Annotated in this window: 44 protein-coding genes and 1 pseudogene; 29 read left to right on the top strand and 16 right to left on the bottom strand. The window is 72.9% G+C overall.

The features are described from left to right. Positions 1–146: 146 nt before the first annotated feature. From ACFWW8_RS31375 to ACFWW8_RS31330, 10 genes are all read left to right on the top strand, one after another. Complete coding sequence (locus ACFWW8_RS31375; RefSeq protein ID WP_386534254.1) at positions 147–5,435, top strand: condensation domain-containing protein; 5,289 nt, start codon at positions 147–149, stop codon at positions 5,433–5,435. A 484-nt stretch (positions 5,436–5,919) separates the two neighbouring features. Then, on the top strand, positions 5,920–13,107 hold the full coding sequence (locus ACFWW8_RS31370; protein ID WP_386534251.1) for an amino acid adenylation domain-containing protein: 7,188 nt from the start codon (positions 5,920–5,922) through the stop codon (positions 13,105–13,107). After that, the gene (locus ACFWW8_RS31365) at positions 13,104–13,310 is read left to right on the top strand and encodes an MbtH family protein (RefSeq protein ID WP_383930978.1); all 207 of its coding nucleotides are present in this window, start codon (positions 13,104–13,106) and stop codon (positions 13,308–13,310) included. Before ACFWW8_RS31370 ends, ACFWW8_RS31365 begins: the two co-directional genes overlap by 4 nt. A 189-nt stretch (positions 13,311–13,499) precedes the next feature. Next, entirely contained in the window at positions 13,500–13,931 is a 432-nt protein-coding gene (locus tag ACFWW8_RS31360) for a cobalamin B12-binding domain-containing protein (protein ID WP_386534248.1), read from the top strand. Beyond that, a complete protein-coding gene (locus ACFWW8_RS31355; protein WP_386534245.1) occupies positions 13,928–15,346 on the top strand; it encodes a methylaspartate mutase in 1,419 nt (472 codons plus the stop codon). Before ACFWW8_RS31360 ends, ACFWW8_RS31355 begins: the two co-directional genes overlap by 4 nt. A 170-nt stretch (positions 15,347–15,516) precedes the next feature. After that, a complete protein-coding gene (locus tag ACFWW8_RS31350) occupies positions 15,517–16,500 on the top strand; it encodes an asparagine synthetase A (protein WP_386534242.1) in 984 nt (327 codons plus the stop codon). After that, positions 16,497–17,822, top strand: coding sequence for a glutamate synthase-related protein (locus tag ACFWW8_RS31345; protein WP_386534239.1), 1,326 nt, complete (start codon positions 16,497–16,499; stop codon positions 17,820–17,822). The genes ACFWW8_RS31350 and ACFWW8_RS31345 overlap by 4 nt, the downstream gene beginning before the upstream one ends. Next, entirely contained in the window at positions 17,819–18,484 is a 666-nt protein-coding gene (locus ACFWW8_RS31340) for a hypothetical protein (RefSeq protein WP_386534237.1), read from the top strand. Before ACFWW8_RS31345 ends, ACFWW8_RS31340 begins: the two co-directional genes overlap by 4 nt. Positions 18,485–18,543: 59 nt before the next feature. Beyond that, positions 18,544–19,824, top strand: coding sequence for an MFS transporter (locus ACFWW8_RS31335; protein WP_386534234.1), 1,281 nt, complete (start codon positions 18,544–18,546; stop codon positions 19,822–19,824). Positions 19,825–19,834: 10 nt separating this feature from the next. Then, positions 19,835–20,584, top strand: a complete 750-nt coding sequence (locus ACFWW8_RS31330) for a 4'-phosphopantetheinyl transferase family protein (RefSeq protein WP_386534231.1) — start codon at positions 19,835–19,837, stop codon at positions 20,582–20,584. A 139-nt stretch (positions 20,585–20,723) separates the two neighbouring features. On the opposite strand, the gene ACFWW8_RS31325 is transcribed toward ACFWW8_RS31330, so the two are convergent. Next, complete coding sequence (locus ACFWW8_RS31325) at positions 20,724–22,088, bottom strand: SMI1/KNR4 family protein (protein WP_386534261.1); 1,365 nt, start codon at positions 22,086–22,088, stop codon at positions 20,724–20,726. A 408-nt stretch (positions 22,089–22,496) separates the two neighbouring features. Between ACFWW8_RS31325 and ACFWW8_RS31320 the strand changes: the two genes are divergently transcribed. Both ACFWW8_RS31320 and ACFWW8_RS31315 read left to right on the top strand, forming a co-directional pair. Beyond that, positions 22,497–22,886, top strand: coding sequence for a hypothetical protein (locus ACFWW8_RS31320; RefSeq protein ID WP_386534229.1), 390 nt, complete (start codon positions 22,497–22,499; stop codon positions 22,884–22,886). A gap of 677 nt (positions 22,887–23,563) precedes the next feature. Further along, positions 23,564–23,788 (top strand): hypothetical protein, encoded by a 225-nt coding sequence (locus tag ACFWW8_RS31315; RefSeq protein WP_386534226.1) that lies wholly within the window; start codon positions 23,564–23,566, stop codon positions 23,786–23,788. A gap of 661 nt (positions 23,789–24,449) precedes the next feature. On the opposite strand, the gene ACFWW8_RS31310 is transcribed toward ACFWW8_RS31315, so the two are convergent. The 5 genes from ACFWW8_RS31310 to ACFWW8_RS31290 all read right to left on the bottom strand — a co-directional run bounded on the left by ACFWW8_RS31310 (position 24,450) and on the right by ACFWW8_RS31290 (position 29,596). Continuing rightward, the gene (locus tag ACFWW8_RS31310) at positions 24,450–24,818 is read right to left on the bottom strand and encodes a hypothetical protein (RefSeq protein ID WP_386534224.1); all 369 of its coding nucleotides are present in this window, start codon (positions 24,816–24,818) and stop codon (positions 24,450–24,452) included. A 61-nt stretch (positions 24,819–24,879) separates the two neighbouring features. Then, positions 24,880–25,260 carry a hypothetical protein gene (locus tag ACFWW8_RS31305; RefSeq protein WP_386534221.1) on the bottom strand — a complete coding sequence of 127 codons (381 nt, stop codon included), beginning with the start codon at positions 25,258–25,260 and terminating at the stop codon, positions 24,880–24,882. A gap of 26 nt (positions 25,261–25,286) precedes the next feature. After that, complete coding sequence (locus ACFWW8_RS31300) at positions 25,287–25,664, bottom strand: hypothetical protein (RefSeq protein ID WP_386534219.1); 378 nt, start codon at positions 25,662–25,664, stop codon at positions 25,287–25,289. A 103-nt stretch (positions 25,665–25,767) separates the two neighbouring features. Continuing rightward, positions 25,768–26,217 carry a hypothetical protein gene (locus ACFWW8_RS31295; protein WP_386534217.1) on the bottom strand — a complete coding sequence of 150 codons (450 nt, stop codon included), beginning with the start codon at positions 26,215–26,217 and terminating at the stop codon, positions 25,768–25,770. Between the two features lie 142 nt (positions 26,218–26,359). Beyond that, entirely contained in the window at positions 26,360–29,596 is a 3,237-nt protein-coding gene (locus ACFWW8_RS31290) for a BTAD domain-containing putative transcriptional regulator (protein WP_386534215.1), read from the bottom strand. 219 nt (positions 29,597–29,815) lie between these two features. Here ACFWW8_RS31290 and ACFWW8_RS31285 point away from each other — a divergent pair, with 219 nt between their 5' ends. The 7 genes from ACFWW8_RS31285 (at position 29,816) to ACFWW8_RS31255 (ending at position 35,124) form a co-directional block, all read left to right on the top strand. Beyond that, entirely contained in the window at positions 29,816–30,481 is a 666-nt protein-coding gene (locus ACFWW8_RS31285; RefSeq protein ID WP_386534213.1) for a M15 family metallopeptidase, read from the top strand. Positions 30,482–30,605: 124 nt separating this feature from the next. Beyond that, positions 30,606–31,088 carry an RNA polymerase sigma factor gene (locus tag ACFWW8_RS31280; RefSeq protein WP_136234041.1) on the top strand — a complete coding sequence of 161 codons (483 nt, stop codon included), beginning with the start codon at positions 30,606–30,608 and terminating at the stop codon, positions 31,086–31,088. A gap of 110 nt (positions 31,089–31,198) precedes the next feature. After that, a complete protein-coding gene (locus ACFWW8_RS31275) occupies positions 31,199–32,086 on the top strand; it encodes a C40 family peptidase (RefSeq protein WP_386534210.1) in 888 nt (295 codons plus the stop codon). A gap of 86 nt (positions 32,087–32,172) precedes the next feature. Next, positions 32,173–32,946, top strand: a complete 774-nt coding sequence (locus tag ACFWW8_RS31270; protein ID WP_386534208.1) for a M23 family metallopeptidase — start codon at positions 32,173–32,175, stop codon at positions 32,944–32,946. Next, complete coding sequence (locus tag ACFWW8_RS31265; RefSeq protein WP_386534206.1) at positions 32,940–33,347, top strand: hypothetical protein; 408 nt, start codon at positions 32,940–32,942, stop codon at positions 33,345–33,347. The genes ACFWW8_RS31270 and ACFWW8_RS31265 overlap by 7 nt, the downstream gene beginning before the upstream one ends. Before the next feature lie 94 nt (positions 33,348–33,441). Beyond that, positions 33,442–34,665: a hypothetical protein gene (locus ACFWW8_RS31260; protein ID WP_386534203.1), complete on the top strand. Its 1,224-nt coding sequence runs from the start codon at positions 33,442–33,444 to the stop codon at positions 34,663–34,665. 87 nt (positions 34,666–34,752) lie between these two features. Next, complete coding sequence (locus tag ACFWW8_RS31255) at positions 34,753–35,124, top strand: peptidase inhibitor family I36 protein (RefSeq protein ID WP_386534200.1); 372 nt, start codon at positions 34,753–34,755, stop codon at positions 35,122–35,124. A gap of 195 nt (positions 35,125–35,319) precedes the next feature. Here the strand turns inward: ACFWW8_RS31255 and ACFWW8_RS31250 are convergent, their stop codons facing one another. From ACFWW8_RS31250 to ACFWW8_RS31235, 4 genes are all read right to left on the bottom strand, one after another. Then, entirely contained in the window at positions 35,320–37,014 is a 1,695-nt protein-coding gene (locus ACFWW8_RS31250; protein WP_386534197.1) for an alpha-amylase family protein, read from the bottom strand. Next, positions 37,011–38,009 carry a TIGR03885 family FMN-dependent LLM class oxidoreductase gene (locus tag ACFWW8_RS31245; RefSeq protein ID WP_386534194.1) on the bottom strand — a complete coding sequence of 333 codons (999 nt, stop codon included), beginning with the start codon at positions 38,007–38,009 and terminating at the stop codon, positions 37,011–37,013. Before ACFWW8_RS31245 ends, ACFWW8_RS31250 begins: the two co-directional genes overlap by 4 nt. A gap of 57 nt (positions 38,010–38,066) precedes the next feature. After that, the gene (locus ACFWW8_RS31240; protein ID WP_386534191.1) at positions 38,067–39,767 is read right to left on the bottom strand and encodes an alpha-glucosidase; all 1,701 of its coding nucleotides are present in this window, start codon (positions 39,765–39,767) and stop codon (positions 38,067–38,069) included. A gap of 208 nt (positions 39,768–39,975) precedes the next feature. Next, positions 39,976–40,548 (bottom strand): ArsR/SmtB family transcription factor, encoded by a 573-nt coding sequence (locus tag ACFWW8_RS31235; protein ID WP_386534189.1) that lies wholly within the window; start codon positions 40,546–40,548, stop codon positions 39,976–39,978. Between the two features lie 75 nt (positions 40,549–40,623). Here ACFWW8_RS31235 and ACFWW8_RS31230 point away from each other — a divergent pair, with 75 nt between their 5' ends. After that, positions 40,624–41,358 (top strand): hypothetical protein, encoded by a 735-nt coding sequence (locus ACFWW8_RS31230; RefSeq protein ID WP_386534186.1) that lies wholly within the window; start codon positions 40,624–40,626, stop codon positions 41,356–41,358. A gap of 551 nt (positions 41,359–41,909) precedes the next feature. Here the strand turns inward: ACFWW8_RS31230 and ACFWW8_RS31225 are convergent. Both ACFWW8_RS31225 and ACFWW8_RS31220 read right to left on the bottom strand, forming a co-directional pair. Next, positions 41,910–42,344 carry a DUF6892 domain-containing protein gene (locus ACFWW8_RS31225; RefSeq protein ID WP_386534183.1) on the bottom strand — a complete coding sequence of 145 codons (435 nt, stop codon included), beginning with the start codon at positions 42,342–42,344 and terminating at the stop codon, positions 41,910–41,912. A 69-nt stretch (positions 42,345–42,413) separates the two neighbouring features. Then, entirely contained in the window at positions 42,414–42,632 is a 219-nt protein-coding gene (locus ACFWW8_RS31220) for a hypothetical protein (protein WP_386534180.1), read from the bottom strand. 365 nt (positions 42,633–42,997) lie between these two features. Between ACFWW8_RS31220 and ACFWW8_RS31215 the strand changes: the two genes are divergently transcribed. The 3 genes from ACFWW8_RS31215 to ACFWW8_RS31205 are packed head-to-tail and all read left to right on the top strand — an operon-like array spanning position 42,998 to position 44,982. Further along, a complete protein-coding gene (locus ACFWW8_RS31215) occupies positions 42,998–43,732 on the top strand; it encodes a heavy metal-binding domain-containing protein (protein ID WP_386534177.1) in 735 nt (244 codons plus the stop codon). Between the two features lies 1 nt (position 43,733). Next, positions 43,734–44,597 carry a heavy metal-binding domain-containing protein gene (locus ACFWW8_RS31210; protein ID WP_386534174.1) on the top strand — a complete coding sequence of 288 codons (864 nt, stop codon included), beginning with the start codon at positions 43,734–43,736 and terminating at the stop codon, positions 44,595–44,597. Beyond that, positions 44,590–44,982, top strand: a complete 393-nt coding sequence (locus ACFWW8_RS31205; RefSeq protein ID WP_386534171.1) for a hypothetical protein — start codon at positions 44,590–44,592, stop codon at positions 44,980–44,982. The genes ACFWW8_RS31210 and ACFWW8_RS31205 overlap by 8 nt, the downstream gene beginning before the upstream one ends. Positions 44,983–45,124: 142 nt before the next feature. Here the strand turns inward: ACFWW8_RS31205 and ACFWW8_RS31200 are convergent, their stop codons facing one another. Further along, positions 45,125–46,195, bottom strand: a complete 1,071-nt coding sequence (locus ACFWW8_RS31200) for a hypothetical protein (protein ID WP_386534257.1) — start codon at positions 46,193–46,195, stop codon at positions 45,125–45,127. A gap of 159 nt (positions 46,196–46,354) precedes the next feature. Next, positions 46,355–46,813, bottom strand: coding sequence for a hypothetical protein (locus tag ACFWW8_RS31195; protein WP_386534168.1), 459 nt, complete (start codon positions 46,811–46,813; stop codon positions 46,355–46,357). Positions 46,814–47,690: 877 nt separating this feature from the next. On the opposite strand from ACFWW8_RS31195, the gene ACFWW8_RS31190 reads away from it, so the two are divergent. From ACFWW8_RS31190 to ACFWW8_RS31175, 4 genes are all read left to right on the top strand, one after another. Further along, complete coding sequence (locus tag ACFWW8_RS31190; protein WP_386534165.1) at positions 47,691–48,563, top strand: hypothetical protein; 873 nt, start codon at positions 47,691–47,693, stop codon at positions 48,561–48,563. Positions 48,564–48,617: 54 nt separating this feature from the next. Continuing rightward, positions 48,618–49,223 carry a hypothetical protein gene (locus ACFWW8_RS31185; RefSeq protein ID WP_386534162.1) on the top strand — a complete coding sequence of 202 codons (606 nt, stop codon included), beginning with the start codon at positions 48,618–48,620 and terminating at the stop codon, positions 49,221–49,223. A gap of 312 nt (positions 49,224–49,535) precedes the next feature. Further along, positions 49,536–50,369, top strand: a complete 834-nt coding sequence (locus ACFWW8_RS31180) for an MBL fold metallo-hydrolase (RefSeq protein ID WP_386534160.1) — start codon at positions 49,536–49,538, stop codon at positions 50,367–50,369. 509 nt (positions 50,370–50,878) lie between these two features. After that, positions 50,879–51,271 carry a YciI family protein gene (locus ACFWW8_RS31175; protein ID WP_386534157.1) on the top strand — a complete coding sequence of 131 codons (393 nt, stop codon included), beginning with the start codon at positions 50,879–50,881 and terminating at the stop codon, positions 51,269–51,271. Positions 51,272–51,716: 445 nt separating this feature from the next. On the opposite strand, the gene ACFWW8_RS31170 is transcribed toward ACFWW8_RS31175, so the two are convergent. Further along, positions 51,717–52,373, bottom strand: a complete 657-nt coding sequence (locus ACFWW8_RS31170) for a DUF4328 domain-containing protein (protein WP_386534155.1) — start codon at positions 52,371–52,373, stop codon at positions 51,717–51,719. Between the two features lie 699 nt (positions 52,374–53,072). Here ACFWW8_RS31170 and ACFWW8_RS31165 point away from each other — a divergent pair. Beyond that, positions 53,073–53,549 carry an AbfB domain-containing protein gene (locus ACFWW8_RS31165; protein ID WP_386534152.1) on the top strand — a complete coding sequence of 159 codons (477 nt, stop codon included), beginning with the start codon at positions 53,073–53,075 and terminating at the stop codon, positions 53,547–53,549. A gap of 230 nt (positions 53,550–53,779) precedes the next feature. Here ACFWW8_RS31165 and ACFWW8_RS31160 read toward each other — a convergent pair whose 3' ends face one another. Continuing rightward, entirely contained in the window at positions 53,780–55,951 is a 2,172-nt protein-coding gene (locus ACFWW8_RS31160; RefSeq protein WP_386534150.1) for a hypothetical protein, read from the bottom strand. 279 nt (positions 55,952–56,230) lie between these two features. Between ACFWW8_RS31160 and ACFWW8_RS31155 the strand changes: the two are divergent. Beyond that, positions 56,231–56,612, top strand: a pseudogene (locus ACFWW8_RS31155) (hypothetical protein); the annotation flags it as partial.

Here is a 56,612-nt window from a genome sequence, read left to right as displayed (position 1 = left end):
GGCCGCTCCACCCGCCCACGCCATTCCTTAGGTGGTGCCGGACCCCAACCCCCAGTTGTTGGGGGGCGGCCGCGGGTTCGGGCCGCGGGGGGGGGGGCCCGCCCACCGGCCCCCCCCGCGCCAGGACAGTTAGGACCGTCACGGACATGACCGAGATCCCGTTGTCGTTCGCCCAGCGCCGGCTGTGGTTCCTGGGCCGGCTGCACGGCCCGTCGGCCGCGTACAACGCCCCCGTGGTCCTGCACCTGGACGGGGAGCCCGACGCCGGGGCGCTCCGCGAGGCGCTGGCCGACGTGGTGGAGCGGCACGAGGTGCTGCGCACCGTCCTGCCGGCCGGGCCCGACGCCGAGCCGTACCAGCGGGTGCTGGCCGCGGCCGCCGTTCCCGCGCTGACCAGCGCGGTGTGCGCGCCGGGCGAAGTGGACGCGGCCGTGGCCGCGTTCACCCGGCAGGCGATCGACATCACCGCCGAGCCGCCCCTGCGGGCCCGGCTGTTGCTCCCGGGTGACGGGACCTCGGTACTGGTACTGCTGATCCACCACGTCGCCACCGACGGCTGGTCCGTACGCCCCCTGCTGCGCGACCTGTCGCTGGCGTACACGGCCCGGCGGGCGGGCCGGGCCCCGGAGCAGGAGCCGCTGCCGGTCCAGTACGCGGACTACGGCGTGTGGCAGCGCGAGCTGCTGGGCGACCCCGCCGACCCGCAGAGCCTGGCGTACGAGCAGACCGAGCACTGGCGGGGCGTCCTGGCCGGGGCCCCCGCCGTGATCGCCCTGCCCGCCGACCGTGCGCGCCCGGCGGAGCCCTCCGGCCGGGGCGCCACCGTGACGGCCCGGCTGGACGCGGCTGCCCACAGGGGGCTGCTCGCCCTGGCCCGGGGACGGCGGGCCAGCCTGACGATGGCGGCGCGGGCCGCGCTGGCCGCGGCCCTGTCGGCCGCCGGAGCCGGTGAGGACGTGGTGATCGGGGCACCGGTCGCGGGCCGGCCGGACGAGGACCTGTACGACCTGGTCGGGTTCTTCGTGAACTCCCTGGCGCTGCGCACCGACCTGTCGGGCGACCCGGCGGTCGGGGAGCTTCTGGACCGGGTGCGGGAGGCCGACCTCGCGGCGTACGAGAACCAGGAGCTCCCCTTCGACCTGCTGGTGGAGCGGCTCGCGCCGGAGCGGGCGCTGGGGCACCACCCGTTCTTCCAGGTGATGCTGACCGTGGACGCGGGCGGCGGGCCGGCCGCGCCGGTGGAGCTGGGCGGCGGGATCGCCGGCCGGCTCGCGGACGTGGGCCTGGACGCCGCCAAGTTCGACCTGACCTGGTACTGCGCGGAACGGCACACCGCGCAGGGGCGCCCGGACGGGATCGACATCGCCCTCCAGTACGCGGTGGACCTCTTCGACGAGCCGACGGCGCGGCTCCTGCTGGAGGTGTACGTACGCGCCCTGACGGGCTTCGCCGGCGGTCCCGGGCGGCGGCTCGGCGAACTCGCGCTGGTGACCGCGGAGGAGGCGCGCGGGCTGGCCGGGCGCCGCACGGCCGTACCGGCCGGGGACGGGACCGCTCCGGCGGCCGCCGGGCCGGTCCGGCGGGACGTCCTGTCGCCGCGCGAGGAGATCCTGTGCGGGCTGTTCGCGGAGGTGCTGAACCGCGAGACGGTCGCCCCGGACGCCAACTTCTTCAAGTCGGGCGGGCATTCGCTGCTGGCCGGCAAGCTCGTCAACCGGATCCGGGGCGCGCTCGGGCTGGAGCTGGGCATGCGCGACCTGTTCCTGGCCCCGACGCCGACCGCCCTGCACCGGCGCCTCGCCGCCGCGCCGGGCGGGGCCGCGACGGCCCGGCCGGCGCTGGCGCCCGCGGCGGAGCGGCCCGGGCTGCTGCCGCTGTCGGCGGCGCAGCGGTCCCTGTGGCTCCTCGACCGGATCGAGGGTCCGTCGGCCGCCTACAACGCCCCGCTGGTGCTGCGGCTGGATCGGGAGCCGGACCGGGTGGCGCTCGCGGCCGCTCTGGGCGACGTGCGGGAGCGGCACGAGGTGCTGCGCACGGTGTACGGGTCCGAGGGCGGCGAGCCGTACCAGCGGGTGCTGCCCGCGGCCGGGGAACCGCTGGAGGTGGAGCCGTGCACCCCGGACACGCTGGAGGGGCTCGTCGCCGGGTTCGCCCGGGAGCCCTTCGACCTCGCCGCGCGGCCCCCGCTGCGGGCCCGGTTGTTCCTTCCGGGCGACGGCGGCTGCGTCCTGACGCTGCTGGTGCACCACATCGCGACCGACGGCTGGTCGATCGCGCCGCTGCTGCGGGACCTGGACGAGGCGTACGCGGCCCGGTGCGCGGGCGGCGCGCCGCAGTGGCGGGCGCTGCCGGTGCAGTACGCGGACTACGCCCTGTGGCAGCGCGACCTGCTGGCCGACCCGGACCGGCTCCTCGGGTTCTGGCGGACGGCGCTGGAGGGGATGCCGGCCCGGACGGCGCTGCCCGCGGACCGGCCGCGTCCGGCCGAGCCCTCGGGGCGTGCGGTGACGGTGTCGGCGGACCTCGACGCGGGCGCGCACCGGGCGCTGCTCGGACTGGCCCGCGGCCGGCGCGCCAGCCTGTTCATGGTGGCGCGGGCGGCCCTGTCCGCGGCCCTGTCGGCGACCGGCGCCGGGCATGACCTGGCCATCGGCACCCCGGTGGCGGGCCGGCCCGACCAGGACCTGCACGATCTCGTGGGCTGCTTCGTCAACTCCCTCGTGCTGCGCACCGACCTGTCCGGGGATCCGGCGGTCGGGGCGCTCGTCGAACGGGTGCGGGACGCGGACCTTGCCGCCTTCGACCACCAGGACCTGCCGTTCGACGTCCTGGTGGAGAAGCTCGCCGAACCGGGGCGGGCCCTGGGCGAGCACCCCTTCTTCCAGGTGATGCTGACCGTGCAGGAGGCGGCCGACGACCGGATGGGCCTCGGCGGCATCAAGGGGCGGGCCACCAGCACGGACCTGGGCGCCGCGAAGTTCGACCTCGCCTTCCACTGCGCCGAGCGGCGGGGCTCGGACGGCGGTCCGGACGGGCTGGACGTGCACGTGCAGTACTCCGAGGACCTGTTCGACGGGGCGACGGCGCGGCTGCTGCTGGAGGTGTACGTACGGGCGCTGCGCGCCTTCGCGGACTCCCCCGACGTCCGGCTGGGCGAACTGGCGCTGGTGACGGGGCCGGAGGGGCGGGAACTGGCCCGGCGCCGGGAGCGCCGCGAGCGCCTCGCGGCCGCGGGAGCCGCCGCGGCGGCCGAGGCGCCGTCGGGGTCCGCCACGACCGGGCTCTCCCCGCGGGAGGAGATCCTGTGCGGGCTGTTCGCGCAGGCGCTGGGGCGGGAGCGGATGGCCGCCGACGCCAACTTCTTCAAGTCCGGCGGGCATTCGCTGCTGGCCAGCAAGCTCGTCAACCGGATCCGGAGCGTGCTCGGCGTGGAGGCCGGCATCCGGGACCTGTTCCTCGCCCCGACGGCGAGGGCCCTGCACCGGCGGCTGGGGACGGCCGCCGCGGACTCCCGGCCCGCGCTGACGGCCGTGCCGCGGCGGCCCGGGCGGCTGCCGGTGTCGTACGCGCAGCGCCGGCTGTGGTTCGTCGACCAGTTGGAGGGGCCCTCCCCCGCCTACAACATCGCGCTGGTGCGGCGGCTGGACCGGCCGCTGGACCCGGCGGCGCTCACCGAGGCGCTGGCGGACGTCGTGGAGCGGCACGAGGTGCTGCGCACGGTGTACGGGACCGAGGGCGGCGAACCGTACCAGCGGGTGCTGGAGCGGGCTCGGCCGCAACTGGAGCTGGCCCGCCCGGACGACGTGGCCGCGGCGGTGGACGAGGCCGCCCGGCACGTCTTCGACCTGACGCGGGACCTCCCCCTGCGGGCCTGGCTGTTCCTGCCGGACGGCGGGGGCCCGCAGACGCTGGTCGTGCTGCTGCACCACATCGCGGCCGACGGCTGGTCCACCGGGACCCTGCTCGCCGACCTGTCCGAGGCCTATGAGGCCCGGCGGGCCGGGCGCGCCCCCGGCTGGCGGCCGCTGCCGGTGCAGTACGCCGACTACACCCTGTGGCAGCGCGAGCTGCTCGCCGGAGCCGGGCCGGAACTGGACTTCTGGCAGGGGGCGTTGGCGGGCCTGGCGCCCCTGATCGACCTGCCGACGGACCGGCACCGCCCGGCCGAGCCCTCGGGGCGGGGCGCGCTGACGGGGTTCGCGGTGTCCCCGGAAGCGCACCGGCGCCTGGTGCGGATCGCGCACGCGCAGGGGGCCACCCTGTTCATGGTGGTGCAGGCGGCCCTCGCCGCGGCCCTGACGCGGCTCGGCGCGGGCACGGACCTCGCGCTCGGCACCACGGTGGCCGGGCGGGGCGACGACGCCCTGTCGGGGCTGGTGGGCTTCTTCGTGAACACCCTGGTCCTGCGCACGGACACGGGCGGGGACCCGACGTTCGAGGAGCTGGTGGGAAGGGTCCGGGAGGCGGACCTGGCGGCGTACGCCCACCAGGACCTGCCGTTCGACCGGCTGGTGGAGCACCTCAACCCGCACCGTTCCGCGGCCCACCACCCGCTGGTGCAGGTGATGCTCCAGGTGAACCCGGCGGACGGGGCCGGCGCCTCCGGGGGACCGCTGGAGGGTACGGAGCTGCCGTACGGGTCGGACACGGCCAAGGCGGACCTGACGTTCGCCCTGACGGAGCGCCCGGACGGCGGACTGTCCGGGGTGCTGGAGTACGCCACCGACTTGTACGGGGAGGCCGGGGCGCAGCGGCTGGCCGGGCTCCTGGTCACGGCACTGGAGCTGTTCGCCACGGACCCGCGGCAGCGGATCGGCGACCTGCCGGCGCCGGCCGACCGGCGGGGCGGGCGTCCGGTCGTCGGCGGCTACCGGATCGACCTCGACCACGTCGCGGCGGTGCTGGCGGAGCACCCGGCGGTGGGGCGGGCCCGGGCCCGGGTGGTGGACGGCCGACTGGTCGCCGAGGTGCTGAACCGGCCGACGGTGGCCGGGGAGGCAGGGGTGGCGGCCCTGCAGGAGTGGGCGGCCGAGCGGCTGCCGGAGTACGCGGTCCCGTCGTCGGTGCGCCTGTTGTCGGGAGCACCGGCGGCCGCGGAGGCCGCGGCCCCGCCCGAGTCCTCCGTCGCCGGCTCCCGTGGGGACGACGTCCTGGCGGCGGCCGTGCTGCGGCTGTTCGCGGAGGTGCTGGAGCGGGGGCCGCTCGGCCCGGACGACAACTTCTTCAAGTCCGGCGGGCATTCGCTGCTGGCGGTGCGGCTGGTGAACCGGGTCAAGGCGGAGCTGGGCCGCGAGCTCACCCTGCGCGAGGTGTTCCGCCACCCGACCCCGGCCCGGCTGGCGGCGCTCCTGGCCTCGGCGGCTCCGACGCCGCCGACGCCTCCCCCGGCGCTGCGCCGCCGTACGCGCGCGGGCTCGCGGGTCCGCCAGCCGTAGGAGCCGGCCCCGCCGGGCGCCACCGGCGGCCCAGCCGGGCACCACCGGCGGCCCAGCCGGGCACCACCGGTCGCGCCGGGCCCCGCGGGCGCCACCGAGCACCACCAGTCGTGCCGGGAGCCGGCGGGCACCACCGGTCGCGCCGGGCGCCACCGGTCGTGCCGGGACCCGGCGGGTCGAAGGCCGTCCGCTCCCGCTTCACAGCGGGGCGGACGGCCTTCCCGCGTCGGCCGACCCGGCCGCGCTGGGGCGCGCCGGGTCGCGCTCGGTCGTGGCGGGTCGCGCTCGGTCGTGGCGGGTCGTGCCCGATCGCGCCCCCGGCGCCCGGCGCCTCCGGGCCCGGCTCCCCGTGGCGGCAGCCGGTGGCGGCAGCCGGTTCCGGCGGAAGCTGCCGCGGCGACTGCCGACCGGTGCCGGGCCGGATGCCTAGCGTGTGGGTCACGGAGTCCCCTCCGCACCCCACCCCTCGCCTGGAGGCCCCGCGATGCCCTCGACCGCCCCCACCGCCTCCGCCGTCCTGGACGGCGGCCCGGCGATCACCCCGGCGCCCCGCGTGCTCGACCGGATCGACGCCCGGATCGCCGCCGGTCCCGAGCGGACCGCGCTGGTCGACGGCGAGCGGAGGATGACGTACGGCCAGCTGGCCCTCGCCGTCGCGTTCCGCGCCGAGGAGCTGGCGGCCGAGGGGGCGGGCCCCGGGCGGCTGGTGGCCGTGTACCGGCCGCGCGGGATCGACGCGGTCGTGGGGCTGCTGGCCGCCCTGCGGACCGGCGCCGCCTACCTGCCGCTGGACCCAGGCGCGCCGGCCGCCCGAACGGCGGCGATCCTGGCCGACTGCGCCGGACAGGACGTACGGCCGGCGGCCGGCGAGTTCGTGCTCCCCGGTCCCGGTGTGCCGCAGGACACCGCGTACGTCATCTACACCTCCGGATCCACCGGCACCCCGAACGGCGTGGCCGTCGGGCAGGACGCCCTCGCCCACTTCACGGCCGGGGCGACCGTCCGCTACGGGATCACGGCCGAGGACCGGGTCCTGCAGTTCGCGCCCCTGCACTTCGACGCGAGCGTCGAGGAGGTCTTCCTGACGCTGGGCTCCGGCGCCGCGCTGATCCTGCGCGACGAGGAGATGCTGGACGTGCCCGGCCTGCTGGCGGGCTGCGCCGCGCACGGGGTGACCGTACTGGACCTGCCCACCGCCTACTGGCACGAGCTGGCGCACGCGCTCTCCGCCGGCGTCGCCGAACTCCCGGACGCCGTCCGCACGGTGGTCATCGGCGGCGAGGCCGCGCTGCCGGAGCGGGTGGCGCAGTGGTGCCGGGCCGTCGACCCCGACCGGGTGCGGCTGCTGAACACGTACGGGCCGACCGAGGCCACCGTCGTCGCGACCGTCGCCGACCTGTCCCGGCACCCCGGCGGCCCGGTGCCCATCGGCGAGCCGCTGCCGGGGGTGCGGGCGGCCGTGGTCGACGGCGAACTCTGGCTGCTCGGAGGGGGCCTGGCCCTGGGCTACCTCGGGCGCCCCGAGCTGACCGGGCGGCGCTTCTCGGCGCTGGGCCCGGAGCGCGCGTACCGCACCGGCGACATGGTGTTCGTACGGCCCGACGGGCAGCTCGGCTTCCGCGGGCGCGCCGACGACGAGGTCAAGATCAACGGCCATCGGGTGGACCCCGCCTCGGTGGAGTCCGTGCTCACCGCGCACCCCGGGGTCCGCGAGGCGGCCGTGGTCCCCCTGGAGACCCCGGACGGGACGAAGCGGCTGGCCGCCTTCGTGGTCGCCGACGACGGGGTCGAAGCGGATGAGCTGCGGGACCGGGTACGGGCCGAACTGCCCGCCGCCGCCGTCCCGTCCACGGTGTCGCTGCTGGCCGCACTGCCCCGCACCCCCTCCGGCAAGATCGACCGCAAGCTGCTGCGCGCCCCCGCCCGGGAGACGGCCGCCGACGCGGTCTTCGACGGGGCGGTGCTGCCCGCCGAGGACCGGATCCCCCTGTCCTTCGCGCAGCGCCGGCTGTGGTTCCTGGCCGGGCTGGAGGGCCCGTCGACCACCTACAACCTGCCGCTCGTGCTGCGCCTGGACGGCGTGCCGGACCGGGCCGCGCTGGCCGCCGCCCTCGCCGACGTCGTGGACCGGCACGAGGTGCTGCGCACGGTGTACCCGGCCGTGGACGCGGAGCCGTACCAGCACGTGCTGGACGCGCCCCCGGTCCCGCTGCCGGTCCGGGAGTGCCTGCCCGGGGAACTCGACTCCCTGGTGGCCGAGTTCACCGCCGGCACCTTCGACCTGTCGGTCCAGCTCCCCGTCCGCGCCCGGCTGTTCACGACCGGGGACGGCGGCGCCACCCTCGCGCTGCTGACCCACCACATCGCCACCGACGGCTGGTCGGTGGGCCCGCTGCTGCGCGACCTGGGCGAGGCATACGCGGCCCGGCTGGCCGGCGGCGCACCCGACTGGGAGCCGCTACCGGTCCAGTACGCCGACTACACCCTGTGGCAGCACGAGCTGCTGGAACGTCCGGACGTCCCGCTCGGCCACTGGCGGGCGGCCCTGGAGGGAATGCCGACCGTACTGGACCTGCCCGCCGACCGGCCGCGGCCCACCGAGCCGACCGGGCGGGGGGACAGCCTGACCGCCACGCTGGACGCGGACGCGTTCGGCCGGCTCGCCGCCCTCGCCGAGGAGCGCGGGGCCAGCCTCCTGATGGTGCTCCAGCCGGCCCTCGCACAGGCCCTGGCCGCCGTCGGCGCCGGGACGGACATCGCGATCGGCACCCCGGTCGCGGGGCGCGGGGACGAGGCCCTGGAAGGCCTGGTCGGCTTCTTCGTGAACACCCTGGTCCTGCGCACCGACGTGTCCGGCGACGCCCCGTACGCGGAGCTGGTGGACCGGGCCCGGGACGCCGACCTGGCCGCGTACGCCCATCAGGAGCTGCCGTTCGACCTGCTGGTGGAGCATCTGGCCCCGGAGCGCGGGCTCGCCGTCAACCCGTTCTTCCAGGTGATGCTGACCGCCCAGGAGCAGGAGGACGGCGGTGCCGTCTCCCTCGGCGGCGGACTCACCGGGCGCTTCGCCGAAACGGGCCTGGAGGCGGCCAAGTTCGACCTGAGCGCGGCGTGCGTGGCCCTGCCCGGAGGCGGGCTGGAGGTGTGGTGGCAGTACGCGGTGGACCTCTTCGACCGGGACACCGCGCAGCTGCTGCTGGACGTGTTCGTACGGGCCCTCGCGCGGGCCGCGGCCGACCCCGACGGCCCGTCCTCCGCGGAAGCCCTGCTCAGTGAGGCGGAACGGGCGGGGATCGCCGAGCGCCGGGCCCGCGTCGCCGCGGCCCGCGAGGCCGCGGCCGCGGCGGCCGCGATCGCGCCGCCCGCCCCGCGCTCCCCGGCCGAGGACGTGCTGCGCACCCTGTTCGCCGAGGTGATCGGCATCGACGGGGTGGGGCCGGACGACAACTTCTTCTCGGTCGGCGGCCACTCCATGATGGGCGTGCGGCTGGTGAACCGGATCCGGGCCGTGCTCGGCCTGGAGGCGCGCATCCGCGACCTGTTCCTCGCCCCGACCCCGGCCGGGCTGGCCGTCCGGCTGACGCGGGACGGCGCCGCGTCCGGGCGGGCCCCACTGGTCCCGGTCCCGCCGTCGGAGCGGCCGGACCCGGTTCCGCTGTCGTACGCGCAGCGCCGGCTGTGGTTCGTCGACCAGCTGGAGGGCCCGAGCCGTTCCTACACCATCCCGTTCGCGCTGCGCCTGGACCGTCCGCTGGACCCGGCCGTGCTGGCCGAGGCCCTCGCCGACGTCGCGGAGCGGCACGAGGTGCTGCGCACCGTGTACCCGGCGGTGGACGGGCAGCCGCACCAGCGGGTGCTGGACGCGGCGCGCCCGGTGCTGGAGCGGGTCACGGCCGCGCCGGACCGGCTCGACGCGGCCGTGGACGCGGCGGCCGGGCACGTCTTCGACCTGGCGGCGGAACTGCCCTTCCGGGCCGCGCTGATCGACGTCGCGGACAGCGCAGGCGTCCGGGACCCGGGCGCCGCCGGCCCGGGCACCGCCGACCCGGGCACCGCCGACCCGGGCACCGCCGACCCGGGCGCCACCGACCCGGGCGCCGGTGCCGGTGCCGGCGGTCAGGTGCTGGTGCTGCTCGTGCACCACATCGCCGCCGACGGCTGGTCCACGGGGCCGCTGCTGGCCGATCTGGCGGCCGCCTACGGGGCCCGGCTGGACGGCCGTGCTCCCGGCTGGCGGCCGCTGCCGGTGCAGTACACCGACTACACCCTGTGGGAACGGGCGGCCCTCGACGGCGAGGCCGCCGCCGGACACATCGCCTTCTGGAAGCGGACGCTGGCCGACGCGCCCCCGGTGCTGTCGCTCACCGCCGCCCGCACCCGGCCCGCCGAGGCCTCGCACCGGGGTTCCGCGACCCCGCTGGACCTGGACGCCGCCACGCACGCCCGGCTGGAGCGCCTGGCCCTGGACCACGGCGCGACCCTGTTCATGGTGGTGCAGGCCGCCCTGGCGGCCACCCTGACCCGGCACGGCGCCGGCACCGACCTGCCGCTGGGCACGGTGATCGCCGGGCGCGACGACGAGGCCCTGGACGACCTGGTCGGCTTCTTCGTGAACACCCTGGCCCTGCGCTGCGACACCTCCGGTGACCCGCGCTTCGACGAACTCCTGCTGCGGGTGCGGGACACCGACCTCGCCGCGTACGCCCACCAGGACCTCCCGTTCGACCTCGTGGTGGAGCAGCTCAACCCGGTGCGCTCCACCGCGCACCACCCGCTCGTCCAGGCCGTGGTCCAGGTCCACCCCGCCGAGCCGCAGACCCCGCCCGGGACCGCTTTGGCGGGAACCCCGCTCGGGTCGGCGTCGGGGTTCACCAAGTTCGACCTGACCGTGTCGCTGCGCGAGTCCCGGACCCCGGACGGGGCCCCGGCCGGGCTGGCCGGCGTACTGGAGTACGCGACGGACCTGTACGACGGGGCGACCGCCGCGCAGTTGGCCGCGCACCTGGCGCGCACCCTGCGGGCGGTGGCCGAGGACCCCGGTCAGCGCATCGGTGACATCCGGCTCCTCTCCGCCGAGGAGGAGTTCCGCCTGGTGACCGAGTACAACGACACGGCGACACCGCGGGACGGGTGCGGCCTGGTGCACGAGCGGTTCGCCGCCCAGGCCCGCCGTACCCCGGACCGGATCGCCGTGTCCTACGAGGAGGAGACGCTCACCTACGCGGCGTTGGACGCCCGGGCCAACGCCCTCGCCCACCGGCTGCTCGCGGCGGGCGTGGACCGGGACGGCGCGGTGGGCGTCCTGATGGACCGGACCCCGCACCTGCTCGTGTCCCTCTTGGCGGTGCTCAAGTGCGGGGCCGCGTACGTGCCGCTGGACCCGCGGCTGCCCGACACCCGGGTCCGCATGATCATGGAGGACGTGGCGGCGGAGGTCCTGCTGACGCAGCGGGAGCACCTCGGCAAGGAGGCGGTGCGGCGGGAGGACGCGGCCGGGGTCCGCGTGCTGGCCGTGGACGCGCCGGAGACGGAGGGGGCGCGGCCGGACCTCTCGGATCCGGGGGTCGCCGTAGGCGAGGACGCCCTGACGTACGTGATGTTCACCTCCGGCTCCACCGGCCGGCCCAAGGGCGTCGGGGTCACCCACCGCAACGTGGTGGAGCTGGTCACGGACCGCTGCTGGAGCCGGACCAACCACCGCCGGATGCTGGTCCACTCGGCGATCGGCTTCGACGCCTCGACGTACGAGCTGTGGGTGCCGCTGCTGAACGGCGGCCGGCTGGTGATCGCCCCGGGGGACGGGACCGACGTCGCCGAGCTCGACCACACCGTCCGCACCTACGACGTCAGCGCCGCCTACTTCACCATGGGCCTCTTCCACATCATGGCGGACGAGGGCCTGGACACCCTCAAGCTCCTCGACGAGGTGTGGACCGGCGGCGACGTGGCCTCCCCCAGCGCCCTCCAACGGGTTCTGGACCACTGCCCCGACACGGTCCTGGTGCACTCCTACGGGCCCACCGAAACCACCTTCGCCTCCCACCAGCAGCGCATCCCGGCCGGGCAGCGCACGCTCCCCGGCGTCTATCTCGGCGCGGCCCTGGACAACACCCGGGTGCACGTCCTGGACGCGGGGCTGCGGCCGGTGCCGATCGGGGTGGCCGGCGAGATGTACATCGCCGGGACCCAGGTGGCGCGCGGCTACCTCGGACGGCCGGGGCTGACCGCCGAGCGGTTCGTCCCCGACCCGTTCGGCGCGGACGGTGGCCGGATGTACCGCACCGGCGACCTGGTGCACTGGACCCCGGACGGCGAACTGCGCTTCATCGGGCGGGCCGACGGCCAGATCAAGCTCCGCGGCTTCCGGATCGAGCCCGGGGAGATCGAGGAGACCCTGGCCCGCCACCCGGGCGTCGGGCAGGTCGCGGTGGTCGTCTTCGAGGACGGCCCCGGCGGCAAGCGGCTCGTCGCGTACGCCGTACCGCGCGCCGGCCACGGCCTGACCGGCGAGGAGCTGCTGCGCTGGGCTGCGGGCGAACTCCCGGAGCACATGGTGCCGTCGGCGGCGGTGCTGCTCGACACGATCCCGCTGACGGTGAACGGCAAACCGGACCGCAAGGCGCTGCCTGCGCCCGCCGTCGCCGTACGCCCCTCGGGCCGGCCCCCGCGCACACCGCGCGAGGAGGTCCTGTGCGGGCTGTTCGCCGAGGTCCTGGGCGTGGAAGGGGTCGGCATCGACGACAACTTCTTCGGACTGGGCGGGCATTCGCTGCTCGGCGTGCGCCTGGTCAGCCGGATGCGGACCGTGCTGGGCCTGGAGCGCGGGGTGCGCGACCTGTTCCGCACTCCGACGGTCGCCGGGCTGCTGGGCGACGAGCCGACCGGCTTCGACCCGATGGGGGTGCTGCTGCCGCTGAGCACCCGCGGATCGCGGCCGCCGCTGTTCTGCGTGCACCCGGGGACGGGTGTGGGCTGGCCGTACGCGGGTCTGGCCCAGCACCTGGGGCCGGACCAGCCGCTGTACGCGATCCAGGCCCGGGCGCTGAGCGAGCTGGGCCACTCCCCCGAGTCGGTCGAGGAGATGGTCGCGGACTACCTGCCGCTGATCCGCGAGGTCCAGCCGCACGGCCCGTACCGCTTCCTGGGCTGGTCCTTCGGCGGCACGGTCGCCCACGCGCTGGCCGTACGGCTGGCGGAGCTGGGGGAACGGACCGACCTGCTGGCCATGATGGACGTGCACCTGCTGCCCACCGAGCCGGTGCGGCGCCGGATGACCCCGGCGCAGAAGCGGGACATGCTCGTCGGCGACGCCGTGGACGGGCCGGCCGACGCCCCGTTCGACGTGGACGCGCTGATCGGCCTGGTGCGTCTGAAGGACCCGGTGCTCGGAGCCTTCTCGGACGCCGAGATCCGCTCCGTGATCGGTGCCTCGATCAACCACGCCGAAATCATGAACCTGTACGCCCCGCGTCCGGTCGCCACCGACATGCTCTTCCTGGCGGCACTGGAGGACGGGGAGACGGAGAACACCCTCGCACAGCACTGGATTCCCTACGTGGAAGGACGCGTGGAGAATCACCTCATCGGAGTTCCGCACACGAGAATGGGCGAACCCGAACCGCTTTCCCTGATCGGCCGTATTCTTTCCGAGAAATTGAGGAGCCTGTCATGACCAATCCTTTCGACGACACCGAGGGCACGTTCCGCGTCGTGGTCAACGCCGAGGGCCAGCACGCCCTGTGGCCCGATTTCGCCGAGGTTCCCGCAGGCTGGGACACGGTCTGGGGCGCGGGAACGCGCGCGGACGCCCTCGCCTACGTGGAACTGAACTGGACGGACATCCGCCCGAAGAGCCTGGTCGCCCAATACGCCTGACCCTTCCATGCGAATCCCGGATCCCGAATCACGAATCCCGAAGCCCTGAAGCCCGGAAGCCGTGCCCCGCAGCCGCGGGGTACGGCTTTCCGCATTCCCGGCCGGCGCCCGTCCGAATCGTTTGCCCATTGCGCCATCCTGCCGGTCCGACTGCCCCTCACCGGGCCCGCGGCTTCCTATATTCTCCGTATGCGAAGAAGGAATGTGAACATCTTGCTGACGGGTACGGCCTCGGATTCCCATACGTGGAACCTCGTCTATCTGCAGCTGCTCCTGGAGGAGCTCGGGCACCCGGTCCGCAATCTGGGTCCCTGCGTCACCGACGAGCTGCTGACCGGAGCCTGCACGGCCGAGGCGCCCGACCTCGTGGTCATCAGCAGTGTGAACGGGCACGGCTACCGGGACGGCCTCAGCGCCGTGCGCGCGCTGCGCGGAGCCGGGTTCACCCTCCCGGTCGTCATCGGCGGCAAGCTCGGCGTGGCCGGCACGGCCGACCCCGAGCAGCGCCGGCGGCTCCTCGACGCCGGCTGCGACGCCGTCTTCGACGACGGCGACGTCAGCGCGCTGCGGACCTTCCTCACCTCGCTCGACGCCGCTGCCACCGCTCAGGCCGTCGCATGACCGCCGCCACGCTCGCCGCACCGAACGTGGCCCCCCTGGCCGTGGCACCGCCGTCGCCGTCCTTCGGCGCGTTCGTCGCCGAGGCCGCCGCCTCCGGCCAGCTCGTCGTACAGCCCCGCATGGGCTTCGGCGACCCGCTCCGGATGCGGGCGGGGCTGCAGCGGACCAAGTCCGCCGTGGCCACGACCGTCGGCACCCTGACCATCGACAGCTACACCCGGGTCGGGGACCTCGGCGCCGCGCGCGCCGCCCTCGCCGAGGGCGTCCCGCTCAACGGCTACCCGATCGCGACCCACTCCACCGAACTGACCCGGGGGCTGCTGGCGGGCGTACGGGACGCCGGGTTCCCCGTCCAGGTACGGCACGGCTCCTCCCGGCCCGAGGCGATCGTCCGGGCGCTCGCCGCCGCCGGGCTGGACGCCACCGAGGGGGGACCGGTCTCGTACTGCCTGCCCTACGGCCGCACCCCGCTCGCCGAGTCCGTGGACAACTGGGCGCGCTGCTGCGAGTTGCTGGCCACGCTGGTGCCCGCGGCGCGGGTCCCGCACCTGGAGAGCTTCGGCGGCTGCATGCTCGGCCAGCTCTGCCCGCCCGGACTGCTCGTGGCGATCAGCCTGCTGGAGGGGATGTTCTTCGTCCGGCACGGCATCCGCAGCGTGTCCCTCAGCTACGCGCAGCAGACCGACCCCGCGCAGGACGCGGAAGCCGTACGGGCGCTGCGCCGGCTGGCGGGCGAGTTCCTGCCCCCGGACGTGGACCGGCACGTCGTGCTCTACACGTACATGGGGGTCTTCCCGCACACCGAGCGCGGGGCGACCCGGCTGCTGGAGGCCTCGGCGCGGCTCGCGGTGACGGCCGGGGCGCAGCGGCTGATCGTGAAGACCGCCGCCGAGGCCCACCGGATCCCGACGGTGCTGGAGAACGTACGGGCGCTGGAGACGGCCGCGGCCACCGCGGCGCTCACGGCGCCGCCGGGGGAACCGGCGCAGCCGGCCGACAGCGAGGTGTACCGCGAGGCGCGGGCCTTCGTGGAGGCCGTGCTGGACCTCGGTGAGGACCTCGGCCGGTCCCTGCGGACCGCGTTCGCGCGGGGCGTGCTGGACGTCCCGTACTGCCTGCACCCGGACAACGCGGGGCGCTCCCGCAGCTTCGTCGACGCGGCCGGCCGGCTGCGCTGGTCGCAGACCGGGGCGATGCCGGTGGCCCCGTACGCGCCCCCGGGCGGACGGGCGCCGGCGCCCGTGCGGTCGATGACCTCGGACGGGCTGCTGGTCGCCCTCGGCCGGGTCGCGCGGCGCTACGACGAGGGGGCCGGCCCCGGCTACGGCGAAGCCGGGGGCGAGGGCGACGGGACCCGCGCCGGAACCGGCCCGGCCGTCGCCGCCGCACCCGGCGGCGTGCGGAGTCCGGCGTGAACGCTGCCACCGCCGCCCCGAAGGCGGTGCCCCCGCTCCCGCCGGCCGCCCCTCCACCGGCCCGGTCCCGGCCGGCCCGGTCCCTCGCGGCCCGCCCTCCACCGGGTCCGCCCCTTCCCGCCCCGCCCGCTCCCCCGCCCCCACCGATACGCAGACGAACAGGAGCCGACATGGACCTCCCGACCCCTCCCCCGCTGGCCGCACACCTGCGCTCGCCGCAGCTTCGGTCCGCGATGCTCGTCCAGCAGGAAGTCCTCCACGCCGCGCGGGAGTTCCTGCGCGGCGAGGGCTTCGTGGAGCTGCTGCCCCCGCTGGTGGGCCCGGTCACCGACCCGGGCGGACGCGGCGCCAAGGCGCTGGACGTCGACTACTACGGGCAGCCGTACAAACTGATGACGAGCGCCATCCTCTACAAGCAGGCCTCGCTGCAGGGCTTTCCGCGCCTCTTCTACATCGCCCCGAACGTCCGGGTGGAGCCGCCGGAGACCGCGGCCACCGGCCGCCACCTGGTGGAGTTCCACCAGATCGACGTGGAACTGGCGGGCGGCAGCCGAGCCGACGTCCAGGACCTGGCGGCCGGACTGCTCACCAGCGTGGTGGACCACGTCTGGACGGCCGTTCCCGAGGTCCTGCGCGAACTGGGCCGGGAGGAGATGGACTTCGCGGAGCTGCGCTCGGGGAAGTTCGACTCCTGCACGCACACGGAGGCGGTGGCGCGGCTGATCGGCCGGGGCCATCCGCAGAGCCCGGACGCGGAGATCGACTGGGCGGGCGAGAAGGTCCTCTCCCTGGAGGCCGACCGCCCGTTCTTCATCGACGACTACCCCAAGGGATCGCGCGGCTTCTACGACCGCGAGGACCCCGAACGCCCCGGTGTGCTCCGCAACTTCGACCTGATCGCGCACGGTGGCTTCGGCGAGCTGGTCAGCGGCAGCGAGCGCGAGTCCGGCTACGCGGCGATCGTGACCCGGATGCGGGAGAGCGGCGAGAACCCGGCCAAGTACGCCTGGTACCTGGACATGGCCCGCGAGGGCATCCTGCCCAGCGCCGGCTTCGGGATGGGCCTGCAGCGCCTCGTCCGGTTCCTGACCGGGCTGGACGCGCTCTGGCAGGTCAGCGCCTACCCGAAGCTGCCGGGGGTGATCGCGCCGTGAGCGGGCTGGGTGCGCCGGGGTTCCCGGAGCGGGCGGTACGGGCCCGGGCCCGGGCGGGGACCGCCGAGGTGTTCCCGGCGGCGGACGCCTACGGGGCGGAGCTGTTCGGGGCGGGCGGTGCGCGAGGGCCGGCGGCCGGCGGCGGGGGCGCGGAGGCGACCGGCGCGCTGGACGCACTGGACGCGCTGCGGATCGCGCCGCCGGTGTTCATGCCGCGGCGGCTGGAGAAGCTGATCGACCTGGGCCGCGAGCCCTCGTACGAGGACGTGGACCTGCACACCTCGGTGGGCGGATTCGCCGCCCGGCTCCCCCTGTACCTCTCGGCGTTCGGGTCCACCCGGGCCGGCAGCGGGGACCTCGGGGTGGCGGCCGGCCGGCAGGCGGCCCGGCTCGGCATCCCGATGGTGATCGGCGAGAACATGGTGCCGGTGCACGGATACGCCCGGGGCGGCGCAGACGGTGCCTCCCGCTCGGCGCTGCTGGAGCGCGTGGCGGCGTACGCGGAGGCCGTCCCGGACGGGACCGGCGGGGTCGTGGTCCAGCAGTCCACCGAGGACGCCGACTCCGAGGTGTGGAACCTGCTGTACAGCGACCCGGGCACCCGGGCGCTGCGGGACTCGGGACGGCTCGGCTTCGAGCTGAAGGTGGGCCAGGGCGCCAAGCCGGGGCTCGGCGGGATGACGGTGGTGGCCGCGGCCGAAGCGGGCCGGCTGGCCGGCCGGTTCGCCGTACGGGACCTGCTGGGCGACGGCGCGGGACGGCAGTTGCGCTGCGCGACGCCGGGCACCTTCACCGAGGAGATCGTCCGCCAGCAGCTGCGGTTCATGCGGAACAACTTCCCGCTGGCCCGCACCTGGGTGAAGTTCCACCCGGGCCGGGACATCGCGCGGGCCGCCGCGACGGCGTGGGCGGCGGGCGCCGACGCGGTCACCGTCGACGGCGCCGAGGGCGGCACGGGCTGGGCTCCACGGGTGTTCCTGGACCAGGTCGGGCTGCCGCTCGGGGAGTGCCTGCGCCGGATCGGCCGACCGGGCGGCGACCTCCTCGCCACCGGGCGGATCTGGGAGGGCGGCCGCGCGGTACGGGCGCTCGCGCTCGGCGCGACGGCGGTGGGCCTGGGCCGGGCGGCGCTGCTGGCGGTGGACGAGGACGGCGAGGACGGCCTGGTCCGCCTGGCGGAGGCCCTGGCGCTGGAGCTGCGGCTGCTGGTCAGCGCGGTCGGGAAGTACCGCGCGGCCGACCTGGACCCCGAGGACCTGTGGTCCCCGGACGCCCCGGTCCACGCCACACGCCCGTCGGTCCCCCTCGGGAACCCGGCATGAACGCCCCCCGCCCCACCGCGAGGGCCGCCGCGAACCCCGCACGCCCCGCACCGCCCGCCACCACGCCGCGCCCCACCACGCCGACCGCCACCACGCCGCACCCCGCCCCGGACCCCGCCCAAGGCGGCCCCGCCCTCACCCGTCGGCCCGCCCCGGATCCCGCCCCGGGCGCCTGCGCGGATCCCGCCGCGCGACGCCCCGGCCCGGGGCCCGGCACCGCGCCCACCCCGGACCCCGCCCCGGGCTCGCTCCTGCAGCCCACCGCGGGGGGGTACGGCCCGGTGGCCGGCGTACGGGGCGGGGCGGGACCGGCCCCGTACGCCGTTCCGGACCGGCCGGGCGGGCGGCGGGCCGCCCCGCGCGGTGCGGGACGGCGGGTCGGGCGGCGCGGGCCCGGCGGGCGCCGGGGGTACGCCGCCTGCGTGCGCGGGCGGTTCCGGCTCTCGGAGGTCCCGGGGGTCATCGTGGGCCCCGTGCCCGGAACCGGCGCCGCCGCCGTCGCGGCCACGGCCGCGTACCGCGCCCTCGGCTCGGCCGGCTTCGGCCATCTCGGCGGCCGCCTGGAACTGCGTACCACCGGCTCCGCGCCCCGGAGTTCCGAGCTGGCGCGCGCCGCCCGCCGGGCCGTCGCCGCCGCCCTGGCCGGCCCCCACCACGTCTGACCCGCCTCTCACCTCCCCCACCCCTCCGTCCCTCACCCCTCGCAGAGAACAGGTGCACCATGGACACCCCCGCACAGCAGGCCGAACAACCGAAGGCGCCCGCCCCCGCACCGGTCCCGTGGGGCCGCGTCGGTTCCCTCGTCGGCGGCCAGGCCGCCGTCCAGCTCGGCAGCTTCGCCCTGCTCATCGCCATGAACTGGACCGCCGTCGAACTCGGCGGCACCCGCGCGGTCACCCTGCTGATGCTCGCGGCGACCGTCCCCCGCGCCCTCATGCTGATCTTCGGCGGGGCCGTGGCCGACACCCTCGGCCCGCGGTTCGTCCTCCTGCGGACCACGGCCGCCCGCGTCGTCCTGCTCGCCGTCGGAGCCGTCGTCACCGCCACCTCGCACCAGCTGTGGCCGCTGGTGGTGATCGCCCTCATCGAGGGGGTGCTCCTCGGACTGGCCGGACCGGCATCGGGCGTCCTGCTGCCGATGTTCGCCCGCGGCGACCAACTGGCCCGCGCGAACTCCCTCTACGCCATGGTCCTGCGCGTCGCACCCATCCTCGGCGCCCCCGCGGGAGCCTTCCTGATCACCGTCGGCGAACTGTGGCTGGCCATGGTCGCCGGCGCCGTCACCGGCGCGATCTGGTTCGGCTGCCTGCTGCACGTCACCCACGGTTTCGTCCGCCCGAAGCCGGAGCCCGGCGTCTCGCTGGTCAAGCGGTCGGGCGACGGGTTCCGGCTGCTGGCCCGCAACCCCCGCCTGCGCTGGATGTTCATCGCCGCCCTCTGCCTCGACCTGGCCTTCAGCTGGCCGGCCGAGGTGGCGCTGCCCCTGCTGGTCTCCGAGCGCGGCTGGGGCGTCGGCGCCGTGGGCATCGTGCTGGCCGCGTTCAGCGTGGGCGCCCTCGGCTCCAGCGCGGTCGGCGCCGCGATGGCCCACCGCATCCCGATGTTCGTGCGCCTCGTCGTCACCGGGGTCGGCCTCGCCGCCGGAATCCTGGTGATGGCCCTGATGCCGTCCGTGGTCTCCCTCACCGCCGTCGCCGCCGGTGTCGGCCTGCTGTCCGGGCTCAACGGGCCCGCCATCGTGACCCTTTACCAGCAGTCCGCCCCCGAGGACCGGATGGGCGCGGCGATGTCCACGCTCTCCCTGGCCGGCATCGGCACCGCGCCCATCTCCATCGCCGTCTTCAGCTCGCTGTCCCTGGTCCTGGGCGTCCAGACCACCTGGCTGCTGTGCGGTGCGATCGCCTTCGTCTCGCCGCTGGCCGCGGTCATCGCCCTGCGCCACCCGGCGCGAGCCGAGGAGCCGGCGCCGGTGGAGCAGCTCCCCGTTCCCGCGGCCGTCTGAGGAGGATCCGATGACCCTGGTCACACGGCAACTCCTGCTACCGGAAAGGCTGTCGGACCCGGGTCCGGCCCGTGCCGTCCTGGTGGCCGCGAGCCCGCAGCTGTGGCTCGTGGACACCACCGACTACCGGGTGCACGCCGCCCGGCACGCCCCGGGCACGCTGGACGCGCAGGAACTGGCCCGCGCCGCCGAGTTCGTACGGGCGGCCGACCGCGACTCGTACGTCTGCGCGCACGTCGCGCTGCGGCGGCTGCTCGGCGCGTACCTGGGCCTCGCCCCGCGCGAGGTCACCGTCGAACGTGCCCCCTGCGCCCACTGCGACGAACCGCACGGCCGGCCCGTGCTCCCGGGCGGCGCCCTGCACTTCTCGCTCTCGCACTGCGCCGGCATCAGCCTGCTGGCGTTCGCCGCCGCCCCGGTCGGGGTGGACGTGGAGGAGCTGGTGGCGCCGCGCACGATTCCGGAGCTGTCGGACGTACTGCACCCGCGGGAGGCCGCCGAGCTGGCGGTCCTCCCCGCCGGGGAGCGCTCGCCGGCCTTCACCCGGGTGTGGACGCGCAAGGAGGCGTACCTCAAGGGCCTGGGGGTCGGCCTGTCGGAGAACCCGGCCGCGGACTACGTCGGTTCGGGCCCCGCGCCGGCCTCCCTGCCGGGCTGGACCCTGACGGACGTCCTGGTCCCGGAGGGCCACTGCGCGGCCCTCGCCCTGCGGACCGCACGGGACCGCCGCCGACCGGGAGATCCGAAAGCGACGACCTAGGTGTCATGCCCCGGGAGGTGGTGAGCCGTCGTCGGTCAGGACCCGTTCAACGGTGATCCCGCAGGCGGTGAAGCAGGCACACCGCGCTCGCGGGCGAACCACCCGCCGGCCGCGTCCCCAACCTCACAGGGCAATACACCTAGGCCGGGGGGCCGAGGTCTCCCGCGAGGAGCGTTTGTACGATCTTGGGTCGGTCCCAGAGGGCCAGGATCTCGTTGGCGAGGGCCACGACCGGCAGGTGGTCCTGGTCCCGCACCTTGATGGCCGCGGCTTTCAGGGTGCGCGGGACGGCTCCGGCGTCCAGGAGGACGCGCCATTCGTGCGCGCCGAGTTCCAGGAACTCCAGTCCGGTGAGCCCAGCGACCTCCAGGGGGTCGGCCAGGGTGCCGGGCATGGCGGTCAGAGTGCGCAGACGGGGCAGTCCCGTAACAGGGGCGAGGCTGAAGGGCACGCCGTCCCAGGCCCCGATGCACAGGACCTCCAGGGCGGGATGGGCGGCGGCCTGGGTGGTCTCAAGGTATCCGGTACCGACTCTGGCCACGGCGGGAAGCCTGTCTCTGCGGCGGTCACGGCGTTCTTCCCGCATCCGGCCCAGGACGAAATCCGTAAGGGAATCGGCCACGAGTTCGGCACCGAGGCTCTGCTCGTGGTCGACCAGGATGACCTGCCCGACGTATCCGGCGGGGCCGGGGGTCAGGTCGACAGCGAACTCGTCGCCGCCGTTGCTCCCGAAGCCGATCCAGCCAGGGGAACCGGCCAGGCCCTGCACCGCGGCGTCGGAGGCGGTGCTGACCGCATGCGTCGCGCCGTGGTGCCAGCCGGGGTGACGCACTGCCGCATCGACGCTGTACAGGTGCTCCAGGCCGGAGAGCTCGCAGCCGACCGCGTCGCCGGCCCGGTCAGCCTCTTCGAGATCGAACTCGTCGTCGCCGCCGTACACCCGTGTCACCCGGTACAGCACCTTGAGTTCATCGGGCAGCGTGACGCCAAGGCGCGCTTCGGCGGCGGCGATCTCCTCCTCTGTCGCTCCGACGGCGTCAGGCAAACGCTCGCGCAGCGTCCGTTCCAGCAACTCCGGATCCGCCGATGGCGCCGTCACCGCTCCGGGCACCGGATCGGGACGACGGAGCCAGGGCTCGGAAAGGGAGCCGTCGGCCAGGAGGAGCACCCCCAGGTCCGGGTAGCCGAGAGCCGGTTCCACGACCGGGCTCGGCCAGACCAGGCCGAGCGTGGTCCGACCGTCCGGCTGGGTCTCCGCCCTGAACGCGATCTCCTGGACTCCGCCGCGCGCGAGCGCCCGCTGTATGTCCTCGACCGCGGTCCGCGCTGTCGACGACATGGATCCCCGATACGCAAGGCTCGTGCCGTACTGGCTGATGCGCCCTGCGACGCGCGCAGACCGGGCGGCACGCCGATCCGTGTCGTCGGCCAGCATGAGCCGCAGAACGGGCTCCCACGTCGCGAAGGCGGATACCGATGACAAGGGGGGTCTCTGATCAAGCATGCGCAGACCGTACGCGGAGCGCATGTTCATGGCGAAATGACCCCTGCCCGAAAGGCGGAGTCGCCCGTCATGCTCGCTAGCACCCCGATCCCACCGCCACCAGTCGTCACCCGCGGCGACATCATCGACCGCTGCCACGACAACGTCCCGTGCAGCCTGCCGATGCATCGCCGGACTCATCGACGCAGGACTCCTCACACCTTCTCAGACCCGGACCGCCATCTCTGAGCGCTGCCACCACGGGTTGCGCCACGTCCAGGACCAGCCCACCACCTAGCCCCACCGCCCGGTGTGCCAGCGCCTCCACCTGGACGGTGGTCGTAGCCGGCACGGCTCCCGCCTCGGATACCGTGTTCCTCTACGGGTGCCACAACGGATGTGTCGCCCCCCACCGGAGGTAGTCAGCGTATGAGTTCAAAGCGCAGCAAGAATCCCGCCCTGCCCGTACTTGACGACGCATTCCGACTCGAGTCGGTCAAGGACGCCGAGGAGTCCACCCGTGACTTGGCCGCGCGGCTGGCCACCACCGAGCTGCGCCGCGCTTCCCACCCGGGCCGGATCACATGGGAGCCCATCGATCAGGCCGAGCCCGTCCCGGTCCCGCCGACTGTGGTCGACGGTGACGGGGACCTGTGGCTGCGGGACCGGGGCACTGGCACCTGGACCATGCCCGAGTTCAACCCGAAGGAGTTCCCGGCCCGCTGTGGCGAGGTTCTGACGTGGACCGAGCTTGCCCGCGAGTTCGGCCCGCTGACCGCCCTGGCCGACGACCGCCGCATCGGCGGCGGCCGGCGCTGACCGCGCAGCCTTCCGGGATGACCGCGCACCTGAAGCGCCCGTTACGGGTGGCTGGGAGCTCCAGCTCACCGCCGAGCTCGACGATGGCAGCGAGCAGGTGAGCGTGGTGGTGGTGTGCGACGGCCTCGAGCAGCGTGGTGCGGGCCTGTCGCCACCCGATGTCCTCGGTGCGGCCGGCGTCGGTGGACCAGCCGGGTAGCGGTCGGCCGTCAGTTGCCGTGGTGAACGTGCGGCCCAGCCCGCCGATCGACTGCTGCCCATCGGCCGACTGCCCGAGCCGGCCGCGCACCAGATCGTCGGCGGCGGCCGCCGGGCGGCGCCGAAGGCCCGCGCTTCGGCGGGGGCCTCGGCGAGGACGTCTTCGTCCAGGTCCTCGGGGGTCTCACGCCACGGAGCAGCCGCAGCGTCGAAAGCGGCCGGGGCGATCTCGCATCGCCGACGGCGGCCGCCCCAACACCAGACTCCTCCATCGCGGCCGCGCGACGCAGCGGCGTGGCCGCAACTCGCTGCTGTCGATGCAACGGGAGGCTCCCGGACGGGGGTACAAATGTTGCCGAGCCGTCCAGTGGTGCCGAGTGTGGGGGCGAGGGAAGGAGGCCCGCATGAGAGTCATGCTCAGAGCCCACATGGACACGGCTGCGACGAATGAAGGCATCAAGGCCGGCACTCTCCCGCAGGTGATCAAAGACCTCATGGAGAAGGTGAAGCCAGAGGCCGCCTACTTCGGCTTGCACGAGGGTGTGCGTTCCTGCTGGATGGTCTTCGACCTGCAGGACAGCTCCCACATTCCCGCCCTGGTGGAGGAACTGCTGCTGCAGTTCAACGCCGAGGTCGAGGTCTCCCCCGTCATGAACGCAGAAGACTTGGCCAAAGGGCTGGCCGCGATGAACTCCTCGCCCTAGATGGCACACCGCCAGGGACGAGAACGCGGAAGAGGCCCAGTTCGGCAGGTGAGCGGCCGCGCTGGGCCCCGGCAGTTCCCGGCCCCGGACGACGACGCCTCGCCGCGCGGGCCGCCACCGACAGGCCAGGCCGCAAGAGCGCTGATCGCCTCACCGGACAACCTCACCGCGACCAGCGGCAGACGCCGGATCAGCGGAGCACCGACCCCGAGGACCCATGACCCTGGGCTGGCCGACCTCGGGAACGCGGTGGGCACGCCGGTAGCTCACGCAGTCCGGCACCACGTCCCTCCAGGCCCTGCGATGGTGACCGCCGCGTTCCCGAGTACGGCTGGCAACCACAAGGGCACCCAGGCCTCGCAGCGAGAGGTCGTGCAAGCACACTGGATCGGGTCGGAGCCAGCACGTACACGGAACCAGTCGACCGACGCAGCCTCCCTGCGCGAGCGGAGGTGAGCCGTACGGGGCAAGGGCCTCCGGCGCGGAGGGCGGATCCTCTCCGCACGATGGAGGTGAGCCGCCGATCGTCCGCGGCAGCGACGCATCGATGTGATCCCCTGCGAGCGGAATGAGTCGTACGCGAACTCCACATCACCTCGGTGGGGCGCCGCGTACTGCGCACCTACGGCCGCACCGGCCGGCGACCCGCTCCCCTGATCGGTCAGCAGCCGGGGATGCCGGGCGCCGGGTCGGCGCCCACGTTCACGTTGCCTCCCCACACCCACGCGTTGTTGCGGTTGTAGCCGGCGACAGTGCCGCGGTACCAGACGTTGGTGGTGTAACCGCCCGCGGTGACCGTGTCGCCGTCGAGCCAGCAGTCGATGCTGGCGGCGGTCACCTTCGTCGTGGTGCCGAGGATGTCGGATGCCTCGAAGGGGCCGCTGCGCACGTTGCTGTTCGCCTGCACGGTCGTCGCGTGCCCCCTGACGCCGGAGGGCGCGGCCTCGGCGGTGCCCACGACGGCGAGCAGGGAGAGGGCCGTGCCGAGCACGAGCCCGGCAGCCGCGGTCGAGATGATTCGCCTCGTCAAGGGGTGCTCCTCGGTTCGGTTCGGTTCGGTTCGGTTGGGTTGGTTTGGGTTGGGTTCGGGATCAGCAGGCGGGGATGCCGGGGGCCGGGTCGGCCCCCACGTTGACGTTGCCGCCCCACATCCACACGTTGCTGTAGATGTGGCCGATGTCGTAGTCGATGACGGTGCCGCGGTACCAGACGTCCGTGGTGTATCCGCCCGCGGTGACGCGCTGGCCCCGGGTGTAGCACTCGACGCCGGCCTCGGTCACCTTCGTCGTGGTGCCCCAGATCCGGCTGTTGGTCCTGGGGGCGTCGCGCAGATTGCTGTGGGCCTGCACGGTCGTCGCGTAGCCGTTGGTGCCGGCGGGTGCGGCCTCGGCGGGCCCGGCGGTGCCGAGCAGGGAGAGGGCCGCGCCGAGCGCGAGCCCGGCGGCCGCAGCGGGCCTGCTTCGCTTGGTCATGGGGTGCTCCTCAGTCCGGTTCGGGATCAGCAGGGCGAGACATCGGGGGACGGGTCGGCGCCGACGTTGACGTTGCCGCCCCACATCCAGACGTTGAGATAGGCGTGCGCCGGGGTCGCGTCGTCGTCGAAGACGTTGCCGAAGTACCAGACGTCGGTGCCGTAGTTGCCGACCTTCACGTACTGCCCGCGCTTGTAGCACCTGACGTATGCCGTGCTCTGGAACTGGGTGGTGCCGACGAGCCGGCTGTTCGTGGTGGCTGCCTCCCGGATGTTGCTGCGGGCCTGGACGGTGGTGTTCACGGCCTGCGCGGAGGCCTCCGCACTACCCGCCGCCCCGAGGAGGGAGACAGTCGCGCCGAGCGCCAGTCCCGTCGCCGCCAGCCTGGTGGATCGCTTCGCCATGGTTTTCCCCTCTGTCATGCACGCGTTCTGTTCGGCTCTACGACGGACGGGTCGGTGCATCCGTATGACCGTGCAGCGGGCCGCTTTCACGGATGTCCTGCTGTCAGAACGGGCAGTCACTGACGTGGGCCAGGTGCTCGTCCCCCGTGATGTAGACGTTGTTCACCCAGCCCCACGGTCCGCTCGGCGACTCCACGTAGGTCCACCACCGGCTGCTGTAACCGGAGTCGCTGATGAGCTCCCCCTGCTTCTGGCAGTAGGCGGTCACGGTGGTCCGGGACACCGTTGCCACGACCTGACAGTTCTGCCGGGAGGGGAAGGTCTTGCACGTTTCGAAGGGGATTCCCGAGGCGGCGTTGCGGACGTTGACTCCGGTCGCCCACACGTGGACCTTCGTGAAGTCCATCGCCGCGGCCCCGGCCGCGGCGGGCCGCACGGTCGCCGTCGGCTGCCCGGTCGCCGACGCGGTCGCGGGACCGGCCAGCGCCGCCACGGCGGCGACGAGGAGTGACGTGGTCAGCGCCCGGAGCGTGCGCGGTGACGTGTTCGGCATGGTGGAGTCCTCTTCCGGCAGTGGTCGCGGGCGGCGTGTGCCGCGCCGTTCACACCGGCGACGGGGAGTGGTCGCCTCCCGTATGAGCGCCGGGGGGTGCCGGTGTGCGCCGGGCCGGATTCGACGTCGTGCGACGGCTGCCTCAGTGCCCCGGGGCGTCCCCCGCTTCCGGGAGTTCCCGCGCCTCGCGGGTGCCGAGCCGGCGGAAGACCTCGTACGCCTCCTGTTCGCACTCGCGTGCCGTTGCGGCCCGGCCCTGGGCCAGTGCGGCGCGGGCCAGGTCCCGCAGGGTGCGGGCGCGCCACAGCGGCAGTTGCAGCTTGTCCCACAGTCCGAGTGCCTGTCGCAGGGTCTCGGTCGCCGTCTCCCAGTCGGACGCGGCGAGATGCCACTCGCCCATGGTGCGCAGGACGAGGGCCTCACCGAACATGTCCTGCCGCGTGCGGGTGATCTCCAGACACCGGTCGAGCCGCTGCCGGGGCTCGGCCATCCGGCCCTGCCGGAACTCGACCTTGGCCAGCGACATGCTCGCGTACATGACGCCGAAGGCGTCGTCCGTCTCCTCGAAGATGGCGAGGGACTGCCGCAGCAGGTCCTCCGCCCGCGCCAGGTCCCCCCGCGCCCGGTGGCACAGGCCCAGTGAGCGCAGCGCGAGCGCCTCGCCGTGCCGGTCCCGGGCGGTGACGTACAGCCGGTGGGCGCGGGAGATCGCCTCCCACGCCTCGTCGTCGCGGCCCTGCTCGCGGTGGACGGACCCGATGCCGTACAGCACATGGGCCATGGAGGCGATGTCCTCCGGCTCCCGGTACTGTTCGAGCGCCGAGGTCAGCAGGGGCAGCGCCTCGTCGAAGCGGGCCTGTTCGCGGCGGGCCGCGCCCATGCCGGCCCGCGCGCCCGCGCAGCCGGTGCGTACGGACCGCTCCTCGAACAGGCCGAGCGCCAGGGCGAAGAACGCGTACGCCTCGTCGAAGCGGTCCTGCTCCAGGCGGAGTTGGCCCAAGCCGATCAGCAGCCAGGCCTCGCCCTCGACGTCTCCGCCCCGGCGTACCGCCGCCAGGGCCACGTCGTGGGAACGGGACCACGCGTCGAACTGGTTGTAGAGGGCCACGGAGGCGGCCATGAGGGTGGCGGCGAGTTCGCGGGCGGCGTCGAACATTCCGTGGTCCGCGCAGTGGATGACGGCGGACAGCAGACACGGCTGCTCGGCGGCGAACCACGCGGCCGGCTCGTCCGTCAGGCGGGCCGACGCTTCCGTCGGCGGGACCGGCCCGTCCGACGCCCGTGCCGGCCCGTCCGACGCCCGTGCCGGCCCGTCCGCCGGGACCCCGGCGGATCGATCCGCGGTCTGCGCCGGCCCGTCCGCGGCGGTGACGGGGAGGAGCCGTGACGCGCCACCCGGGCCGTGGGCCGCCGCGACGCGGGCCATGGCCAGCCAGCGGTCGACCAGTCTGCGCACCGCCGTCTCCCGTTCCTCCGGAGCCTCGTCGGCCAGGCAGCGCTCCCGGGCGTACTCGCGCGCCAGGTCGTGGATCCGGTAGCGCGTCGTGCCCGTCTCGTCGGTCCCCACGACCTCCACGAAGTGGCAGTCCACGAGTTGTTCGACCGCGTCCTCCGCATCGTCCTCGTTCACGTCCAGGAGCGGCCCGGCGACCCACGCGGCGAAGTCGGGCAGATCCATCAGGGCCAGGCGGCGCAGGGCGCGCTGCTCCTGCTCGGCCAGGTCCGCGTAACCCATTCCGAGGCTCGCGCGCACCTCCAAGTCGCCCGCCTGCAGTTCGTCCAGCCGGCGGCGCTCGTCCCTCAGGCGCGACACGAGCCGTGCCGGCGTCCAGTGGGGGCGGGCGGCGAGACGGGCACCGGCGATACGGACGGCGAGCGGAAGCCGACCGCACAGCGCGACGATCTCGGCGGCCCGTTCGGGCTCCAGCGCGGGCCGGGCCGGACCGGCCACACGGGCCAGCAGGTCCAGCGCCTCCGTTTCGGACGGCACCCCCAGGTCGAGGTGGGCGGCGCCCTCCAGCGCGACGAGCCGGCGGCGGGCGGTGATCAGCACGGCCGAGCCGCCGCCCGGCGGGAGCAGCGGACGCAGCAGGGCCTCGCTGACAGCGTTGTCGAGGACGAGCAGGACCCGGCGGCGCGCGATGTGCGTGCGGTACAGCCCGAGGAGGTCCTCCTCGTCGCGCGCCGGGGTCTCCGGGTCCACCCCGAGGGCGCGCAGCAGTCGGGCCAGGGCATCAGCGGTCCGTACCGGCTCGGAGTCCGAGGCGCGCAGGTCCACGAAGAGCTGTCCGTCGGGGAAGAGCGCGGCGGTGCGATGGCCCACGTGGACGGCCAGGGCGGTCTTGCCGGTGCCCGACCGGCCGGAGATGACTCCGATGCGCGGCGCCGTGCGCAGCGGATTGCGCACCTCCTCCAGCAGGGAGGTCACCCAGGCCGTCTGCTCGGTGCGGCCTACGAAGTCGGCTGCGTCAGGAGGCAGTTGAGTGGGCACGGGACGACCGCCGGCGTCGTGGGGCCGGCCGGCGCGGCGGGTTGCCGGTACGTCCTCGCCCGAGCGCGGGACAGCCGCCGCCGGCGTGGGCACGTGTCCCTTCCCGGCGAGCGCGGCTCTTCGGGCAGCCGGCGCTCCCAGCACCGTGGTGTCCGCCCGGAGCAGGGACTGGTGCAGCGCGCGCAGTTCCGGGCCGGGGTCCGCGCCCAGTTCCGTACGGAGCAGCCGGCGGCCCTCGTCGTAGACGCGCAACGCGTCGGGCATCCGGCCGGTGCGGAACAGGGCGGTCATCAGCTGGCCGCGCGGGCGCTCCCTGAGGGGGTGGGCGGCGACATGGGCGACGAGTTCGGAGACGAGGTCCGTACGACGGTCCAGGTCCAGTTCGGCGGAGAAGCGGAACTCCTGCGCCTCCAGCCGGAGTTCCATCAGGCGCATGGCCTCGACACGGGCGAAGGACTGGCCTAGCCCCTCCAGGGCGTCCCGGCCGCGCCACAGGCGCGACGCCGCCTGCAGGGTCTCGACGGCCTCCTCCGCCCGCCCGTCGACGGCCGCCTCCCGGCCGGCCGCGAACGACTTCTCGAAGCGACGGGCGTCCACGGCGTCGGGCGGGAACTCGGCGACGTAGCCGGGGGTGCGGGTACGGATGGCCTCCGCGCCCTCCGTGCCCGCCAGGGCCCGGCGCAGTCCGGAGACGTGCGACGCGACGAGCGCCCGCGCGGTGGCGGGCGGCTCCTCCTCCCAGACCAGATCGACGAGCCGCTCGACGGACAGCACCTCGCCGAGATGCACGACGAGAGCCGCGAGAATCGCGGTCGGTTTGGCGCCGTTCAGCGCGATCCGGCGCCCCCCGCTCACCACCTCGACCGGACCCAGAAGGCGAAGGTCCACCGTGTCCCCCGATTTCACGTTCCGCATCCGGGGACAACGTGTCGGCCCCCACTGAGGTGTACGCCCGACACCGGGCCTCCGGTTTCACGGACGACCGATGTGGCGTACAGGTGACCGAAACCCGTCGGATCTGCAGTCCTGGTGGCCCGTTCCCGGCGATGCATGGCTCCTGCAGAGGATCTGCATCGATCCTGCAGCCCCCGCCCCGACGCTGTGAGCGTGACGGACATCATCCTCCTCTCGGACCCCCGGGTCGCAGCCACGCGTGTCACCGAGAACGGTGAACCCCTGGTCGACGCCCGGGAGGTCACCGCACTGCGGGTCGACACGCGGAAGACCGACCACGACGGCTCGTACGCACATCTGCGGGCCGACGTGCTGCGCCGGCTCCTGCTCGCACAGCAGGCGCTGCCCCCGGGCATCCGCCTGCTGATGGTGGAGGGCTTCCGGCCGCCCGCCCTGCAGCGCCGCTACTTCGACGAGTACGCGGCGACCCTGCGCACGGCGCACCCGGACGCCGGACCGGACCGGATTCGGGAGCTGGCCAGCGCGTACATCTCGCCCCCGGAGGTCGCCCCGCACGTCAGCGGCGGTGCGGTGGACCTGACGCTGTGCACCGACGACGGTGCCGAGCTGTCCCTCGGTACGGAGGTCAACGCCACGCCCGAGGAGAGCGGGGGCGGCTGCCGCACCGCCGCGCTCAACGTCGGCTCCCACGCCCGCGCCAACCGGGCGGCGATGGGCCGGGCCATGACGGCCGCGGGGTTCGTCAACTACCCGACCGAGTGGTGGCACTGGTCCTACGGGGACCGGTACTGGGCGCTCCTGACCGAAGCGCCGGCGGCCAAGTACGGTCCCGCCTCCCTGAGCCCAACCCCAGTCTGATCCAGCCCGACCCCGGGGGAACACCGTGGAGAGCACCCGCATCACGACGACGACCACGTCGGCCGAGACCTCCCGAACCGAGCCGCCGAGCACGAGCACGAGCACGGCGACCTTCACCGACCACATGACCGCCGCCGAGTTCGACGAGGCGTTCACCGCCGTGATGCCGAGGCTGCGGCGCCGACTGCTGGCGCTGACCGGCAATCCGCACGACGCCGACGACCTGCTGCAGGAGACGTACCTGAGACTCTCCCGCCGGGCGCGTGCCCACACCCTGACGCGTCAGCAGCAGCCGTACGCCTACACCTGCGCGGCGGCGCTGAACCTCCTGCGCGACCTGTGGCGGCACCCCTCGCGCCAGGAGCGCTGCACCGACCGGCTGCCGGAACGCGGCTGGGACGGCGGCTTCGCCGGCAGGGAGGCCGAGGCGGTGACGGCCGCGCTGCTGCGCGGGCTGTCTCCCAAGGAGGCGGCGGCCGTGATCCTGGTCGACATCGAGGGTCTGACCCACGACATGGCGGGGGAACGGCTCGGCGCACACCGCGGCACGGTCCAGCGCAACCGTATGCGCGGCCTCGCCAAGATCCGCGCCGCGCTCGCCGCATAGGAACCGGCCGCCGTACGGCCTCCGCACGGCGGCCGCACGGCCGCCACACAGCCTCCGACGCCCCGTACAGCACCTGCGCACATCGCACCGACCACCCCCAGGGGGAACCCATGAACCGCACCCACCGCACACTCGCGACGGCGGGAGGGCTGTTGCTCTCCACCGTGTTGACCTGTACCGGTACGGCGACGGCCGCCTCATCGCCGGTGTCTTCGCCGGTCTCGACGGCGGCCGCGGCCGCCACCGACTGCCGTCCCCTGGCGGACGCGTCGGCCCAGGCGCAGGCGATCGTCGACGCCGCCTGCTCACAGATCGGGGTGCCGTACTCGTGGGGCGGCGGTTCCGTCCACGGGCCGACGTACGGTCAGGACTATCCCGGCGGCGGCCCCGGCGCCCACGACAGCCGGGTGAAGGGCTTCGACTGCTCGCACCTCGTGCAGTACGCGGCCTGGCAGGGAGCGGGCATCGCCCTGCCCGAGGGGACGTGGAACCAGGCCCGGTGGAGCGGCGCCACCGCCCGGTTCAGCCGCGCCCAGGGGACCGCTCCGCTGCAGCCGGGCGATCTGCTGCTGTGGGGTTCGGACCCGGCCAACCTCGGCAGCGTCCACCACATCGCCGTCTACCTCGGCAACGGCAAGATGGTCGAGGCCCGCGAGTCCGGCACGCTCGTGCAGGTCAGCGACGTACGGCTGGACTCCCAGTACGCGGGCGCCCTGCGCATCGCCGGCGCCCAGCAGCCGCCCGCCGACACCAAGCGGTTCATGACCTGGGGCACCCAGGTGGGCCTCCGTCCCGAGCCCGGCACCCAGAAGCCTCCCGTGAACCGGCTGCCCGGCCCCACGGCCGTGGACGTGCTCTGCCAGGCACGGGGGGAGACGGTCACCGCCGAGGGCTACACCAACGACGCCTGGTCGTACCTGCCCAAGTACAAGGCCTGGATCTCGAACATCTACATCAACGACCCGGCGGCCTGGCTGCCCGGGGTTCCCACCTGCTGACCCACCGCTTCCCGCACGCCGCTCACGCCGCTCACGCCTCTCATTTCTCTCACATCGCTCACATCGCTCACAGAGGAGACTCCGTCATGCGCACACTCACGCGCACCAAGTACATCGGCCTGCTCGTCGCCGCGGTCACCGCGGCCGGGCTGGTCCCGCTCGCGGCCGGCCAGGCCGCCGCCGCCCCGCCCGCCAAGGCCGCCGGGTACGCCGGTTCCTGCCCGGCGGCCGGCACGGTGACCCAGGGTTGGCATTCCGGCCACGACGGCGTGGACATCGCCAACGGCCGCGGTACCCCGATCCACTCCGCCGGGCCCGGCACCGTCATCGTCTCCGGCACCGCCAGCGGCTACGGTCAGTGGATCCGCATCAAGCACGACGACGGCACCGTCACCGAGTACGGCCACATGTACGAGCGCCTCGTCTCCGTGAACCAGCGGGTGAGCAGCGGCCAGCTGATCGCGCGCATGGGCTCCGAAGGCCAGTCCACCGGCCCGCACCTGCACTTCGAGGCCCACTCCTCCACGGCCAGCACCCGGGGCATGGACCCCGTCGCCTATCTGGCCGAGCGCGGTGTCGGCCTGCCCTGCACCCCGGGCAGCGGAACGCCCGGCACGAACTTCACCACCTGGGGCACATCGGTCCGGGTGCGCGCCGACGCCCGGCTCGGCGCGGCGGTCGTGCGCACGCTGACCGGGCCGACGCCGGTCCACGTGCAGTGCCAGAAGCGCGGCGACTCGGTCACCGCCGAGGGCTACACCAATGACGCCTGGTCCTACATCCCGGCGCTCGGCGGCTACATCTCCAACATCTACATCGACCACCCGGCCGCCTGGCTGCCCGGGGTGGGCACATGCTGACCGTCGCCCTCGCCGGCAGGAAGGGTGCCGCGGCGGCGGCCCTCGCCGCGGCACTGCTCCTCTCCCCCGGCCTCACCTCGTCCGCCCAGGCCGCCGACTCGGCGCCGTGCACCCCCGACCGGAACTACCCGGGTACGTTCCTGTGCCCGATCTGGGGCTCGAACATCAATCTGCGTTCCGCCCCCGACCCCCAGGCCCAGGTCACCGCCACCTCACCCCCCGGCGGCGTCCTCAGAGTGCAGTGCCAGGTCAGGGGCGGCCGCGCGACGTACGGCGACTACTGGCACACCTGGTGGGTCAAGACCCCGGCGGTGGGCATGGCCCCGTCCGCGTACATGAGCGAGATCTTCCTCGTCGGAGGCGGCAACGACGAGCCGGACACGGGTCTGCCGACCTGCTGAACGACGGCCCGCACCGACCGGATGCTCCCGGGACCACGACAGGTCCCGGGGGCATCCGGCCCCACTTCCCTCTCCACCGATCCCGAGGACGACCATGATGATCCTGAGCAGCACACGGAGCGCGGTGCGGGCGGGCGCGCTGACCGCCGCCCTCGCCGCGTTCCTGTGCACCACCGCGACGACCGCCTCCGTCGCCTCCGCCGAGTCCCCCTCGGCGCGCCAGGCGGCGGTTCAGGCCGACGTGCCCGCCGGGGTGACGGCGGGCGTCGCCGTCTTCGACCGCCAGACCGGCACCTTCACCGAACAGCTCAACACCGCCGCACAGTTCAGGTCCGCGTCGGTGGTGAAGCTGCTGATCGCCCTGGACGTGCTCTGGAACCGAAGCCCCGACGCCCTGCCGGCCGCCGACCGGGCCCGGATCGACACCATGCTGCGCGGCAGCGACGACACGGCCGCGAGCACGTTCTGGTCCAACAACGGCTCGGGGGCGATCGTCGACCGGATGGTCACCCGGCTCGGCCTGACGGACACCGCCCGGCCGCCGTCCACCCACCCCGGCTACTGGGGCTACACGGCCCTCTCGGCCCGTGACACCGTGAAGATCTACCGCCACCTGCTGGACTCCGCCCCGGCGGCGACACGCGACTACCTCCTCGGTGACCTGCGGCAGTCCACCCGCTGCGCCACCGACGGCTACGACCAGCACTTCGGCATCGCCGGCTCCTTCAACCGCCCCTGGGCCGTCAAGCAGGGCTGGTCGGGCTTCAGTTCGGGCGGCTGCACGGCACCGACCGCGAAGGCCGCCCCCGCAGCCGAGGCCGCTGAGGGAGCCGAGGGCGCCGAGGCCCTCGGGGAACCGGCGGCCACGGATGCCCGGACGCCGGCGGGTGCCGAGGCCGTGGACCTCTCCCGTCCGGCACTGCACACGACGGGTGTGGTGGGCGCGGGCGACCGTTCCATCGTGGCGGTCTTCACCCTGCACCCCGGCGGAACGCCCTACGGCAAGGCCTACACGGACATCGGGCGGCTGACCCGTTCGCTGAACGTCCCGGGCGCCTCCCGCCCCGCCGGTACGTGGGTCGGCACCTGGGGCACCGGGGTCCGGGTCCGCACCCAGGCGACGACCGCCTCCGGGGCGATCACCACGCTGCCCGCCGGGGTCGAGGTCCTGGTCGGCTGCCAGAAGCGCGGGCAGCAGGTCAGCCAGCCGCCCTACGTCAACGACTGGTGGGCCCACCTTCCGCAGTACGGCGGCTACATGACCAACATCTATCTCAGCGTGCCGGAGAACCAGGTGCCCGGAGTGCCCGTCTGCTGACCGCGCCGCGGGAACGGCCCGCGGCTCCTACGGCGAGTGCCGACTCGCCGTCCCGTTGTGAGACGAACCTGAACAAGGAGAACCGTGATGAACAAGCGTGCACTCGGAGCCCTGGCCGCGGCAGCGGCGATCACCGGCCTGCTGGGGGCGGCGCCGACGGCCTCGGCCGCTCCGGTACCGCCGGGCTGTGACAAGGGCTACTTCTGCGTCTACTCGGGTGACTACGGGACGGGCCAACTCGTCCTGAAGTCGGACGGCAACTGGTCGGGCAGGGTGACCGGCCGGTCCATCTTCAACAACGGCGCGCCCTTCCCCGGACTTGACCACATCCAGGTCGACTGGAAGGGCATCGGCCCCGGCACGGAGTGCGTCCACTACTACCCCGGCCCCGGCGACTACGGCATCAACTTCAACCACGACGCCGTCATCACCAAGGTGACATGGCGCGGGGAGTGCTAGTACCGCAACGGTCTCTGGTCTGACAGGTCGGCGGTTCCTGGTGGTGTGTGGCCGCGTTGCTGGTAGCGGCTGACGCGGGCTCGGGCCTCCAGGACAGTGAGGCAGGCGAGGGCGGCCATGGCCGGCCGGCGGGACGACCATCGCGCGAGGTGCCCCGGCCCGCTCCGGGCGGCCGGACACCTCGCGCGCGTCGGATCACACCGCTGTCGCCCGGTCCGGGTCGTCGAGGGATGTGTTGACCCTCAGCCACCGGTAGCCGTAGGGGTCCAGCGCGACATCGACGAGGCCGGCGGCCGCCGACTTGAGGGTGTCACCGGTGAAGACATCGGTGAGCAGCCGGCCGCCCCGCAGTCCCGGGACCTCGACGGAGGCGGTGACGGACCGCTCGGAGAAATTGTGCAGCACGAGCACCGCGCCGCCCTCCAGCGAACTGAGGTGGACCAGCACGCCCGGATCGTCCGCGTCGATGACCCGGTAATCGCCCCAGGCCAGCTCGGGGGTCTCCCGGTAGCGTTCGATCAGCGTCCGCATCCGGCCCAGCGGCGAAGCCGGGTCGTGCGCCTGGTCGTGCGCGTTGACCTTCGCCGGGCCGAACGCGCCCGTCGCGACGGGATTGGGCAGCTCCACTCCCTCCCCCGCGGTGAAACCGCCATGCTTGTCGGGCGTCCACTGCATCGGGGTGCGGACGGCCTGCCGGCCCTCGGCGGTGAGGTTCTCGCCCATGCCTATCTCCTCGCCGTAGAACAGCACCGGTGTGCCGGGCAGGGAGAAGAGCAGGCTGTAGGCCAGTTCCACGCGCCGCCGGTCGCCGTCGACCATCGGCGGCAGGCGGCGGCGCAGGCCCCGGCCGTAGAGCTGCATGTCCTTGTCGGGGCCGAAGGCGGCGAACACCTCGGCGCGCTCGTCGTCGTCGAGTTTGTCGAGCGTGAGCTCGTCGTGGTTGCGGACGAACGTCGCCCAGTGCGCGTCGCGGGGCGCCGCGGGTCGCTCCCGGAGGGCCGCCGCCAGGGGGGCCGCCTCGCCCCGCGCCATCGACAGGTACATCCGCTGCATACCGATGAAGTCGAAGCACATGGTCAGCTCGTCGCCGCGGGAGGACTCCGAGTCGCCGAAGAACTTCGCGGTGTCCGGGTAGGGCAGGTTCACCTCGCCCAGCAGCACCGCGTCACCGCTGCGACGTCCGAGGAAGGCCCGCAGGTCGGCGAGGTACTCGTGCGGGTCGGGCAGCTGGTCCGCGTCCTCCTGGCCGTCGGTCTCCAGCAGGAACGGCACCGCGTCGACCCGGAATCCCGACAGTCCGAGCTGCGTCCAGAAGCCCATGATGCGCGCTATCTCGTCACGGACCGCCGGGTTGGCGACGTTGAGGTCGGGCTGCTGCTTGTAGAACCGGTGCAGGTAGTACTGCTCGGTGGTCTCGTCGTACTCCCACACGCTCTTCTCGACGTCGGGGAAGACCACACCCTCGGGGCCGTCCTCCGGCGGGCTGTCGCACCAGACGTACCAGTCGCGGTACTTCGACGTGCGGCTGGAGCGGGCGTCCTGGAACCACGGATGGTGGTCGGAGGTGTGGTTGACGACCAGGTCGGCGATGACCCGGATGCCCCGGTCGCGGGCGGTGCGCACGAACTCGGTGAAGTCGCCCAGCGTGCCGAGCCGGGGATCGACGGCGTAGAAGTCGGTGATGTCGTAGCCGTCGTCGCGTTCCCGCGTCGGGTAGAACGGCATCAGCCACACGCAGGTGACGCCGAGGCGCACCAAGTGGTCGATGCGCTGTGTCAGGCCCGCGAAGTCGCCGGTGCCGTCGCCGTCGGAGTCCTGGTACGTCTCCACGTCCAGGCAGTAGACGACCGCGTTCTTCCACCACAGGTCGGAGGTGCGGGTCAGCCTCATCGGACACCCTCCGCGTCGGCGGCCGGGGGCCGGGTGACATCCAGCTGCGGCAGCACCTTCGCGCCGAACGCGTCGATGAAGGCGCTCTGCTCCTTGCCGACGTGATGCAGCATGACGGCGTCGAAGCCGAGGTCGGCGTACTCCTGGAGCCAGGCCGCGTGCCGGCCGAGATCGTGGGAGATGTTGACGGACTCCGCGACCCTGTCCGGAGAGACGTGCTCGCTGACGTTGTCGAACAGCTCGGCAGAGTCGAGGTCCCAGCTCGCCGGCGGCCCGTGCACGTTGGTGCGCCACTGGTCGTGGGCGAGTTCCTGGGCGGTCTCCAGGTCGGGGGCCCAGCTGAGGTGCACCTGGAGGTGCAGTCGGCCGACGCCGCCCGCCGAACGGTAGGCGTCCACGATCCGGCGCAGTGTCTCGCGCGGCGCGTTCACCGTGATCAGGCCGTCCGCCCACTCCGCGCACCACCGCGCGGTCGCCTCGCTGCACGCGGCCCCCAGCAACGGTGGCAGCGTCTCCGGACGGGTCCACAACCTGGCCCGGTCCACGGTCACCAGCCCGTCGTGGCTCACCTCCTCGCCGCGCAGCAGCGCCCGGATGATGTCGACGCATTCGCGCAGCCTCGCGTTCCGGACGTCCTTGCGCGGCCAACCGTCGCCGGTTATGTGCTCGTTGGATGCCTCACCGCTTCCCAGGGCCGCCCAGAAGCGGCCTGGGTACATCGCGGCGAGGCTGCCGATCGCCTGCGCGACGATCGCCGGATGGTAGCGCTGGCCCGGGGCGTTCACCACTCCGAAGGGGATCCTGTCGGTGGCCTGGAGCGCCGCGCCGAGCCAGGACCAGGCGAAGCCGGACTCACCCTGCCGGACGCTCCACGGTGAGAAGTGGTCCGAACACATCGCGGCGGTGAAGCCCGCGCCTTCCGCGCGCACGACGGCTGCCAGCAGGTCGGCGGGAGGTACTTGTTCATGGGAGGCGTGGAATCCGTAGACGGTCATGGGATGCGCGTACCCGGCATCGGAGGGATCATCGGTCGCCGTCCCCGCGCGCTCGGCTCAGTCGTTGCGCCGGTGCACCCGCGCCTCCCACGGGGCAAGCACCAGGCGGCCGGGCCGCGGGGGGACCGACGGACCGTTGCCCATGACGAGTTCGGCGCCGTCCCATCCGGCGGGCATCACGGCGGAGGCCGTGTCGCCGGTGAAGTTCCCGACGACCAGGAGCATCGTGCGGCCGTACCGGCGGGTGAACGCGTAGATCCGCTCGTCGTCCGGCAGCAGCATCGTGAAGTCGCCGTGCACGACGGCCGGCTCCTGGTGCCGGAAGGCGATCAGCTGACGGTAGTGGTGGTAGACGGAGTCGGGATTCGCGAGGGCCGCTTCGGCGTTGACCTCGGTGTGGTCCGGGTTGACGGGGATCCACGGGGTGCCTGTGGTGAACCCCGCGTGGGGGGACGCGTCCCACTGCATGGGGGTACGGGCGTTGTCGCGGCCCATCGCCCGTAGTCCCGGGAGGACGTCTTCGGGTTCCGCCCCCGCGCGCAGCGCCTGCGTGTAGTGGTTCAGGGACTCGATGTCCCTGAAGTCCTCGATGGTGCGCAAGGGCGCGTTGGCCATGCCGAGTTCCTCGCCCTGGTAGACGTACGGCGTGCCCCGGTGCAGGTGGAGCACGGTCGCGAGCATCGTCGCGGACCGGGTCCGGTGGCTCGGTCCGTCGTCACCGAACCGAGAGACCACCCGGGGCTGGTCGTGGTTGTTCCAGTACAGGCTGTTCCACCCGACGTCGGCGAGGCCGGACTGCCAGCGGCCGAGCGAGGCCTTGAGGTCGGTGAGCCGCAGCGGGCGGGGATCGAACTTGCCCCGCCCGTGGTCGAGCCCTACGTGCTCGAACTGGAAGACCATGTCGAGCTCGGCGCGCGCCGGATCGGTGAACAGGCGGGCCTGCTCGACCGTCACCCCGGGCATCTCCCCGACGGTCAGCAGCCGGCCCGGGTACCGGGCGATCACCTCGCGGTGCATCTCCTGAAGGTAGTCGTGTATGCGGGGTCCGCAGACGAAGTAGGGCGAGCCGTCACCGTACGGCCCCTGTTCGTGCACCTCGCCGTCGGGGAGGGCGGGGTCCTTGGAGATGAGGTTGACGACGTCCATCCGGAAGCCGTCCACGCCCCGGTCCAGCCACCAGCGCATCATCGCGTACACGGCCCGACGCATCCGGGGGTTCTCCCAGTTGAGGTCGGGCTGCTTCGGCGAGAAGAGGTGGAGGTAGTAAGCGCCGCTCGCCGCGTCCAGCTCCCAGGCGGAACCGGAGAAGAAGGAGCCCCAGTTGTTGGGTTCGCGTCCCTCACGTGGCGGACGCCACCAGTACCAGTCGCGCTTCGGGCTCGCCGGGTCGCGTGACTCCCGGAACCACGGATGCTCGTCGGAGGTGTGGTTGACGACCAGGTCCATGACGAGTTTCATCCCGCGCTCGTGCACGGCGCCCAGCAGCCGGTCGAAGGCCGCCAGGTCACCGAAGACGGGGTCGATGTCCTGGTAATCGCTGATGTCGTACCCGTTGTCGGCCTGCGGGGACGGGTTGACGGGCGACAGCCAGAGCACGTCGACGCCGAGCCCGGACAGATGGTCCAGGCGCCCGGTGAGGCCGTCCAGGTCGCCGACGCCGTCACCGTCGGAGTCGGCGAAGCTGCGCGGATAGACCTGGTAGACCACCGCGGACCGCCACCACGCGTCCTCGGCGTGCCCCATGTCGTCGGCTGCCATCGGTGGAGTCCTCTCGCTCGGGGTGGGGAACGTGAGTCTCCTTTCCCCGGAGGCTGAGGTCATGCCATGTGGGGCCGGCTCCACGAGGAACCAGCCCAGGCGCTACGTCAATGGCCGGTCCTAGCTGCCCGTGAAGAACTCGGTTCCGTTCCCTCAACTCACCCGCAGGCCCGTCGGCCGATCAAACAGTTCGTCGGCCGGCTGCCGGTCAGTCAGCGGGCAGGCCGAACCACCGGAGGAGTACGGGTCGTGCATCGTCGGGGGCGTCCTCGGGGGCGCGGGCATAGCGTGCGAGCAGGGCCAGATAATCGTCATGCAACGCGTCCAGCTCGCCCTTCGTGAGGTGGGTGAGGCTGCGTGAACCCCGCATCCAGCCGTGGGACTCCGCCTGTCCGGCGGTGAACTGCCGGGCGAGATCGACGTCCTCCTCCATCCTCATCCGGTCCAGCTCGGCCGACATGGCGCGCTCGGCCTCCGTCAGCTCATCCTGCGGCGGTCTGCGGATGTCGAGTCCGCGCACACCGCGCCACCAGCGCTCACGCCCAGTGGAGCGCTCGGGGATGTCCTCGATGAGGCCACTGCGCTCCAGCAGGCGCAGGTGGTAGCTGAGCGTCCCGGTGTTTTCGCCGAGCGCGGTGGCCAGCGTAGTGGAGGTGGCAGGGCCCGCCGCGCCGAGATGGCGCAGGATGCGCAGGCGTAGGGGGTGTGAGAGGGCCTTGAGCACCTTGGGGCTGTCTACCGTGCGCCGTGCTGCGGCTTCCCGATTCCGCTCGTTCGTCATGGCGGCAGTCTACCGATAGCAGCGATTCGTCTGCAGACATTCCTCTGCAGACGAATCTCTGCAATCCTGGGGTACATGACTCTGAACCGAGTGACCTTGAATCACACAGTCCACCGCTTCACACGTGCTGCCGCGGGGGCACTGCTTGCTGGACTCGCCCTGGGCGCCGCACCCGCGCAGGGAGCTGAACAGGGTGCGGGTCGGCCCGAGTTCGACTTCTCCGCCTGCCCGACCGTCGACGAGCTGCCCGCGGGTGCGGACCCGGGGACCTGGCGCTGCGAGGTCATGCACGCCACGGGGCATCTGCGTATGGGCGCCGTCGACGAGCCGCTCAACGAACCAATGGAGATCACCTTCGCGGAAGGCCGTGTGGACGGTGAATTTCGCCAGATCTTCGGGGTGATGACCGCTGCGCCAATCCGGGTGGGACGCACCCCGTTGACCCTGACTCCGCAGTACGGCGGCTACTCGGACTTCCTGTCCGACGACACCCGGCGCGGCGAGTTCGACATCAAGTTCGCCCTGGGGCTGGCGCACGGGTTGCCGGCCCTGCCGCCGTCGGGCTGCTCGGTGGGCAGCGATGAGGACGCGGTCCACCTGGTGCTCAAGGACACCGTTCCCACCCGCGTGATATCCAAGGAACCCCTGGTCGTCGCCTTCGGTGCCCAAGACGCGGAGTTCGCCGCCCCGGGGACTCATGACTGCGGTCCACTGAGCCGCACGCTCGACCGGGCCCTGGGCCTGCCCTCCGCGTCGGGGGCGAACACCTTCGACATGGATGTCAGGGTGGCCATCCGGCCCTACCACTGAGCACTGTCCCGCAATCCCACAAGGCTGAGGGTCATGCAGTGGCACCGACGAGGGGTGGAACGCCTGAGTCTGCCGACTATCCGAGTCCGTGGCTACTGAAAACGAGGTGGGAGAGCTGTTGCACCAGCGCGAGGTGTCGCAGCGGCAGCCTCGCCAGCCCAGAGGCTTCCTCGAGGTGGCCCTGGCTCCGCAGGGCCTCCCCCCGGGCCCGGGGCGGCTTCCCCGTTCCAATCCCCCATCGTCGGGAACACGGAGGGCTCCTGGGGCCCGCTGACCGAGGGGTTAAAGCGTGTCCCGGGTACCTCCAGCGGGAACTGACCCGTCGCGGAAGCCGCCAGAGTCAGAGGTGAGAGCCGCTTGGAGCAGCACTTGCCGGCGGCGCAGCAGCGGGGCTGGTCACGGGCGGTGTCGAGGCCGCGGGGGCGCACTGGGGCGAAGAGCCGCGGTGAGGAAGTTCGAGATCCGCATCAGCATGCGGTCGGGTCTGGCCCGCCACGGTTTCCCCTACGCCGCCCCGGCCGGGGCGGTGCGCGACGGACGGGCGCCCGGGCTCAGTCGGTGTCGATGCCGCGCGCGGCGAAGACCTCCGCCGCGTCCGGCACGGCCAGGACGCCGTCCTCCACGAAGGTGACCTCCCGGAGGTTGGGCAGCAGGGCGAGGTCGTCGAGCGAGCGGACGTCGAACAGATCGTCCTCGCCGTCCCAGGCGGGGGCGCAGTGCCGGAAGACTTCCGCTCCGGCGTCGAAGCACAGTTCCTCGACACCGGCGAGCAGCTCGGCCGGGATCTCCAGGGCCTCGAAATGGGCCCGGGACTCCGGCAGCACCTCCGCGTGCAGGCCGTTCTCCAGGACGTGGGACGCGGGGTCGCCGATCCCCCGCTCGGCCAGCCGCGCGGGCAGGTCGTAGACCGGGAGGAGCGGCTGGGGGCCGTACATGAGCTCCTCGATGACGAGCAGCTTGAGGTTGAAGTCGCGGAACTGGCTCATGGCACATCAGTACCACGGAGGTACGACACGGGTCCGGCGCGCCCGGCCCCCGGCCGGACCCGGCCCCGCTCAGGCCGCCGTGGCGGTCAGTCCGCGGCCTGCGGAGGCGCATCCGTGGTGGATGGAGCGGCGGCGCGGCTCGAAGGCGCCGCGCGCCGGCATGAACCCGACGAGGCGGCCGCCCTCGAGGCGGTCCGCTGGGAGCAGCACCTCGACCGCGAGCGAGAGGACCTGGCCGACGACGAACGAGGCCCGGCCGACCTCGCCGAGTGACAGCGGATCGTGCACCTGTCCAACACCCCCGGCGGCGTCTACGGCCCCCGAGCCGACGCGGGTACCCTCTCCGCTTGCCGAGGCCCGATGGTGTCGAGGCCGCCCCCAAGGGGCTTGCCGGCAAGGTTCGTTGGAGCCGGGGATCGCTGTTTCGCTCATCCGGCCGATGACATAGGCTGCCGAAAAGGGCGACGCGATCCGCGCGGTAAGCCGAGAGGCCGATGGCGCGGGAGCCAATGACACACCAACGAGACGCCGGTCTGCCGGGGGGAACTGCCGCTGGGACGGCAGGGCTCCGAGCCGGTGGTACCTGGGACTCGGCACTGTCGGTCGAGGAAGTCGCGGCGGTCAGGGGCGTTGGGTTCGAGCCGGTCGGGCAGGTGCTCGGTACGGCCGTCTTCACCATCGGGTACACCGGCCTCTGGGGCTGCCCGGGTGCGTGGTCGGTCACGGGCGGCAAGAAGGTGCCGTCCTCGGCGTGGACTTCGTCCTTCTCGCAGCTGGTGAGGACGATGTACGAGGCGCGCAGGGTGGCGCTGGCCCGCGCGGTGGCCGAGTGCCGTGCGCTCGGCGGCGACGGGATCGTCGGGGCAGAGCTGCGGGTCCGCGAGGTCGAGTTCTTGGAGGAGGGACTGGAGTTCACCGTGCTGGGCACCGCGGTGCGGACCCGCTCGGGTATCCGGCCGCGCGTGCCCTTCAGCGCGCACCTGAGCGGCCAGGACTTCGCCAAGCTCCTGTACGCCGGGTGGGTTCCCACCGGACTCGCATTCGGCATCGCTCTCGACGCCCGGCACGACGACTGGCGCACCTCCCGCCGAATCCACTGGACCGCCGGGAACCAGGAGGTGGACGGCTACACCGAGCTGATCAACCACGTCCGCCAGCACGCCCGGACACAGCTGGCCCTCGATGCCACGAAGCACGGTGCCGACGGAGTGGTGGTGGACGACATGGAGCTGCGGGTGCGCGAGAGCGAGTGCCCCAGCTTCGGGTACGCGCGCGACTTCAGCGCGGAGGCAGTCTTCGTCGGCACCGCCATCACCCGGTTCGGCCGCTCGGGGCGGCCCGCCGGACCCAGGCCACTGACCATCATGAGACTGGAGCGCGAGGGCTGACATGACCGAGACAACGGGGCGGGAACTGGCAGGGGGAGCCGCGCGGCCGACCGCCGAGGGAATACCCGAGGAAGCGATGCGGCGGCTCGCGCAGCTCCAGCCGGGGGGCAAGGGCTCGTTCTTCACCTCGGACTTGACGGTGAACGAGTTCCTGCTGGTGCGCGAGGCCGGCTTCCGCCCGCTCGGCCTGGTCCTCGGTTCCTCGGTCTACCACGTCGGCGTGCAGCTCGGCCGGTGGTCGAAGAACCAGGAGCTGACCAAGCTGTCTCAGGCTATGTACCACGCGCGTGATCTGGCGATGGGCCGGATGGAGGCCGAGGCGAGCGCTCTGGGGGCGGACGGGGTCGTGGGGGTGCGGCTGGACATCGAGTTCAAGGAGTTCGCCTCGGACATCGCCGAGTTCATCGCGGTCGGCACGGCGGTGAAGGCGAACGGTGCGGACCCGGGACCGGGCGGTAGCTGGCTCAACAACAAGGGCAAGCCGTTCACCTCGGACCTGTCCGGCCAGGACTTCTGGACGCTGATCCAGGCCGGATACGCGCCGGTGGACATGGTCATGGGGTCGTGCGTCTACCACGTGGCGCACCAGCGCTTCGCCCAAGCGCTGAGCACCACGGGCCGCAACGTCGAGATCGAGACGTTCACCCAGGCGCTCTACGACGCGCGTGAGCTGGCAATGAGCCGCATGCAGGCGGAGGGGGTGGCCCTGGATGCTGAGGGGATCGTGTCGGTTCAGTTGAGGCAGCACTCGCACAGCTGGGGATCGCACACCACCGAGTTCTTCGCCATCGGGACTGCGGTACGCCCGCTGCGCGAAGGCCACGTCATCGACCGGCCGACCATGGTGCTGGGCCTCGATGCCTGAGAGGGAAGTGGAACTTCTGGCCGCGGCGCTGCGCCGGGACAGCGCGGACCTGAACCTCTACGTCAACGTGCTGTGGGCGAACCTGGCGGAGTCACTGCCGCCCGGCGCCGTACGGGTCAAGCGCAGGCGTTCCATCGCGGACCGGGTGGCCGGGCGCGAGGGTTCGGTCGCCGAACTGGACGTCGCGCTCGGGGAGCAGCGGCTCTCGCTGCGGAGGGACCGGGGCCGGGTGGCCGGGGAGATCCGCCACGAGGTACGGGGCATCGTGCTCTCGCGGCGCCCCGTCGGCCTGGACGAGTGGATCGATGCCCTCGCCCGGTCCCTCGCCGAAGTTGCAGCCTCGAACGCTCGCGCCCGCGAAGCCGTCGAGCGTTTCCTGACCTGACCTGTTGGCCAATCAGCGTGGTGTTCCCCGCCGGCCGGTCGTTCAGCGGTGGAACAACACGCGAACACCGTCTTCGGGCCATACCGGTTCCGGGCGGCCCTTCTGTCACGGTTACGAGGGGCGTGAGGTCAGTTGGGCGATCTCATTGGATCAGGTCGGTGTGCGGATGCCCGGGGGAGACCGGGCAGACGTATATCTGCATGTTGTCGGTACTGCCCACTTCCACCCTGGTCGGCTGTGAGACGTCCAGGTGCGCGTAGCGAGAGCCGGCGGCGGCCCGGTCTTCCTGCGGCACCCAGCTGAGGCTTTCGTCGCCGTTCGACTCGAACGAGGCGATGGTCAAGAGCGGGATCATCTGTGCCTCGCACACGGCGCAGTACCGGGGATCGGGGTCGGTGCGGCCCCCAAGGGGGCCACCCGCCGACCTCCAGCCGGGTGCGTTGCCCAGGTGAGTGGAGTAGAACTCCGCCGGATGCTCCGCGTAGGAGCTGTCCACGGCGGGGCCGGCTGCCTGCCATCTGCTCCAGTCCCCCAGCATCAGCCGCAGTTCCGGGCTCAGATCCAGGCTGCTGGGGTAGTCGGTGATGGCCTCCGGTGCCAGCACGCACGGTTCCGGCACGTAACCCTGATAGTCCGCCTCGTACGGTTCCGGTGGTGTGGCAAGGACGTCGCCGACCTCCGCGACCGACCGCCAGAACAGGGCGGTCGCGGGCTTGCTATACGGATCGTGCTCATACGGACACCAGAGGATCTGAAGCAGATCAGCCTGCCCGGGCGGCCGCAACAGGGGTACGTCGCGCAGGAACAACTGAGCCACGGGCAACATCGGGACCGGGCATTCCGCCGGGCCGGGAGGGCCGGCTTCGAGCCGTTCGGCGAGCCACGCGGCATCGCGCTCCTTGAGCACCTCCTCTGCGGGCGTGAGCAGGGGAGCCGGGCCGTCAGGGCTCCATCGGGAAGACAGGATCCGGCGGAGCCGCACTTCGGTCGGCGACCGGCGGGATCCGGTGTCCAGGTGCAGGTGCGCGTCTTCGCAGTGCGGCCACGGCTCTCCTGCCGGCCACAGCAACGGCCCGCCGACCGAGCTGTCCCCGACCGACGGCGACCCCTGACGCGGATGCAGCCGTATCGCGGGGCGTGCCAGTGGCGCCAGCTCAGGGAAGATCGCTGTCACCTCGACAGGTCGCGGCGGTGTAGTGCGTACGAAACTCATGCTGGTGATCTTGTCACCAGCTACCGACATGCAGGGCTGGCCCACCCGGCGCCAGACCTGGGGCGGCCCGCAGAACATGAAGAGTGTCCCGTCGCACTGCAGTTGTCCGTTGATCTCGACCCCGCGGCAGCGCCGCGGGGTCGAGTACGCTTCACGCACTCAGCAGGTGGTGGTGACCTCGTGGACCACCGGGTTGGCCGGGCGGGGGAACGAGGCCGCGCCGAAGGTGCCGCGGATGGTCGAGCCGCACGGGACGGTGACGATCACGCCGTGCACCTCGAGGTTCGACAAGGCGAAGACGACCGACTTGGTCTGGGTGCTGGGCGCGGCGCCGCTGCCGACGACCTCTGCGGACAGGGTCGTGATCAGTTCCTTCGGGGTGGGCGCCGGGCTGCCATGGGAGGGCGGGCCGGCGAAGCCGACCGTGCCGTAGAACTCGACGGTGTTACCGGTGACCGCGGCACACGCCCGCGTGGACAGGCCTGCCTGGAGACCCGAGGGACCACAGGAGGTGACGGTCGCGACGGTGTCGGCCGACTGCGCGGCGGCGCTGGCCGGGGTGATCGCGAAAACGGCCAAACCTGCGGTGCCGACGGCAAGCAGAGCTAATCGGTTCATGGTGGTCCTCCTTGCGATGAGCACCCTCCAGGGATGCCCGGATGGCGTATATGACATGTGATATTGCACATGTCATAGAGTGCAAGTCAAGGTCAGAACCCGCCCCGTCCGCCCCGTCCGCCCCGTGGCACCTCGTCCCCGTGCACGGCGACTTGGTCCCGCACCCACCCGTGCGTTCGCGCGCCACGCTCACCCAACGAGACCTGTCGGCATTCTCACCGGCCCCCTGCCCGCCCCGCGTCGTTCCTCGCCGGGTCGGGCAGGACACAGGCCCTCACCCCGGTCGGTGCCCGTCACGGCCAGGAGGCGGGCGAGCTGGCGCGGCAGGGGGCCGGCCAGGCGCGGCATGACGACCAGCACGAACACCGGCCCGCCCGTGCCTGCCTGCCTTCGCGACGATGACCTGCGCCAAGGCAGCACGGTACGCGTCGCGCAGCTCGCTCATATCGAGTGACCGCCCCGGAAGGGATGTCGGGCGCCCCGATCTCCTCGATCGGCGTGGGTCCGGGCCGTACCGAGGCGATCGAGATCAACTCGTTCCCGCAGGACCCGGAACACCGTCCGAAGGACGGCCGGCACATCCGCCGGCCGTCCCACCCGGCCCTGGGCATCTGCCGCGGAGCGGGAAGAGAACGTTCGGAAGGCATCGGCACGGTCCACGATCCTCGCCCGGCCCGGGAAGACGGCCTGTTCCCGGACGACGGACGGCGACGGCCCGCCCGGTCGACACCACCCACCGAGAGCGGGACGATGGAAGCAACTGACGTATTCCGCCGCACCCCTTCCCCGCCGCCCCGCCGCCTGCGGGCGGCAGGAAGGCCGCGGACCGCCCGTCCGCTGACGGAGACCGCACGGACGGAACGCGAGGGAGACGAGCATGTCCCCGAGAACCCCATCCGCCCCGCACCACCGCCTCGGCCGGCCCGTTCGGGTGCCCCTCGTCCTGGCCGCCGCCGGCGTCCTGGTGGCCGGCCTGACCACCTCCGCCGCCGCCCAGGACCCGATCTACAACCCTCCACGCCTGGTGAGCCTCCAGCTTCAAGCACCCAACGTCACTGTCATATTCCGGGATAACTCCGAGCCGGACACCGCCTTCTTCATCGAGCTGACGGAACGGGACAACCCGACCTACGCGAGGATCAACAAGACCCTGCCCGGCACCAACGCGCCAGGTGTGGGCAGGACCGTCACCCGGTCCGTCAATGCCGGCATCAAACCCGGCATCGCCTACTGCGCCACGGTCAAAGCCTTGGTGCACTCGGAGGACCCCCTCCTGTACGACCTGGAGGACGCCGTCACGGACCCGTCCAACAAGGTCTGCGCGAACCCCACCGACGCGGCCAACCCGGCCGGCTCGCCCACCAACGCCTCACTGGGCACGATCACGGGCGAGGCGGAACCGGCGGCCGGCACCAACCGCAACTTCTGGCTGCCGTACGGGAATGCGGGCGCCGAGGTCAAGGGCGCGGTGATCGAGGTGGCCACCTCCGGAGCCCTGTCGATCAGGAGACCCCCGGAGAACGGCACCTTCAGCGGCTTCCAGTGCGTGCAGTCGGGAGCGGTGGCCGGCAGTACGAGTGGAGGCTTCCGCTGCACCGGCGGCACCCTCAAGGCCGGGGAGAAGAACCAGATCCCGGTGCTGGTGAAGGTGGGGACAGCGGGGCCGGGCGCCATCCACGCCTCGATCCGCGTGCCCAGCGACACCAATCCCGGAGACAACAACAGCACGCACACCGTGCGCGTGAAGTGACCGAGCCCAGTAGCCGCGCCACGTAGCCGCTTCGGACAGAAGGGACCGCCGGACATGGCCCGCAACCATCGACGATGTCTCACCGCACTCGGCGCGACGCCGCTCGTCGCCCTGCTCGCGTTCGCTCCGGGCGCGGTGGCGACGACCCAGCCCACCGCCCCGGCCGTGCCGAACAGCTGCCACGGGCTGAGCTCGGCCACCGACCAGTACACCCTGGGCTGCCGCGCCGGCGTCAAGCTGGGCACGACAGCCGGCAACAAGAACGGCAGTCCTCCCATCTGCCAGAAGCTGCCGCCTCCGTTGTCTCCGGTCAAGCCCGACGCGTACGAGCAGGGTCTTCGCGTGGGCTACCAGCTCGGCTACGACCGGGCATTCGCGGCCTCGTACAAGCGGAACTGCGTGAAGAAGCCGCTTCCCTCGCCGTCGGTCCCGAAGCCCCAGACCCAGACCCTGGAGAGCATGGCCGCGGCGGGCCAGGCGGCCGGCGCCACCTGGGGACGCGATGACGGCAAGATCTGCACTCGGGCCCACGCGGAGCTGGTCCCGCCGGCGAAGCCGGACCCGTTCGTCAGCGCGTACCAGAACGGCTACCGCGTCGGCTACGACACCGCCTACGACGAGGCGTACCGCACGAACTGCCTGAACAAAAACACTCCTTGACCGCTCCACTGGCGGAGCGCTGCGCGACGGCTTCAGCAGAACGCCTGCTCCGCCATGGACGCACGGAGGCACGGAGGCACGGAGGCACAGGGATCGACGTATTCCAGCCGAGCCTGAGCGACGACGAGCTCCAGGTGGTTTCCGAGTACCCGGGTGTTCGGCGGCCCGAGGAGACGCCGGGCGGGGCGCCGACCCGAACGCCCCGGAGCGCGTGGGCCCGCGGCGGGGCTCCGGAGTGCCGTACCGGCCCCACAGGGGAAGAATGGTCGAAGGGACGCCCTGCTCCGCCCTGGGGGGACCACGGAGACAGTCATGAGCATGCAGAAGATCGGAAGCGACACCACCGTCCTGGCGGACTGCATCGAGGTGCCGGGCATCGGCTTCCTCCCGGTCAACGCCTTTGTTCTGCTAGCCGACGAGCCGGTCGTCGTCGATACGGGCCTCAGTCTCCCCGACCGGGACTTCCTCGGCGCCCTCAGCTCCGTCATGGACCCCGCCGACGTGCGCTGGATTTGGCTCACCCACCCCGACCGCGACCACACGGGCGGCCTGTTCGACCTGCTGGTCGCCGCGCCCAACGCCCGCGTCGTGACCACATTCATCGGCGCCGGAATCATGTCGACCGAGCGCCCCCTGCCCATGGACCGCGTACGCCTGGTGAACCCGGGCCAGTCGCTGGACGTGGGCGGCGGCCGCACGCTCCGGGCCTTCCGGCCGCCGCTGTTCGACAACCCCGCCACCGTAGGCTTCTACGACGACCGGACGCGGACGTGCTTCAGCTCCGACTGCTTCGGCGGGCCGATGCCGAGCGCGGAGGCCGCCGTGGACGGTACGGCCGCCGACCTCGACCCCGACGACCTGCGCGCCGCGCAGCTGCTGTGGGCCACCGTGGACAGCCCGTGGGTCCACAGCGTCGACACCGGGAAATACCTCGCCACCGTGCAGCCGCTGCGCGCCATGGACGCGGAGAACGTGCTGTGCACCCACCTGCCGCCGGCCATCGGCCTCACCCCCCGCATGCTCGACACCCTCGCCGAGGCACCCGGCTCCGACCCCTTCGTCGGTCCCGACCAGCAAGCGCTCGAACAGATGCTGGCGGGCTTCGAGCCGGGTCCCCACGGCGCCGTCCCGCCCCAGGCCACGTGAGGCCCGCGGATCACGTGCCGCCCGGACTGGCGCTTCGGTCACCCGCAGGTCCGTGACGTCGGACCAGCTCCATCGCAACGGTTCGGGACCGAGGGTGCCGGCGGTAGCGCCGATGATCGCTTCGGTGGTGTCTCTGCGTCGGATCCTGGTCCACGCGCGGTCGCGGGCTCCGGGCGACCGGAGATGTCCGTCCAGTCCTCCGGCCACTCCCGGGGCCGGGCCGGGTCGGTGGTCATCAGGCGCAGCGCCCACGAAGCGGTCGGGGTGCGGGGGGCGAACAGGATGAGAGGCGCTTTTGCGTGGCGCGCCGTACCGCGTGGGTGATGGTCGTCATCAGCGGGCGGGCCATCGCAGCGGTCTGCGTCGCCGCCTCGCCCTCGGTCCGGGCCCGGCAGCACATCCAGTCCGCGGCAATGTGGTGCCGGGACGCCGATGAGTTCTGCGGCGTCCGGCTGTCTGCCTCTGTGTACGCCCGAGACGCCCGTCAGCCGCCTGGAAGGGTGAGGAAAATGAAGTACATGATCCAGATGAACGTGCCCGCCGATCAGTGGGACGCCGTCATGTCGGGGTATTCCAAGGAAGACATGGAGGCCATGTTCGCCCACATGAACGCCCTCAACGACGACCTCACCGCTGCCGGGGAGTGGGTGGAGGGGCAGGGCCTCGGGGGCCCCTCCCTGGTCAAGACGGTGCGGGCTGGAAGTGACGGGCGGCCTCAGGTGACCGACGGGCCGGCCCAGGCGGGTCCCATCCTGGCCGGGTACTGGGTGGTCGACGTCAAGAGCGAGGACCGGGCCCTGGAGATCGCCGCACGGGCATCGGCGTGCCCGGGGGCGGGTGGGAAGCCCAGCAACGACCCGGTCGAAGTGCACCCGATCCCCGGGGACCCGACCCAGGCCTGACCCGGGCGGAGTCGAGCGGGCACCGGCGGCTGTGCGGCGCTGCCCGGCTTCGGCCACTCAGCTCGCCTGAGATGGGCTTCTCCCCCGTGTCGGTGGTGCTCCCGTACCGGAGGTGTGGGGGCGACACAACCGGGGACGATCCCGGCCGGGCCGCGGTCCTCGGTGCCCAACTGCGAGAAGGAAGGGGCCGGCCTTGATCTCGCAGAGCTCGACGGGGTCCGCCGTACGCCAGGAGTCGATCAGCCGACGACGGGTGGTGAGGGCCTGGCTTACGGAGCGGACGGAGATCGAGGTGATCTGCCAGGGTCGGACCGGCCGGTCAGTACCGGAACGGCACACGCGCCAATCGCCGGCGGCGTCACGGACCGCGCGGCGGCACGTGCTGTGGTGCGAGTTCGAGGTCGGCGCCGCTGTGGCCGTCCCGATCTGATGGGCGCCCACCCCGTCAGGCCGGCGCGTACGGGCCCTGGGTCGCCAGCGTGTTCTGCATCGCCGTCAGTCTGCGGACGAAGAGGACGGCGAGCACGCCGGCGATCGCGGTGCCCAGATCCGCGGTGATCCCGAGCAAGCCCGCGGCGAGCAGCTCGTCCACGGTGTCGGCCGCCATGTAGATCCGGCTGAAGACGCGGCCCACGATCGCCGCCAGGACCCAGACCACCCACCAGGACGTCAGCAGCGTGGCGGAAGCCGTGCGTTCGGAGCCGTCGGGGCCGCGCTGGGTGCTGGCCCGCCAGGTCTGCCGGGCGATCCGGTAGGGCAGGAAGAGGTTCGCCGCGGGGATGAACCAGGCGCCGACGGCCCAGCCGCGGCCCAGGGTGAAGGCGTCGGGGCGGAAGATGCCGCCGTTGCTCCGCACGCGGTGGAACCAGATGATGAAGACGATGACCGTGGGCAGCACCGTGAGGAGCTGGAGCGCTCCGGCGAGGATGGTGAGCACGGGAGACAGGCCGAGTTCGAGGTCGTCGAAGTGGGTGTCCCCCGCGAACCCCTGCAACCACGACTGCTCGTACGCGCCGGCACCGGCGGAGAAGAGGTGCGCCGCGGCCGCGGCGCCGAGCAGCCAGGTCAGGGCCGTCGCGAGGCCCTTCGGGGAACGCAGCACCCCCTGGGGCGCCGGCAGAGCTGCGGGGAAGGGCCCTCCGGGGTGGGGACCCTGTGGGGGAATCCAGCCCGGCGCCGGGGCGGGCTGCGGAGAGGGTTGCGGAGGCGGCGGCGAGCCGGGCGCGCTGAAGGACATGACGGTGGACCCCCCACGGGAACGTATGACATACGACGGATGGCCCCGCCGGGCGGGCGGGGCCGTGGAGAATGTATGTCGGCCCCGTGCCCGGAGTCCAAACGGTTTCTGCTGGTCAGAGAAGACGGGGATCGGTGAGGCTGCCGGGGGGCAGGGCTGTGCCCGGCGGCTCTGGGGACGACGTCGTTGCCGTCGGGGTCGCTTCGCCTCCGGCCCGGTCGGGACGGGTTGCCGCCCGCGAGCGGGACGAGCGGACGGCCGCCGGCGCGGTGCCGCCGACCCTGCGCGCGGCGGGCGCTGCGCGAGGGCTTCGTCCCGGGCCCCGCCGTCATCAACTGCGCTGCCTCCACGGGGTCATGTGGTTGAACCGGTAACCGTGGTGCAGCGTTGGTGTTCATGCCAGCGGCGGCGCATGATGGAGATAGTGCTCTCACCCGCGTGGACGCAGGAGAGTGACAGCCTTCTCGGCTCTCACGCCCGTCCCACACAGCCGGCGTGGTTGATGCCGATTCGAGTAGCCCACGCCGCAGACACACACGTGGACATCATGGAACGAGGGACACCATGGCTGTGCTCAAGCTTTCCCTCTTCTCGAACAACTTTCCCGATTTCTTCATCATCGATCACGGCGGCCTCGTCGACATCGCCAAGATCGAAACTGAAGATGACCGTCGTAACGCCACGTTCCAATGGACCGGCCCCAGCCTGAGCGTCGGCGAGAGAGGAATGCTGGTACGAGCAGTGGCTCCGCCGGGATTCTGTCTTCACATCGCGACGTTCGACAACTTCCGCATCCACAGCAAGTTCTTCACCGGGATCACGGACCCCCAGGTCAAAGCCCAGGTCATCAAGGAATCCACGTACACCCTCGAACAGGCGGAAATCGACCCGAACCAGTTCTCGTTCCGTTCCGTGCAGTTCCCGGACCGAGTCATCCGGCACAGGAACTTCGAACTCTTCGCGGAGCCGGTGGTAACCCCCGACGAGCTCCAGTCCGCTTGCTTCAGGATCTCCCAGCCGCTCCACCCGGCAGATTTCTGACCGCTGCGCTCCATGGGTTCCCACGGGGGGCGGGTCAACCATCCGCTCTCCTCGGTGAGCCGGGGAAGCCTGGCGCGCATCGCCGGGGCGCGCGGAAGGCCTCCGGCCGGCCCGCGTGGAGGCGGGGCGGCCGGAGGCCTCAAGTCGGGGGCGAGGAAAGCGAAGGGACTAGTTTCAAGGAGTGTGGAGAAGGAAGCCCCTTCATGGCCTCGCCACGGCCACGTTAACAGTCAGGCGGGGATCAGGTCACGCAGGTTTTCGAGGGTGACGATCCGCGACTGCGGGTGCAGCCCGGCGGGCCGCTCCAGGCCGATGTAGGTGACGGGGCCCGCCGGAACCGTCTTGCCGTCCCAGGGAGTGACCGTCGTCGCGCTGCCGGTCATCAGTTCGGTGAGGTGACGCACGGTGAGTTGCTCGCGCTCGACGATGCCGCGCAGCAGCGTCGCGACCGTCGCCCGGTTGCCCTCGACCGTGTTCGAGGACGGAGTCCCCTTCAGGTAGAGGTGCAGCCACTTGGCTCGCCACCGGCCGTCGGACCCGCGGAGGAAGACCAGCGGCAGGGCGACCCGGCCCGGACCGCGCAACTCCGACTTCATGCGTACCGTGCGCGGCTCGAACGGGCGCCCCTTCTGCTCGCCCTCGCGCAGCATGAACCCGAAGAACGACTCCTCGGCCTCCTCGAAGCCCTCTCCGGAGAAGATGTTGATCTGCGGCACGATGCAGGCGGCCCGCACGGCGCCCAGACGCAGGTTGATGAACTCCGAAGCCCCGTCGGGGGCGTTCGTGATGTCGCCGGAGTGCTCGCCCTCGACACCGCGCAGGTTGGTGTACGACAGCCAGGAGGCGGTCGAGTAGTCGGCGTTCAGGAGCGCCGCCGACAGGTCGTAGTCGGTGGAGTGCGCGCTCTGCTTCCAGTACACGAAGAAGCGCAGGAGTTCTCCGTCGACGCGCGACACCGAGCCGCGCGGCAGCACACCGAGCCCGGAGGCGGTGGCATTGCCGCTGAGCGGCAGCGCCACGTCCAGGACGTCCGGGTCGATCAGGAGGTGGTCCGCGGCGGGCAGCCGGCGGCGCAGCTCCGCGTCGAGCACGGCGATCAGCCGCTTGCGCTCGGGCGCGAACACCGGCCGGCGGATGTCGTCGGTGACCCAGGCCCTGCCGAGGCGGTTGACGAACACGCGCTGCTCGCCGGTCTCCTGCTCGCGGTTGTGCAGGTGCTGGCGCACCGACAGCACGACCCGGCCGGAGACGTCGGGGACGACCTGCTCGGCGGCGGCCACGACGAGGTCGCGCTCGTCCTGCGTGGAGGAGTCGCGCAGCAGCCGGTCCAGGGAGCGGAAGAGCCTGCCGGGCGCGGTCTTCAGCAGTTCGACCGCCGCGGTGGTCTCGCCCCGGGCGTGTAGCTCCTCGACCCGGCTGTCCAGGGAGGGCGCCGTCTTCTCGCCGCGGGCGACGGCGAACACGTCGGCCGCGTGCGGCCACTGCGGGTACTCGTGGGGGTGCAGCCGCTCGCCGAGCCGCTTCCACCTCTCGCGGTGGGCGTGCACGTCGGCGAGCTTGGCGGGCGCCGCGGCGACGACCGTGTCCAGGCCCGCGAGGAGCGCCCGGCGCACCGGTCGGGGCAGGGTGCGCAGCCGGGTCGGCTCCCGCAGGGTCACGTCGCCGCCCACGAGCGCGCAGGCCAGGCGGAGCACGTCGGTGACCGTGTCCAGCAGCAGGCCCGCACCGGCCGTCAGCCGGGCCTGGTTGACCACGGCCCGGTTCTCCCGTACGGGTATCTCCTCGGGCTGCTGCCCGTCGGCGCAGTGGCCGGCGAGGTCCTGCAGGTCGCGCAGCCCGTCCTCGCCGAGCGGGGTGGTGGCGGAGGCCAACGCCAGGTAGAGAGAGGTGATCTCGTCGTCGAGGGCGCCGCCCAGGTGCAGAACCGTCATCCGGTCCCCCGCCGCTGCGATCAGCTCATCGTGGTGGGCGAGCATCTCGGCGTAGGTGTGGCGGTGGTTTCCGTACGACGGGAGGGTGAGCAGGTTCACCACTGCGGTGCTCAGCTGCTCCATCGTGCTCTCGCGCGTGGTGTCGTCGGCGAGCGCGTCGGCGATGCACCTCATCCAGAATTCGTGGGTGTCCGGGACGTTGGCGGGGAAGTCGATGAAGTAGACGTTGTGCCGGACGTGGTCGCCGACCATCTCCCGGACGGTCCCCAGCGTCCGTACGGCGGTCTCGACGACCGCGCCCTCGCAGAGCCCCGACAGGTGCGCGAGCAGCTCGGCCGAGAGCTTGAAGCCCACGGACATCAGCGCGGCGTCGAACTGCTGCGCCGCGACAGCGCCTTCTCCGACGGGCCCTGTGGGGCAGGGGATGCGGCGGGTGTGCCTGAGGAGCAGGGATTCGAGTCGGTGGACCATCCCGGGATGATCCCAGGGCGGCGCGAGCGGCCGCACCCGGTTTTCCCGGGTGCGGGGCAGATGCCCTCGCCAGCGCTGGGGCAGCGGCGCGCATCCGGACCGTACCGGCGCCGTCGGTCCGGCCCCTGCGGGAGACGGGCGCCCGGCTCGGACCCGGCAGGCGAGGTACTCGGATGCGACTGTGGTCGTAGGGGCCGTGCCGTGGACTGGGACTCCGGTCGCATGCGAGGGCGACCGGGGTTCGATGTGGTTCGCGTGCGCCGCTCCGAGGATGGCCGGGTGACCGAGATCATCACGGGGCTGTACATGTCCCCTCTGGAGTTTCTTGCCCTGCTGGGTGCCGTCGCGCTGGTCGTGGCGCGCTGGCTTCCCCCCGCTGCACGCCCGCGCGTCACGATCGCGGCGGGGGCGGTTCTCGCGCTGTCCTCGATCGTGCTGGGTGTGGTGGGGGTCCGCTGGCAGATGCTGCCGGTACTGGCAGGCGGTGCCGTCGCGTTGCCGTTCGCCCTCTCCCCCCTGCTGCGGCGCCGGGGCGGCCCGCCCGGCCGGCGGGGCCGGGGGGGGGGGGGGGCGGCGGGGGGGGGGGGCGGGGGGGGGCGGGTAGCCCCCGGGGCGGGGGCCGCCCGGGCATTTAAAGTTAACGGGTTGACCCAGCCCGCGG

Origin of the sequence: Streptomyces sp. NPDC058701, assembly GCF_042715295.1 — a bacterium.
Lineage (GTDB): Bacteria > Actinomycetota > Actinomycetes > Streptomycetales > Streptomycetaceae > Streptomyces.
The sequence above is the reverse complement of the archived record's forward strand: the minus strand, read 5'-3'. Positions and strand labels throughout refer to the sequence as shown.

Coding starts and splice junctions, on each gene's coding strand:
- ACFWW8_RS31375 (WP_386534254.1), top strand. CDS start 147: ATGACCGAGATCCCGTTGTCGTTCGCCCAGCGCCGGCTGTGGTTCCTG.
- ACFWW8_RS31370 (WP_386534251.1), top strand. CDS start 5,920: ATGCCCTCGACCGCCCCCACCGCCTCCGCCGTCCTGGACGGCGGCCCG.
- ACFWW8_RS31365 (WP_383930978.1), top strand. CDS start 13,104: ATGACCAATCCTTTCGACGACACCGAGGGCACGTTCCGCGTCGTGGTC.
- ACFWW8_RS31360 (WP_386534248.1), top strand. CDS start 13,500: ATGCGAAGAAGGAATGTGAACATCTTGCTGACGGGTACGGCCTCGGAT.
- ACFWW8_RS31355 (WP_386534245.1), top strand. CDS start 13,928: ATGACCGCCGCCACGCTCGCCGCACCGAACGTGGCCCCCCTGGCCGTG.
- ACFWW8_RS31350 (WP_386534242.1), top strand. CDS start 15,517: ATGGACCTCCCGACCCCTCCCCCGCTGGCCGCACACCTGCGCTCGCCG.
- ACFWW8_RS31340 (WP_386534237.1), top strand. CDS start 17,819: ATGAACGCCCCCCGCCCCACCGCGAGGGCCGCCGCGAACCCCGCACGC.
- ACFWW8_RS31335 (WP_386534234.1), top strand. CDS start 18,544: ATGGACACCCCCGCACAGCAGGCCGAACAACCGAAGGCGCCCGCCCCC.
- ACFWW8_RS31330 (WP_386534231.1), top strand. CDS start 19,835: ATGACCCTGGTCACACGGCAACTCCTGCTACCGGAAAGGCTGTCGGAC.
- ACFWW8_RS31325 (WP_386534261.1), bottom strand. CDS start 22,088: ATGCTTGATCAGAGACCCCCCTTGTCATCGGTATCCGCCTTCGCGACG.
- ACFWW8_RS31320 (WP_386534229.1), top strand. CDS start 22,497: ATGAGTTCAAAGCGCAGCAAGAATCCCGCCCTGCCCGTACTTGACGAC.
- ACFWW8_RS31305 (WP_386534221.1), bottom strand. CDS start 25,260: ATGACCAAGCGAAGCAGGCCCGCTGCGGCCGCCGGGCTCGCGCTCGGC.
- ACFWW8_RS31300 (WP_386534219.1), bottom strand. CDS start 25,664: ATGGCGAAGCGATCCACCAGGCTGGCGGCGACGGGACTGGCGCTCGGC.
- ACFWW8_RS31295 (WP_386534217.1), bottom strand. CDS start 26,217: ATGCCGAACACGTCACCGCGCACGCTCCGGGCGCTGACCACGTCACTC.
- ACFWW8_RS31280 (WP_136234041.1), top strand. CDS start 30,606: ATGACCGCCGCCGAGTTCGACGAGGCGTTCACCGCCGTGATGCCGAGG.
- ACFWW8_RS31275 (WP_386534210.1), top strand. CDS start 31,199: ATGAACCGCACCCACCGCACACTCGCGACGGCGGGAGGGCTGTTGCTC.
- ACFWW8_RS31270 (WP_386534208.1), top strand. CDS start 32,173: ATGCGCACACTCACGCGCACCAAGTACATCGGCCTGCTCGTCGCCGCG.
- ACFWW8_RS31265 (WP_386534206.1), top strand. CDS start 32,940: ATGCTGACCGTCGCCCTCGCCGGCAGGAAGGGTGCCGCGGCGGCGGCC.
- ACFWW8_RS31260 (WP_386534203.1), top strand. CDS start 33,442: ATGATGATCCTGAGCAGCACACGGAGCGCGGTGCGGGCGGGCGCGCTG.
- ACFWW8_RS31255 (WP_386534200.1), top strand. CDS start 34,753: ATGAACAAGCGTGCACTCGGAGCCCTGGCCGCGGCAGCGGCGATCACC.
- ACFWW8_RS31250 (WP_386534197.1), bottom strand. CDS start 37,014: ATGAGGCTGACCCGCACCTCCGACCTGTGGTGGAAGAACGCGGTCGTC.
- ACFWW8_RS31245 (WP_386534194.1), bottom strand. CDS start 38,009: ATGACCGTCTACGGATTCCACGCCTCCCATGAACAAGTACCTCCCGCC.
- ACFWW8_RS31240 (WP_386534191.1), bottom strand. CDS start 39,767: ATGGCAGCCGACGACATGGGGCACGCCGAGGACGCGTGGTGGCGGTCC.
- ACFWW8_RS31235 (WP_386534189.1), bottom strand. CDS start 40,548: ATGACGAACGAGCGGAATCGGGAAGCCGCAGCACGGCGCACGGTAGAC.
- ACFWW8_RS31230 (WP_386534186.1), top strand. CDS start 40,624: ATGACTCTGAACCGAGTGACCTTGAATCACACAGTCCACCGCTTCACA.
- ACFWW8_RS31225 (WP_386534183.1), bottom strand. CDS start 42,344: ATGAGCCAGTTCCGCGACTTCAACCTCAAGCTGCTCGTCATCGAGGAG.
- ACFWW8_RS31210 (WP_386534174.1), top strand. CDS start 43,734: ATGACCGAGACAACGGGGCGGGAACTGGCAGGGGGAGCCGCGCGGCCG.
- ACFWW8_RS31205 (WP_386534171.1), top strand. CDS start 44,590: ATGCCTGAGAGGGAAGTGGAACTTCTGGCCGCGGCGCTGCGCCGGGAC.
- ACFWW8_RS31200 (WP_386534257.1), bottom strand. CDS start 46,195: ATGAGTTTCGTACGCACTACACCGCCGCGACCTGTCGAGGTGACAGCG.
- ACFWW8_RS31195 (WP_386534168.1), bottom strand. CDS start 46,813: ATGAACCGATTAGCTCTGCTTGCCGTCGGCACCGCAGGTTTGGCCGTT.
- ACFWW8_RS31190 (WP_386534165.1), top strand. CDS start 47,691: ATGTCCCCGAGAACCCCATCCGCCCCGCACCACCGCCTCGGCCGGCCC.
- ACFWW8_RS31185 (WP_386534162.1), top strand. CDS start 48,618: ATGGCCCGCAACCATCGACGATGTCTCACCGCACTCGGCGCGACGCCG.
- ACFWW8_RS31180 (WP_386534160.1), top strand. CDS start 49,536: ATGAGCATGCAGAAGATCGGAAGCGACACCACCGTCCTGGCGGACTGC.
- ACFWW8_RS31175 (WP_386534157.1), top strand. CDS start 50,879: ATGAAGTACATGATCCAGATGAACGTGCCCGCCGATCAGTGGGACGCC.
- ACFWW8_RS31165 (WP_386534152.1), top strand. CDS start 53,073: ATGGCTGTGCTCAAGCTTTCCCTCTTCTCGAACAACTTTCCCGATTTC.
- ACFWW8_RS31160 (WP_386534150.1), bottom strand. CDS start 55,951: ATGGTCCACCGACTCGAATCCCTGCTCCTCAGGCACACCCGCCGCATC.